The 57,671-nt window shown below is 64.8% G+C and carries 56 protein-coding genes (1 of these 56 running past the window's edge); 19 read left to right on the forward strand and 37 right to left on the reverse strand.

Annotated features, from left to right (window positions below; translation table 11 throughout):
- Together IFU11_RS16625 and IFU11_RS16630 are read left to right on the forward strand one after the other, a co-directional pair.
- On the forward strand, positions 1–1,363 hold a 1,363-nt coding region (locus IFU11_RS16625), incomplete at its 5' end, for a family 43 glycosylhydrolase (RefSeq protein ID WP_192019657.1).
- A 256-nt stretch (positions 1,364–1,619) separates the two neighbouring features.
- A complete protein-coding gene (locus IFU11_RS16630; protein WP_202938459.1) occupies positions 1,620–2,909 on the forward strand; it encodes a glycoside hydrolase family 43 protein in 1,290 nt (429 codons plus the stop codon).
- A gap of 119 nt (positions 2,910–3,028) precedes the next feature.
- On the opposite strand, the gene IFU11_RS16635 is transcribed toward IFU11_RS16630, so the two are convergent.
- The 6 genes from IFU11_RS16635 to IFU11_RS16660 form a co-directional block, all read right to left on the reverse strand.
- The gene (locus IFU11_RS16635) at positions 3,029–3,250 is read right to left on the reverse strand and encodes a hypothetical protein (RefSeq protein WP_137243667.1); all 222 of its coding nucleotides are present in this window, start codon (positions 3,248–3,250) and stop codon (positions 3,029–3,031) included.
- 44 nt (positions 3,251–3,294) lie between these two features.
- Positions 3,295–4,128, reverse strand: a complete 834-nt coding sequence (locus IFU11_RS16640; RefSeq protein WP_192019658.1) for a M56 family metallopeptidase — start codon at positions 4,126–4,128, stop codon at positions 3,295–3,297.
- 3 nt (positions 4,129–4,131) lie between these two features.
- On the reverse strand, positions 4,132–4,521 hold the full coding sequence (locus IFU11_RS16645) for a BlaI/MecI/CopY family transcriptional regulator (protein ID WP_124769868.1): 390 nt from the start codon (positions 4,519–4,521) through the stop codon (positions 4,132–4,134).
- Positions 4,522–4,599: 78 nt separating this feature from the next.
- Positions 4,600–6,888: a heavy metal translocating P-type ATPase gene (locus IFU11_RS16650; protein WP_371742811.1), complete on the reverse strand. Its 2,289-nt coding sequence runs from the start codon at positions 6,886–6,888 to the stop codon at positions 4,600–4,602.
- Positions 6,885–8,396, reverse strand: coding sequence for a cytochrome c oxidase assembly protein (locus IFU11_RS20855; RefSeq protein ID WP_192019659.1), 1,512 nt, complete (start codon positions 8,394–8,396; stop codon positions 6,885–6,887). Before IFU11_RS20855 ends, IFU11_RS16650 begins: the two co-directional genes overlap by 4 nt.
- Before the next feature lie 549 nt (positions 8,397–8,945).
- On the reverse strand, positions 8,946–9,170 hold the full coding sequence (locus IFU11_RS16660) for a heavy-metal-associated domain-containing protein (protein WP_124769866.1): 225 nt from the start codon (positions 9,168–9,170) through the stop codon (positions 8,946–8,948).
- Between the two features lie 174 nt (positions 9,171–9,344).
- On the opposite strand from IFU11_RS16660, the gene IFU11_RS16665 reads away from it, so the two are divergent.
- The 6 genes from IFU11_RS16665 (at position 9,345) to IFU11_RS16685 (ending at position 15,677) form a co-directional block, all read left to right on the forward strand.
- A complete protein-coding gene (locus tag IFU11_RS16665; protein WP_192019660.1) occupies positions 9,345–10,829 on the forward strand; it encodes a PepSY-associated TM helix domain-containing protein in 1,485 nt (494 codons plus the stop codon).
- 104 nt (positions 10,830–10,933) lie between these two features.
- Entirely contained in the window at positions 10,934–11,515 is a 582-nt protein-coding gene (locus IFU11_RS16670) for a DUF5134 domain-containing protein (protein ID WP_192019661.1), read from the forward strand.
- Between the two features lie 58 nt (positions 11,516–11,573).
- Positions 11,574–12,422, forward strand: coding sequence for an SDR family oxidoreductase (locus IFU11_RS16675; RefSeq protein WP_244631858.1), 849 nt, complete (start codon positions 11,574–11,576; stop codon positions 12,420–12,422).
- Between the two features lie 351 nt (positions 12,423–12,773).
- Complete coding sequence (locus tag IFU11_RS20385) at positions 12,774–13,862, forward strand: ABC transporter substrate-binding protein (protein WP_244631859.1); 1,089 nt, start codon at positions 12,774–12,776, stop codon at positions 13,860–13,862.
- Between the two features lie 79 nt (positions 13,863–13,941).
- The gene (locus tag IFU11_RS16680) at positions 13,942–14,916 is read left to right on the forward strand and encodes a FecCD family ABC transporter permease (RefSeq protein WP_371742812.1); all 975 of its coding nucleotides are present in this window, start codon (positions 13,942–13,944) and stop codon (positions 14,914–14,916) included.
- Positions 14,913–15,677 carry an ABC transporter ATP-binding protein gene (locus IFU11_RS16685; protein WP_124769860.1) on the forward strand — a complete coding sequence of 255 codons (765 nt, stop codon included), beginning with the start codon at positions 14,913–14,915 and terminating at the stop codon, positions 15,675–15,677. The genes IFU11_RS16680 and IFU11_RS16685 overlap by 4 nt, the downstream gene beginning before the upstream one ends.
- A gap of 28 nt (positions 15,678–15,705) precedes the next feature.
- Here the strand turns inward: IFU11_RS16685 and IFU11_RS16690 are convergent, their stop codons facing one another.
- From IFU11_RS16690 to IFU11_RS16700, 3 genes are all read right to left on the reverse strand, one after another.
- A complete protein-coding gene (locus IFU11_RS16690; protein WP_244631860.1) occupies positions 15,706–18,300 on the reverse strand; it encodes an ATP-binding cassette domain-containing protein in 2,595 nt (864 codons plus the stop codon).
- Between the two features lie 40 nt (positions 18,301–18,340).
- Entirely contained in the window at positions 18,341–18,946 is a 606-nt protein-coding gene (locus IFU11_RS16695; protein WP_137243658.1) for a TetR/AcrR family transcriptional regulator, read from the reverse strand.
- Between the two features lie 163 nt (positions 18,947–19,109).
- Positions 19,110–19,958 (reverse strand): SDR family oxidoreductase, encoded by an 849-nt coding sequence (locus tag IFU11_RS16700; RefSeq protein ID WP_137243657.1) that lies wholly within the window; start codon positions 19,956–19,958, stop codon positions 19,110–19,112.
- Positions 19,959–20,023: 65 nt separating this feature from the next.
- Between IFU11_RS16700 and IFU11_RS16705 the strand changes: the two genes are divergently transcribed.
- On the forward strand, positions 20,024–20,443 hold the full coding sequence (locus tag IFU11_RS16705; RefSeq protein ID WP_192019665.1) for a winged helix-turn-helix transcriptional regulator: 420 nt from the start codon (positions 20,024–20,026) through the stop codon (positions 20,441–20,443).
- 33 nt (positions 20,444–20,476) lie between these two features.
- Here the strand turns inward: IFU11_RS16705 and IFU11_RS16710 are convergent, their stop codons facing one another.
- From IFU11_RS16710 to IFU11_RS16785, 16 genes are all read right to left on the reverse strand, one after another.
- Entirely contained in the window at positions 20,477–21,571 is a 1,095-nt protein-coding gene (locus IFU11_RS16710; RefSeq protein WP_244631861.1) for a MalY/PatB family protein, read from the reverse strand.
- A gap of 253 nt (positions 21,572–21,824) precedes the next feature.
- The gene (locus tag IFU11_RS16715) at positions 21,825–22,142 is read right to left on the reverse strand and encodes a hypothetical protein (protein ID WP_124769854.1); all 318 of its coding nucleotides are present in this window, start codon (positions 22,140–22,142) and stop codon (positions 21,825–21,827) included.
- A gap of 60 nt (positions 22,143–22,202) precedes the next feature.
- The gene (locus tag IFU11_RS16720; RefSeq protein ID WP_124769853.1) at positions 22,203–22,856 is read right to left on the reverse strand and encodes a DJ-1/PfpI family protein; all 654 of its coding nucleotides are present in this window, start codon (positions 22,854–22,856) and stop codon (positions 22,203–22,205) included.
- Between the two features lie 373 nt (positions 22,857–23,229).
- Positions 23,230–23,733: a hypothetical protein gene (locus IFU11_RS16725; RefSeq protein ID WP_192019667.1), complete on the reverse strand. Its 504-nt coding sequence runs from the start codon at positions 23,731–23,733 to the stop codon at positions 23,230–23,232.
- A 43-nt stretch (positions 23,734–23,776) separates the two neighbouring features.
- A complete protein-coding gene (locus IFU11_RS16730; protein WP_244631863.1) occupies positions 23,777–24,196 on the reverse strand; it encodes a MarR family winged helix-turn-helix transcriptional regulator in 420 nt (139 codons plus the stop codon).
- An 83-nt stretch (positions 24,197–24,279) separates the two neighbouring features.
- Positions 24,280–25,044, reverse strand: a complete 765-nt coding sequence (locus tag IFU11_RS16735) for a FadR/GntR family transcriptional regulator (protein ID WP_192019669.1) — start codon at positions 25,042–25,044, stop codon at positions 24,280–24,282.
- Complete coding sequence (locus IFU11_RS16740; protein WP_137243646.1) at positions 25,037–26,227, reverse strand: mandelate racemase/muconate lactonizing enzyme family protein; 1,191 nt, start codon at positions 26,225–26,227, stop codon at positions 25,037–25,039. The genes IFU11_RS16735 and IFU11_RS16740 overlap by 8 nt, the downstream gene beginning before the upstream one ends.
- An 88-nt stretch (positions 26,228–26,315) precedes the next feature.
- Positions 26,316–27,089, reverse strand: coding sequence for an SDR family NAD(P)-dependent oxidoreductase (locus IFU11_RS16745; protein ID WP_192019670.1), 774 nt, complete (start codon positions 27,087–27,089; stop codon positions 26,316–26,318).
- Positions 27,086–27,937, reverse strand: a complete 852-nt coding sequence (locus tag IFU11_RS16750) for a fumarylacetoacetate hydrolase family protein (RefSeq protein WP_192019671.1) — start codon at positions 27,935–27,937, stop codon at positions 27,086–27,088. The genes IFU11_RS16745 and IFU11_RS16750 overlap by 4 nt, the downstream gene beginning before the upstream one ends.
- On the reverse strand, positions 27,934–28,779 hold the full coding sequence (locus IFU11_RS16755; protein WP_192019672.1) for an amidohydrolase family protein: 846 nt from the start codon (positions 28,777–28,779) through the stop codon (positions 27,934–27,936). Before IFU11_RS16755 ends, IFU11_RS16750 begins: the two co-directional genes overlap by 4 nt.
- Complete coding sequence (locus IFU11_RS16760) at positions 28,776–29,738, reverse strand: aldo/keto reductase (RefSeq protein ID WP_192019673.1); 963 nt, start codon at positions 29,736–29,738, stop codon at positions 28,776–28,778. The genes IFU11_RS16755 and IFU11_RS16760 overlap by 4 nt, the downstream gene beginning before the upstream one ends.
- A gap of 84 nt (positions 29,739–29,822) precedes the next feature.
- Positions 29,823–30,170 (reverse strand): L-rhamnose mutarotase, encoded by a 348-nt coding sequence (locus IFU11_RS16765; RefSeq protein ID WP_192019674.1) that lies wholly within the window; start codon positions 30,168–30,170, stop codon positions 29,823–29,825.
- Positions 30,167–31,117 carry a carbohydrate ABC transporter permease gene (locus tag IFU11_RS16770; RefSeq protein ID WP_199862351.1) on the reverse strand — a complete coding sequence of 317 codons (951 nt, stop codon included), beginning with the start codon at positions 31,115–31,117 and terminating at the stop codon, positions 30,167–30,169. The genes IFU11_RS16765 and IFU11_RS16770 overlap by 4 nt, the downstream gene beginning before the upstream one ends.
- Positions 31,104–31,910, reverse strand: a complete 807-nt coding sequence (locus IFU11_RS16775; RefSeq protein WP_199862352.1) for a carbohydrate ABC transporter permease — start codon at positions 31,908–31,910, stop codon at positions 31,104–31,106. Before IFU11_RS16775 ends, IFU11_RS16770 begins: the two co-directional genes overlap by 14 nt.
- 179 nt (positions 31,911–32,089) lie before the next feature.
- On the reverse strand, positions 32,090–33,457 hold the full coding sequence (locus IFU11_RS16780; RefSeq protein WP_175117519.1) for an ABC transporter substrate-binding protein: 1,368 nt from the start codon (positions 33,455–33,457) through the stop codon (positions 32,090–32,092).
- Positions 33,458–33,692: 235 nt separating this feature from the next.
- Positions 33,693–34,106 (reverse strand): winged helix-turn-helix transcriptional regulator, encoded by a 414-nt coding sequence (locus IFU11_RS16785; RefSeq protein WP_192019675.1) that lies wholly within the window; start codon positions 34,104–34,106, stop codon positions 33,693–33,695.
- An 86-nt stretch (positions 34,107–34,192) separates the two neighbouring features.
- Between IFU11_RS16785 and IFU11_RS16790 the strand changes: the two genes are divergently transcribed.
- Positions 34,193–34,600, forward strand: coding sequence for a nuclear transport factor 2 family protein (locus IFU11_RS16790; protein WP_175117521.1), 408 nt, complete (start codon positions 34,193–34,195; stop codon positions 34,598–34,600).
- Between the two features lie 293 nt (positions 34,601–34,893).
- On the opposite strand, the gene IFU11_RS16795 is transcribed toward IFU11_RS16790, so the two are convergent.
- The 7 genes from IFU11_RS16795 to IFU11_RS16825 form a co-directional block, all read right to left on the reverse strand.
- Complete coding sequence (locus tag IFU11_RS16795; RefSeq protein ID WP_192019676.1) at positions 34,894–35,736, reverse strand: DJ-1/PfpI family protein; 843 nt, start codon at positions 35,734–35,736, stop codon at positions 34,894–34,896.
- 59 nt (positions 35,737–35,795) lie between these two features.
- Positions 35,796–36,575, reverse strand: a complete 780-nt coding sequence (locus IFU11_RS16800) for an ABC transporter ATP-binding protein (protein WP_192019677.1) — start codon at positions 36,573–36,575, stop codon at positions 35,796–35,798.
- Positions 36,572–37,639, reverse strand: coding sequence for a FecCD family ABC transporter permease (locus IFU11_RS16805; protein WP_192019678.1), 1,068 nt, complete (start codon positions 37,637–37,639; stop codon positions 36,572–36,574). Before IFU11_RS16805 ends, IFU11_RS16800 begins: the two co-directional genes overlap by 4 nt.
- Complete coding sequence (locus tag IFU11_RS16810) at positions 37,636–38,526, reverse strand: ABC transporter substrate-binding protein (protein ID WP_192019679.1); 891 nt, start codon at positions 38,524–38,526, stop codon at positions 37,636–37,638. Before IFU11_RS16810 ends, IFU11_RS16805 begins: the two co-directional genes overlap by 4 nt.
- Positions 38,527–38,901: 375 nt before the next feature.
- Positions 38,902–40,242, reverse strand: coding sequence for an aspartate aminotransferase family protein (locus IFU11_RS16815; protein WP_192019680.1), 1,341 nt, complete (start codon positions 40,240–40,242; stop codon positions 38,902–38,904).
- A gap of 47 nt (positions 40,243–40,289) precedes the next feature.
- On the reverse strand, positions 40,290–42,107 hold the full coding sequence (locus tag IFU11_RS16820; protein ID WP_192019681.1) for a glycoside hydrolase family 3 protein: 1,818 nt from the start codon (positions 42,105–42,107) through the stop codon (positions 40,290–40,292).
- Positions 42,107–43,381 (reverse strand): MFS transporter, encoded by a 1,275-nt coding sequence (locus IFU11_RS16825; RefSeq protein WP_192019682.1) that lies wholly within the window; start codon positions 43,379–43,381, stop codon positions 42,107–42,109. Before IFU11_RS16825 ends, IFU11_RS16820 begins: the two co-directional genes overlap by 1 nt.
- Before the next feature lie 184 nt (positions 43,382–43,565).
- Here IFU11_RS16825 and IFU11_RS20390 point away from each other — a divergent pair, with 184 nt between their 5' ends.
- Positions 43,566–44,672: a TetR/AcrR family transcriptional regulator gene (locus tag IFU11_RS20390; RefSeq protein WP_371742813.1), complete on the forward strand. Its 1,107-nt coding sequence runs from the start codon at positions 43,566–43,568 to the stop codon at positions 44,670–44,672.
- Between the two features lie 1,007 nt (positions 44,673–45,679).
- Positions 45,680–46,243, forward strand: a complete 564-nt coding sequence (locus IFU11_RS16835) for a class I SAM-dependent methyltransferase (protein WP_192019684.1) — start codon at positions 45,680–45,682, stop codon at positions 46,241–46,243.
- Positions 46,244–46,736: 493 nt separating this feature from the next.
- Here IFU11_RS16835 and IFU11_RS16840 read toward each other — a convergent pair whose 3' ends face one another.
- A complete protein-coding gene (locus IFU11_RS16840; protein ID WP_441004832.1) occupies positions 46,737–47,732 on the reverse strand; it encodes an arsenic resistance protein in 996 nt (331 codons plus the stop codon).
- A 67-nt stretch (positions 47,733–47,799) separates the two neighbouring features.
- Between IFU11_RS16840 and IFU11_RS16845 the strand changes: the two genes are divergently transcribed.
- Positions 47,800–48,246, forward strand: coding sequence for a MerR family transcriptional regulator (locus tag IFU11_RS16845; protein WP_192019686.1), 447 nt, complete (start codon positions 47,800–47,802; stop codon positions 48,244–48,246).
- Positions 48,247–48,323: 77 nt separating this feature from the next.
- Here the strand turns inward: IFU11_RS16845 and IFU11_RS16850 are convergent, their stop codons facing one another.
- The 4 genes from IFU11_RS16850 to IFU11_RS16865 all read right to left on the reverse strand — a co-directional run bounded on the left by IFU11_RS16850 (position 48,324) and on the right by IFU11_RS16865 (position 51,445).
- Positions 48,324–49,064 carry a hypothetical protein gene (locus IFU11_RS16850; protein ID WP_192019687.1) on the reverse strand — a complete coding sequence of 247 codons (741 nt, stop codon included), beginning with the start codon at positions 49,062–49,064 and terminating at the stop codon, positions 48,324–48,326.
- The gene (locus tag IFU11_RS16855) at positions 49,061–49,639 is read right to left on the reverse strand and encodes a hypothetical protein (RefSeq protein WP_192019688.1); all 579 of its coding nucleotides are present in this window, start codon (positions 49,637–49,639) and stop codon (positions 49,061–49,063) included. The genes IFU11_RS16850 and IFU11_RS16855 overlap by 4 nt, the downstream gene beginning before the upstream one ends.
- Positions 49,533–50,774 carry a hypothetical protein gene (locus IFU11_RS16860; RefSeq protein ID WP_192019689.1) on the reverse strand — a complete coding sequence of 414 codons (1,242 nt, stop codon included), beginning with the start codon at positions 50,772–50,774 and terminating at the stop codon, positions 49,533–49,535. Before IFU11_RS16860 ends, IFU11_RS16855 begins: the two co-directional genes overlap by 107 nt.
- Positions 50,775–50,881: 107 nt before the next feature.
- Entirely contained in the window at positions 50,882–51,445 is a 564-nt protein-coding gene (locus IFU11_RS16865; protein WP_192019690.1) for a hypothetical protein, read from the reverse strand.
- Between the two features lie 616 nt (positions 51,446–52,061).
- Here IFU11_RS16865 and IFU11_RS16870 point away from each other — a divergent pair.
- The 6 genes from IFU11_RS16870 to IFU11_RS16895 all read left to right on the forward strand — a co-directional run.
- Positions 52,062–54,740: an AAA family ATPase gene (locus IFU11_RS16870; RefSeq protein ID WP_192019691.1), complete on the forward strand. Its 2,679-nt coding sequence runs from the start codon at positions 52,062–52,064 to the stop codon at positions 54,738–54,740.
- 93 nt (positions 54,741–54,833) lie between these two features.
- Entirely contained in the window at positions 54,834–55,562 is a 729-nt protein-coding gene (locus IFU11_RS16875; RefSeq protein WP_192019692.1) for a winged helix-turn-helix domain-containing protein, read from the forward strand.
- A gap of 521 nt (positions 55,563–56,083) precedes the next feature.
- A complete protein-coding gene (locus IFU11_RS16880; RefSeq protein ID WP_192019693.1) occupies positions 56,084–56,395 on the forward strand; it encodes a hypothetical protein in 312 nt (103 codons plus the stop codon).
- Positions 56,396–56,438: 43 nt separating this feature from the next.
- On the forward strand, positions 56,439–56,792 hold the full coding sequence (locus IFU11_RS16885; protein ID WP_192019694.1) for a PadR family transcriptional regulator: 354 nt from the start codon (positions 56,439–56,441) through the stop codon (positions 56,790–56,792).
- Positions 56,793–57,112: 320 nt separating this feature from the next.
- Positions 57,113–57,514 carry a hypothetical protein gene (locus IFU11_RS16890; RefSeq protein ID WP_192019695.1) on the forward strand — a complete coding sequence of 134 codons (402 nt, stop codon included), beginning with the start codon at positions 57,113–57,115 and terminating at the stop codon, positions 57,512–57,514.
- 70 nt (positions 57,515–57,584) lie between these two features.
- Positions 57,585–57,671 carry the start of a hypothetical protein gene (locus IFU11_RS16895; RefSeq protein ID WP_207185359.1) on the forward strand. Its footprint extends 465 nt past the window's final position, so only the first 87 of its 552 coding nucleotides appear in the window; its start codon is at positions 57,585–57,587; the stop codon falls past the right edge of the window.

Below are 57,671 nucleotides of genomic sequence, written 5' to 3' on the forward strand. Positions count from 1 at the left end.
GGCCCCGGCGCTTCTCCCGCTCGGTGCACAGAACCCGCTGATCCGGCAACGGGCCGATCCGCACATCAACCGGCATCCCGACGGTCGCTACCTCTTCACCGCATCGGTCCCCGAGTACGACCGGATCGTCCTTCGGGCCGCGCCATCCCTGGCCGGGCTCGCCACCGCGACTGAGCGCACGCTCTGGGTCCGGCCGCCGAGCGGGACGATGGGTGGGTACATCTGGGCACCGGAGATCCATCAGGTCGGCGGACGATGGTACATCTACTTCGCGGCCGGCGATGCCGGCGAACCCTTCCGCGTCCGCCCGTACGTGCTCCAGGCAGATGGCCCCGATCCCATGACCGCCAACTGGACGGTACGGGGACGGATCGTCACCCAGTTCGACACGTTCTCTCTCGACGCCACGACCTTCTCGCACAACGGCCGCCAGTACCTCGTGTGGGCTCAGGGGGAACCCGGCATCGATGCCGGGAGCAACCTCTACATCTCGGAGATGTCCGACCCGTCGACCCTCACCGGACCCCAGACCCGCATCTCGGTTCCGACGGCATCATGGGAGACCCGCGGGTTCAAAGTTAACGAAGGCCCGTCGGTCATCATCCGCAACGACCGTGTCTTCATCAGCTTCTCTGCGAGCGCAACCGACGCGAACTACTGCCTCGGGTTGCTGACGGCCAACGCCTCAGCCGATCTGCTCTCGGCGAACTCATGGGTCAAGTCGTCAGGACCGGTGTTCGTGTCGAACGATGCCACGAGCCAGTACGGACCCGGTCACAACTGCTTCACGACCGCGCCGGACGGGCGTGGTGGGGAGATCGACGTGCTGGTCTACCACGCGCGTGAGTACCGGGACATCCCGGGAGATCCGCTGTTCGACCCGAACCGCCACGCGAGGGTGCAGCGCCTGTACTGGAACGCCGACGGCACCCCGGACTTCGGCATCCCCGTCGCCGCCGGAATCCTGCCCTCGCGCCTGCGGTCTCACAACTTCCCTGACCGTTTCGTCCGTCACGCCAACTACGTCGGTCGCCTCGACGCCGCGCCCAAACCCAGTGTCGACTCCTGGTTCCGCGTCGTCGAGGGCCTCGCCGGAGGAAACTCGCTCGAGTCGGCGAATTTCCCCGGCCACTACCTGCTCGCAGGACCGTCCGGCATCACATTGGCCAGATCCAACAACACACCGACGTTCGCGGCCGCGGCATCGTTCACGCTTCGTGCAGGGCTTGCGGACGCCGCCAAGACGTCCTTCGAGTCCATCGCCACACCCGGAACCTACCTTCGGCACCGCGACTATCGCCTGTACGTGGAGCGGGTGAGCGGCACGGTCGGTGCGGCCGATGCGACGTTCGCCATCGACTGATCAGGAGCGTCGGAACGCGACGCGCTCTCGACCCGACACCGCTCGATCACGCAACTCCTTGGAAGGAACCAGCATGCTCCCACTTCACACTCCGGACGTTCGGCGACAGCGTCAGCGCACCGGACATCTGCCGACCAGGCTGCGCCGAGGATCCCTCCTCGCGCTCGCCAGCAGCGTCGCGATACTTGCTGGGCTCGTGACAGCCGGAACCCCGGTATCCCCGGCAGCAGCTGCGGACGCCGATGCGGCTTACGTCATGACCTACTTCCGGGAGAGCCTTGACGGCACCGGGAACTCCAACAACGTCCATCTGGCCGTGAGTCTCGATGGCAGGCAGTGGCAAGCACTCAACGACAACCGGCCGATCCTCGACCCGACGGCCGGTACGGGCGGAATTCGCGACCCGTTCATCCATCGACTGCAGGACGGCACCTGGGTGCTCCTCGCGACAGATCTCGAGGTCGGTGTGCCCTTCGGCCAAGCGAATCCCAACCTGCATGTCTGGACATCACCCGACCTCGTCACCTGGTCGGGCGATCGGCTGCTGAGCGTGAACTCGGCAAACCCCGGGTCATATACCTGGGCGCCGGCGGTCCATTGGGACCCCGTTCGTCAGCAATATGGGATCACCTACTCCGCCTCGCCGGCAGGTGGGCCAGAAGGCGTCATCATGGTCTCCTACACCACCGATTTCCGGACGGCGTCACCGGCTGTCCGGTTCTTCGACAACGGTGGACGGGGCGGTGTGATCGACTCCGACGTCGTGACGGGTGTTGGGGGCCAGAACTACCTCTACTATCGAGGGCCGAACCCCGACGCAGGCCTCATGGGAGCGAGGTCATCGACGCTCGAGCCGGGCAGTTTCCGTCAATATTCGGAGGCCCCGAACCTACCCGGATGTGCTGAGGCTCCGACACTGGTGCGGTCGTTGACCGACCCTGGTTCCTGGACGTTGTGGGGTGACAACTATTGCCCCAACAGCACGTTCGTCAACTGGCAGGGCGACATCACGACTGGAACATGGAACGCCGTCAGCAGTGCCGACTTCACCGCACCGCTCGGGTCGAAGCACAACAGCATCAAGCCGATCACCCGTGCCGACTATGATCGCTTGCTCGGACGCTTCGGCGGATCGCAGAGCGAGCGACTGAAGTCGTTCAACTACCCCGGCTCGTACGTCAGGCATGCGGGTCTGAGAGCCCGTATCGATGCGGTTCCGTTCGACCCTCAGGCTGACTCGCAATGGCGGATCGTCGCTGGATTGTCGGACCCCTCGGCGGTCTCGTTGGAGTCCGTGAACTACCCGGGGCATTTCCTCCGTCACTCGGGATTCAAGCTGGTGCTGGCGCCGAACGACGGGACAGCCGCCTACCGCGCAGACGCAACCTTCACGAGAGTCCCGGGGCTTGCCGACGCTGGATGGGACTCCTTCAGGTCGGTGAACTACCCGGATCGCTACATCCGTCACATCAACGGTCAACTGGAGCTCACGCGGATCTCGACGGTGCTTGATCGAGCGGATGCCACATTCGACGTCGTCTACTGATCGCCAGTTTCTCCGGCGGAGTAATCTCCGACCACTCAGCGCGGCCCGCTAGGGAGCTCGACGGGTCGCGCTGAGGAGTCTGGTGACCTCTGAGACGACTCGAGGACGGGATCCGCACCTCAGTGGTCCCGCCTCCTGAGCCGCGCCAGACATCGGCGAAGTGATTCGGCGTATCCCGAGATCTCCTCGACGAACGTGGGGTCCGGCACGTCATCGTTCCTCGGAGGCGATCCCAATCCGATGAGGATGATGAGTCCAGAAAGGGCGATGAGCTGAGTGAGAACCAGGAGTATGGAGATACGGCTTCCCTCCCTGTCCGACGCGCGGTGGATGCCGAACAACTTCTACATATTGTAGAGGATGGCGGAGACTGCGATCAGGACGCTCAACCGCCCGCAACCATGAGCCGACGGCCAGCGGCACTCAGTCGCTTCGCCGGCAACTGGAGGAGCCGCTCGGATCTCACGGCCGTTCCGGCACTTCCGCTCAGCTCCGCAACGCGTGCGAGAGCAGCGGCTACCTGATCGCTCCCGCAGACGCGAGCCGCGCTGTCGTCTGCGATGAGTTCAATCAGCAGGTTGGTGGAACGCTTGAACTGTGTCGCGCCGCATACGGTCGGGAGGCAGGCTGAGTTCAGTAGCGCGAGGCGCTTGGCGAATGCATGCCGATGTCTGACATGAGCGCGCTCGTGTTCGATGACGGCCCGCAGCTCCCAAAGGGTGAGTGCATACTCCAGGCGCGACGAGACGATCACCTCCGGCCGACGTCCCGGCGTCGTGCACGCGACCGGCAGGGAGGAGTCGATGTACCTCACGGTGAGGTTGCCGACGTGTTCCACGCGCGCGAAGCCTGATCCAAGCAATTCCGAGAACGATGCCTCGGCCTCACGATCAAGCTCGAAGAGCGGCTCCGCTCTCGCGAAGACCAGCGCGATCAATCCGCCGACAGTCCCTAGCGCCAGCCATGCAGCAAGGACGATGACCGTCGGCTCCAGGACATTGGTCCGACCGTCGGGTACAGCGGTGTGGACTCCGACAGCAAGAACGACCGCGACGACCATGCTGATGAGAGCTGCCGCTATGCCGCTGAGGAATGCGCCATGCCAGAGCAAAAGTGCCGTCCGTGGAAATCGAAGTCGCCACATTCCCCGTGTGAGGACGAGCGGAGCCATGACGATCGTGAGAGCGGCATAGCCCAATAAGGCGAGAACGAGGAACATCGCTCAGGTCTGACGGCGTGAGCGGCGTGCTTTGGCGTCGAGCGCTGACCGGAGGAGCTCCACGTCGTCGTCATCGAGGTCTCCAGCGAAGTGCACCAGCGCAGCGGATCGATCGCCGACCCCGGTCAAGGCACTCAGCATGGCGTCTGCGGCGTACCCGGATTCACTGGTGCTGGCGGCGAAGCGGTTCCCTTTCGGCCCGTCCGCCTCTCGTAGGACACTCCCCTTCAACCGCAGCCGTTCGAGCACGGTCAGCAGCGTGGTGATCGCAGGCTGCTTCTCGGGGAAACGTTCCTGGATCTCGCGCACGCGCAGCGCCTCGTCACTCTCCCAGAGGATCCTGAGCACCGTGTTCTCCAGCTCGCCGCGCCCTCGTAGACGTTCTCCCGCCATGAGTCCTCCGTCGCTCGTTCGCCAAACCATTCTATATTTCTCAAAGCGGCCCGTCCGGTATGGGACGGGCCACATCCGTCAAATCACACCAGCTCCGGCAGCGTTCTGCTGACCACGAGCGGACGGTGCGACCCCCCGCTCAGGCCTGGTCGGGGGAGTCGGCTGGTAATTCCGCAGCCGCAGACTGTTCGAGATGACCAGGATCGACGAGACGCTCATTGCGGCCGCGGCGATCAGTGGGTTGAGCAGTCCAGCTGCCGCGATGGGGATAGCCGCCAGGTTGTAGCCGAACGCCCAGATGAGGTTGCCCTTGATGGTGCTCAGTGTCTTCCGGGACAGCTGGACCGCATCGACGACGACACCGAGATCATCACGCACGAGGATGATGTCCGCCGACTTCATCGCCACGTCGGTGCCTTCAACCATGGCGAGGCCGAGATCTGCGGTGGCGAGCGCCGCTGCGTCGTTGATGCCATCACCCACCATCGCGACGACGTGTCCCTCCTCTTGGAGTCGACTGATCGTGGCCGCCTTCTCAGTCGGGAGGACCCCGGCGATCACCTCGTCGACACCGACGAGCGCGCCGACCCGCTCCGTCGCAGTCGTCGCGTCTCCACTGAGGAGGATGGTTCGGAGTCCGAGGTTCCGGAGTCGATCAATCGTCGGTCGAGCGGAGCGCTTGACCTCATCCGTCAGCACGAATCGTGCAGCAGTCGTGCCGTCGATGACGACGTACACGGCTGTGTGTTCCGGGTCTCCGATCGGCAGGTCATCGAGACTCGCTCCGTGTGCGCGTACGAGCTTCTCGCTTCCGACAAGGACCTCCTTGTCGTTGACGCTCCCGCGGGCACCCAGCCCTGCGAGCGTCTCATAGTCGGTGACGTCGAGATGATGGGCGCCGAGTCCATCGGCGTACTCCACCAGCGCTTTCGCGATCGCATGCTCCGATGCGGATTCGACGGACCGTGCCATGGCGAGAACCTCACGTTCCATGTGAGAGCCTGCGATCACGGCGTCGGCAACACGCATTTGGCCCGTCGTCACCGTTCCGGTCTTGTCGAAGACGACGGTGTCGATTCGCCCACTTGCTTCCAGTGCGTCCTGTCCCTTGATGAGGATTCCGATCTGGGCCCCTCGACCGACGCCGACCATGAGCGCGGTGGGGGTTGCGAGGCCGAGAGCGCACGGACAAGCGATGATGAGGACCGCAATGGCCGTGCCGAAGGCGTCTCGAGGTGCTGCTCCGAACGCAAGCCACGCGAATCCGACGACGAGTGACAGTGAGATGACCGCAGGAACGAAGACGGTGATGATCCGGTCGACGAGTTTCTGTACTCGGGCTTTTCGTTCCTGGGCCTGTTCAGCCAGCGACGCCATCTGTGCCAGCTGCGTGTTGGTTCCCACGGAGGTCGCTTCCACTGTCAGTCGGCCAGAGGTGTTGATCGTGCCGCCGACGACGGGGGATCCCTGGACGACCTCTATCGGAACCGGCTCGCCAGTCATCATGCTGGCATCGACGACACCGGAACCGGCGACGACGGTGCCGTCCGCGGCGATCGTCTCGCCGGCGAGGACGATGATCGTGTCGCCCTTGCGGAGCTCGATGGTCGGGATGACGTGTTCCACGCCAGATCTCAGCACTCTCGCCTCCGTGGCGGCCAAGTTGCCGAGTGCTGAGAGGACGTCGCCCGCCCGTCGGCGCGAACGCGTCTCGAAGTATCGACCCGCGAGTTGGAAAGTCGTCATGCCTGCCGCAACGTCCAAGTAGATCGAGTCCGCCCCGGCCGGGGTCATCCCGAATCCGAGCCAATAGCCTGGCTCGTCCGATCCGCCGATGAGGAGAGTCGTCACCGCCCATCCGAAGGAGGCGACGATGCCGAGCGATACTAAGGTGTCCATGCTCACGGTGCCATGGCGCAGATTTCTGATCGTGGCACGGTGGAATGGCAATGCGCACCAGAAGACGATGGGCAACGCCAGCAAGATGCAGACGAGTTCCCACAGGGGAAATCTCAGATCGGGGACGAGGGCCAGGATGATGGTCAGGTCGCAGAGGGGGATGGTGAGTATCGCGGAGAGTGTGAGGCGCCGTCTCAGGGAGGCGATCCGGTCCGCCGTGGCACGGCGGTTCCAGTCGTCATCGCCCTCAGTGCGGACCACCGCGCCGTAGCCGGCCTTGGTGATGGCTTCGAGTGCACGTTCGGACTCCGCCGGCGTGAGTCCGGCGACCACGGCTCGTTCGGTCGCGTAGTTCACCGAGGCGGTCACGCCGTCCAACTTGTTGAGGCTTCGTTCGACTCGGCCGGCGCACGCGGCACAGGTCATTCCGCTGACGTTCAGTTCGAGGTAGTCGTCGCTGAAGTTCACGATCCAGTGTCCTTTCGTTGAGCGGATGCCGTCGGCTGCTGGGGCTGGAGCCGACCTCGGTCGGCGAGGTGTTTCAGCATGTCGTTGTACGCGTCGAAGTCCTCGTCCACCCCGGAATCGAGGTGTCGATCCTTGCGTTTCGCTTCTCGGTCATCCTGACGCGCCCATTGCAGGCACAGTGCGATCACCACGATGAGCAACGGGATTTCTCCCGCAGCCCAGGCGATGCCCCCGCCGAGGTGCTGGTCGGCGAGCAAGTCGTCGTGCCAGGGCGCCCTCATGTAGGCGTAGAAGTTTCCGGCGATCAGCGTGGTGCTCGTCATCACGATCACTCCGAAGAACGCGTGGAACGGCATCGCTGCGAGGACGAACCCGAGTTTGCCGAGGTGCGGTAACGGCCGCGGGGGGCGATCCACGCCGATGATCAGCGAGTAGAAGAGGTACCCGGAGACCAGGAAGTGAATGTTCATGAGTTGATGCGACCAGTGGAAGCGCATCGCCTCCTCGAACAACGGCGACAGGTACAACGCGTAGTACGACCCGACGAATACGAGGAAAACGAGTATCGGATTGAACACCAATCGGGCGATCGGGCTGCCGATGATGTCGATCAACCATTCATGTGGTCCAGCCACGTCTCGTCGCTTGGCGGGGGGCGTAGCCCGAAGGAGGAGGGTGACAACGCCGCCCATCGCGAGGAGGACTGGGCCGAACATGTTCAGACCCATGTGCACCATCATGTGGATGCTGAACGACGGGCCGGAATAGGATCCGAATCCGGAGGACGTCGCGAAAACGATGACGGCCCAACCGAGGACCCAGGCCACGGTGCGGCCGACTGGCCATGCGTCCCCGCGGCGGCGGAGCCTGATGACGGCACCGAGGTACAGGATGACCGCCACAGCACCGACGACGGCGAACAAGATGTTGCCTCTCCATTCGCCGAAGAGGATGGCAAGCGTCGGGGTCTTCAGCATCTCGAAGCCGAACAGCACTTCCATGGCGCTGACGGGCATGAAGTACTGGGGCGGGGGGATCCTCGTCATCGCGACGGTGACGCCGATGTAGACGGCGGCCGTCAGGGCAAGCGGCCAGAGGTGCCTGAGGGCGACCGCCCTCGACGCGTCCGGAGAGGAAGCATCCAGAAGCCGAGCAATGAGTGCTGACGCGAGCGCTGCGACGAGCAGGAGGACGAGGAGCCGGACGGCGATCAGTCCTGCTGTCGGTGTGAGGGCGAATCTCAGCAACACGGTCTTGAAGAGGAGCAAACCGATCTCCACCGCGAACGCGACGGCCCAGGCGCCTCGGAGTAGGGCTCGGGCGCGCCGCAGCGTCCGTGGCGGGAGCCCGAAGCCTCTCGCCGTGACGAGGATGAGTACGATCGGCACACCGATTACGATCCCGGCTGCCGGCACGCCGAAGGTTGCGAGATCACTGCCGAAGTCATGGCCGGGCCCGACCAGGACCTGATGAACCAGGACTGGACTGATCAAGGCGAGGACCGCCACGGCCGCTAAGACGAGTGTGGTCGTCCAGGATCGCGTCCACCACGCGCCGCAGAAGATGATGAACGCCGCGACGGTGACGAGGATCCAGGCTTTCGGGAGATCCATCGCGCTCACGAGGTAGGGCAGGCCGCCGGGAGACAGCACGCGCTCGAGCGTCACCCCGTTCGCGTCCGCTGCGTCGAAGACGACCAGCCCACCTCCGGCGAGCGTCCAGACGAGTGCGCTCACCCGAACGACGGAGAGCTCGGCAATGTTCTCGACAACGGTTCGTTCTCGCCCGCTTCGGACCTGCAGGAACGCCACGTACACGAGCGCACTCACGCAGAGGATGCCCGCCCACTCGGCGATCAGCCGAAGGACGCCGGTCCCAAGAGACACGGTTGGCCCCGGGTCGCCTCTGCTGAGGTCGACGTAACTCGAATCACCGACCGCCAGGATCACCCCGATCACGATGAGCGCCGACAGTGCCACCGCAGCGGTCAAAGGACGCCGAAGCGCCTGCACATGGCTCGGTCGCTCCCGCGCTGCGATGTCGTTCACGGAGGCGCCTCAGCTTGAGGCGAGGCCGTTGAAGGTGTAGCCGACGCCTTCGATGGCGTTCCGGATGGCGGCTTCGCTGAGCGGCGCGGTCGATGACACCTGCACGGATCCGGATTCGAGGTGGACGTCCACCGCGTGGACTGTGGAGATCTCGGAGAGCTCTTCGGTCACGGACGCGACGCAATGCTCGCACGTCATACCTGATACCGAGTAGGTGGTCGTGATGTCGGACATGAGGTACCTCTCTCAGTCGATGGAGGGCAGCTGCCCTCGTCTACTCTACAAGCAGTAGTACGCGCGTATGTCATCCCGCCTGTCCGATGTTCCGTTGCCACGGAGGGTCGCCGCATGTGCTCTACTATTTGTAGAGCACATGCGACAGCACGCTCTCGGTTTCCGCAGATCCTCATGGAACTCGGGGACTCCACGCGCCCGAAGGAGAAGGTATTGACCAGGTTGCACGACCGCCAGGACGCACGCGGCGCTGATGCGGGCCCTCCGGCGGGGCTGCCCCGCCGACGCAGCTGGTTTCCGTCCTTTCTCCTCCGCCTGCATTTCTATGCCGCCATCTTCGTGGGGCCGTTCATCCTCGTCGCTGCGGGCAGTGGGGCTCTGTATGCGTTGACGCCTCAGTTGGAGCAGATGGTCTACGCCCAGCAGCTGCATGCGCCGGTGCGTGGTCACACCGTGCCGCTTGCCGAGCAGATTGCTGCCTCGGAGGCCTTTGTCGGTGGGTCAGAGACCATCGTCGCAGTGCGGCCGGCACCTCGCCCGGGTGACACCACCCGCGTGATGTACGCGGACGGCCGTCTCGGGGAGAGTGAGACGAGAGCGATCTTCGTCGATCCTTCGACCGCGGAGATCCGCGGGGACCTCACCGCCTATGGGACGAGTGGCGCTCTCCCGATCCGCACATGGATCGATCAGTTGCATCGCAATCTCCACCTGGGCGATGCGGGACGACTGTACAGCGAGCTCGCCGCATCCTGGCTTGGCATCATCGCCCTGGCAGGCCTCGGGCTGTGGATAGCGCGTATACGGAGGAGTCGCTCCAAAAGAGACTTCCTCCGCCCCAATCGTTCGGCGCGCGGCTATCGCCGCATCTTCTCGTGGCATGCATCCACTGGAGTCTGGCTACTCATCGGCGCTCTGTTCCTCTCGGCCACGGGCATTTCGTGGTCGCAATGGGGTGGGGGAAACCTCAGCACGCTCCGTCAAGCGTTCGATTGGTCGACTCCGTCAGTACAGACGGACCTCTCCGACGGTTCATCCCCAAGCGGAGAGCACGCTGGGCATGGCGGGGGCGGTGCGTCCGACGGCGGCACTCCGGCTCCTGCACCCTCTCCCGAGGATTTCGAGCGAGCACTGGCTGTCGCCCGAGGCGTCAACGTCAACACGGGGTTGGTGGAGATCAGGCCCCCCGCAGAGGCAGGCTCGGCGTGGGTGGTCCAGGAGATTCAACGCAGCTTTCCGACGGAAGTAGACGCGGTCGCCATCGACGGTGCGACGATGCAAGTGACGGACCGCACAGATTTCTCGGAATTCCCACTGGCGGCGAAGCTTACGCGCTGGGGCATCGACACCCACATGGGATCGATGTTCGGGCTCCCCAATCAACTGGCGTTGTTCGTGCTCGCGGCCGGGATCATGGCAATGATCATCTTCGGGTACCTGATGTGGTGGAAGCGCCGTCCAACGGGCGGCGGGCGCCTCGTCGGGAAGCCGCCGGCCTCACAGGTGCTTGCACGCGCACCCTGGTGGGGAGTGCTGGCGATCCTGGCCGGGGGGCTGGTGATCGGGCTGTTCCTTCCGCTGCTCGGTCTGAGTCTCGCCGCCTTCGTCGTCACGGACGTGCTGGTCGGGGAATTCCAACGACGTGCGACGCGAGCGTGATGGTTTCAGGAACACCTCGATCCCAAGCGGCCACCTCCCGCAGCATCTGCTCGACGTTCGCCGTATCCACGTTCTGAAGGGACACCGTGCCGTATCCAACCCCCGTGGCGATCATCATGACCGTCCTGTTCTTCGTCACCGGCGTCGGCTACCTCATCCGGGCCGCGCAAGATCGCGACCCAGTAGGGCGGCTCAGCGACATCTTCCACGTGGTCATGAGCTTCTCCATGCTCGCGATGCCATGGTCCTGGGGTATGGCCGTCTTTCCTCCGGTCATCCAGATCATCGTCTTCTCGTTGGCCACCCTGTTCTATCTGGTGCTGCTCTTCGGCACTCCCGCTCCGGCTCATCACACGGACCCGGATTCGCCCATCTCGAGTCATCATCACGCTGGCTGGCCCAGGGTCGGGTTCCATGCGTTCATGATGGGAGCGATGGTCGTCATGGGCGTCCTGATGAACGGCATGTCCCACGACGAGGGGCACATGGATCCGCCGCAGGGCCTCATGTGGACGGCCGAGAACGTCATCAGTGTGTCGTTCATGGTCGCCTTCGGTGTGTCGACGATCTGGTACCTCGCGAGTTTCATCCGCCTACGACGGGCTCCCTCTGTCGTTCGTCTGAACCTCTCCCTCATGGCGCTCATGGCGATCGGTATGTGCCTCGGCTTCTGGCCGGTGTGGTGAACCTGCCGACGTCGCTTGTCGACCAATGCGCGAGTGTCAGAGGAAGTGGGTGAGGCCGATGAGTGGTCCGTCGCCGAGGTACATCGTGCACGGTGCAACAGGGGCGCAAGGAGCACCCGTCGTGACCGCGCTCACCGCTGCCGGCTTCAACGCGATCGGGGCTGTCCGAGATGTCACTCGCATCGGAGGCCCGGCCATGGTCGTAGATCTGTCGTCCACCGAAGCTCTGATACGGGCCTATCGCGGTTCGGGTGGCGTCTTCATCCACCTCCCTGAGGGACGGCCGGAGGACCATCGCGCGCAGATGACGGCGGTCAGCCGAGCCATTCGCGTCGCTCGACCCAAGCGCGTCGTCATGTCCACGAGCGGGCACGCAATTGGCCCCGGCTCCGGTTCGGCCATCGCCATCCTGCATCATGAGCTGCAGGCCATCGGTGTCCCGTTCGCCGTCGTCGAGCCGCAGATCTCGCTTGAGAACCTGCTGGCGCCGCAGATCTTCGACGCAGCGCTTCGCGAGGGGGTGCTCCGGCTCCCGATGCACCGTGACGTAAGGCTCCGCTGGAGCTCGCACCTCGATGTCGCGGACACCGTCACCCAGCTCTTCCACCAGCACGTCGGCGGGCGCGTATTGGTCGGCGCCTCTCCGGGGCTGTCTGGTCCCGACATCGCGGCTGGTTTCAGTCGCTACTTCGAACGTGAGATCGCCTACGAGGCCATCTCGCAGGACGCGTTCCTTGAGCTCAGTGCGTTCGCCGACGGGGGCGCGGTGTCCGGCCAGTCTGTCGTCGACCGCCTGCACCGTGCTCAAGTTCAGAGTCGGGCGACCGACGGTTCAGTGTCCGCTGTGAGCCTGTTGGGCCTGCGGCCTCGAGCGGTGCACGAATGGCTCGGGGACCTCGGCATCTGATTGCCGGCGTGGACGTGTCTTCGAACCTGGCCGGGGTCATCGTCCCTGATGCGCACCACCTTGAGGGAGGAGGCCGACCCGTGTGTCTCCGTGACGAGCGGAAGGGCCGGCCTCCGATTGAATGTGACGCTCCTCAGGTGACGACATCGCATCCGAGCTAATTCTACAACATGTAGAACAGACCCTCGAGCCCCGTGGACCGTTGCTCTACATGATGTAGAGTAGCGTCGTGAATCATGCACTCGTGCTCGACCTTGGCGTTATACGGGTGTTCTCCACGCTCTGGGTCCTTCCGTCGATCAGTGGTTGGGCCATCCACGCACTCGTGTCTTGTGAAAGGCGATCTCGCTCATGAACTCTCCCCGTCAACGACGCACCGCGCTCGCGGTCGGATCGGCATTCCTCCTAGCGGCACTGGCTGGTTGCTCTGCGCAAGCTGCAGCACCCGAGGCTGCTCTTACCGACGGAACGAAATTGACCGGGGGAGCGACCAGCTATCCCTTCACGATCGACAACTGCGGATACGAGCAGACGTTCGAGAAAGCTCCTGAGCGGGTCGTGCTCCTCAACGGCGCTTCGGTCAGCGAAGTCGAGTCGATGGTCATGCTGGGGCTGAGCGATACTGTGCTCGCCAACGCGCAGAACTACGGCATGTCGGACAGTCCCGAACTCGTCGAGCAGATCGACGCACTGCCGACAGCGAATCTCGACATGGGGAGTTTCGACATCCCGTCTGAACAGCTCCTGGCGCTCAAACCAGACCTGGTGATATCGACCTGGTCGGGAGGTTTCGACGCGGATGCCGGGCAGGCAACGCGGGAGGAACTCGCAGGTCTCGGTATCGAGTCCATTGTGAATCCTGCCAACTGTGCCATGGGGAAGGATGATGCGACTGACGCCGAACGAGAGACGTTCGCCTCTGCCACGATCGAGTCGTCCTTCGACTTCTTGAACCTTGTCGGCAACGTGTTCGACGTGCAGGCCGCGGCACAGGCACTCGTCGATGAACAACGTCAACAGATCAAAGCCGTCTCAGCGGCCGTGGACGGAGCGGACCGACCGACCGGGCTCATCGTGTTCCCAGGGATGTCGATGATGAGTGCGAACGGACTTCCGGCGGTCATGGCCGGCGGTATTTTCGACGATGTGCTCGAGCGAGCCGGAGTCACGAGTTCCTTCGCCAACGCGGACACCGACCTGACCGAGAACATCACTGAAGAGCAGTTGGCAGCAGCCGATGTGCAGCTGCTCGTCGTCGGTGGATTCATGCCGGGGGAGGACCTCGACGCCGCGGCAGCAAAGATCTTTGCCGCGTACCCCCAGTGGGAGGCTTCACGGACCAACAACTACGTCAAGGTCTCCGACGGGGTGTACGTCGGCCCTACGAACGCGGCAGCCATCGACAAGATCGCCCGTGCCGCACATCCCGACGCGTTCTAGGACGGTGCCGGCGGCCAGTGCCGCGCATCGTTCGGGGGGAAATGCGCCACTCGCATGGTGGTTGGCGGCGACGGTCAGCGTGACCGTGGTGGTGGCGCTGCTCGCGATCGGTTTCGGTAGCGTCAACATCTCCGCAGACCGGGTCATCGCCGTGTTGTGTGCGAACCTCACCGGTCGAGCGGCAGGGCTCGATCCGCTCGACCAGCAGATCGTCTGGGAGCTGCGAGTCCCCCGGGTTCTCATGGCCGCCGTCGTGGGCGCCAGCCTCGCACTGGCCGGTGCCGCACTCCAAGGGTTGCTCCGAAATCCGCTCGCAGATCCATATATCGTCGGTGTGTCGTCCGGGGCCTCGTTGGGGGCAGTGCTGGTCATGTCATTCGGCTCCGGCGCGCTGTTCGGACTCAGCACACCAGCGGCGGCCTTCATCGGTGCGCTGGTTCTCCTTCTCCTCGTCTTCGCGTTCGCTCAGCGGTCCGGTTCGTTCACGGACATCCGTTTGGTGCTGTCAGGAGTGGCGTTGGGATACGTCGCGATGGCCGGAACCAGCTTCGCGCAGTTGCAGGCCGAGCCTGGACAGGTTCGGGGCATCCTCTTCTGGATGATGGGCAGCGTAGCAGGGGCTCGTTGGGAAACGCTCGGCTTGCCCACTGTCGCTCTGCTCGGAGCTGGTGCTTGGCTGCTCATTCAAGCGCGCGGGTTGAATGCGCTTGCTCTCGGAGACGATGACGCCGTCGCCGTGGGAGTCGATCTCCGTCGATTCCGACTCGGACTGCTGCTTGTCGCTGCGCTCTTGACCGCCGTCACGGTGGCTGTCGCAGGCGGCGTCGGGTTCGTCGGGTTGATCGTCCCTCACGCGGTTCGAATGCTGGTCGGAGCGGACCATCGGCGGCTGCTGCCCGTCTCCGCGCTGTCCGGCGCAGTCTTCCTGGTCCTCGTCGATCTCGTCGCGCGGACCATTGGCAGCCCGAACGAGTATCCACTCACGATCTTCACGGCTTTGGTCGGCGGGCCCTTCTTCCTCTGGTTGATGCGTTCGCCGGAGGGGCGGTCATGAAGCTCTCCATCGATGAGCTCCAGGTGAGCGTGGGAGGACGGCCGTTCATCGAGCAGCTCTCGCTGGATATCGAGCCGGGCGCGTTCGTCGCGATCGTCGGACCGAATGGTTCAGGGAAATCGACGCTGCTTCGCGCCCTGTATCGTGCGCTGAAGCCTGACACGGGGCAGATCATCATCGGCACAACAGACGTGTGGGAGGCGTCACCCCGGGAAGCTGCGAAGTTGCGGGCCGTGGTCACGCAACACCAGACGAACAACGACGGTCTCCGCGTGAGTGACATCGTCGCCACAGGACGTCATGTGCACCAGCCGTGGTTTCGTGGTGAGTCGGTCCGAGATCGCGATGTGATCGAGTCTGCTTTGCAGCGCTGCAGAGCCGCTCACCTCTCGGATCGCCGCTACAGCACGTTGTCGGGCGGTGAGCGCCAGCGGGTACTCCTGGCTCGTGCCCTTGCACAGGACGCGCCTGTCCTCCTACTGGATGAGCCGACGAACCACCTCGATGTCACTGCGCAGCACGAGCTGCTCGAGCTCCTGGCTGCGGTGGAGCTCACCCGCATCATCGTGTTGCATGACCTGGATCACGCCGTCTCCCACGCCGACCGCATCATCGTCATGAAGGACGGTCGTGTCCACGCCGATGGTCCGCCGGCTCAGACTCTGACCCCGTCGCTGACCAACGACGTTTTCCACGTCGATTCGCGCATCATCGACCACCCCATCACCGGGCGCCCCCATATCGTCACCGCGTCGCCATGACCTGCCCGGCCCGAATCCGTTCTTCCCGTCAGCCGACAGTCCGCTCACCAGTGATCTTCAGGGCAGGCCCCAGGTATCGGCCTGTGACGCTTTCCGGGTTGCGGCAGACCTCCTCAGGAGTGCCGGTCGCCACGACCCTGCCTCCCTCGACACCTCCACCCGGCCCCATGTCGATCACGTAGTCGGCGTTCGAGATCACGTCTAGGTCGTGTTCGATGACGATCACCGTCGCGCCGGTGGCCAGCAATCGATCCAGGACGCCGAGGAGGACCGAGATATCGCGAGGATGCAGGCCGACAGATGGTTCGTCGAAGATGAAGAGCGTGCCTCGATGCTTCCGACCGAGCTCGGTTGCAAGCTTCAGCCGCTGAGCCTCGCCCCCGGACAGTGCCGGTGTGTCCTCGCCCAGCGTGAGATAACCGAGGCCGAGAGAGCTGAGCGTCTGGAGCCGCTGAGCGATGCGAGGACGGTCGGCCAAGATCTCTCCAGCGTCCTCGACCGTGCTGGCGAGGAGCTCCGGCAGGCTTCGGTCGCCCCGACTGGTGGTGATCCTGACGGTGTCGGCGTCCGGCCCGTACCGGGTTCCGACACACGTCGGACAGGGGATCTCGACATCCGGAAGGAACTGGACGTCGAGTACGACCTGCCCCGTACCCTCGCATCGGGAACACCGGAGGGACCCGGTGTTGTACGAGAAGTCACCCGCGCCCAGTCCTCGAGCCCGTGCGACATCGGTGGCGGCGAAGAGTCGGCGTAGCTCGTCGAGGATGCCACTGTAGGTCGCGACCGTCGACCGGACGTTGGTGCCGATCGGAGTCGCGTCGACCACCTCCGCGCTCGAGAGGCCTGCAGCACTCAAGCTCTGGACGTGCGCGGGTGTCTTCGTGCCGTCCCGGCTTGCATTGATGGCTGCTGCCAGGCTGTCGAGCACCAACGTGGTCTTGCCCGAGCCGGACATGCCGGTGACCGCGATGAGTCGCCCCTTCGGAATCGCGACCTCGAGCGCATGGACCGTGTGGACGGGCGTCGTTGCGATCTGGATCGTGCCCATCGAGAACATCTCATCGGCTTTGACGCGCTTCCGGCCGATGACGTCCTCATCCCCGACCAGGTAGCCCCCGATCAGTGAATTCGGATGTGCGCCGATCTGCGCGACGGTTCCCTGAGCGAGCACCGTCCCGCCGTTTCCGCCCGAACCGGGACCGATCTCGATCACCCAATCGGCTTCGCGGAGCACCTGAACGTCATGGTCGACGAGGAGGACCGAGTTCCCATCGTCCAGTAGGTCGCGCATCACCCCGACCAGACCGTCGATGTTCGCCGGGTGGAGCCCGATGGACGGCTCGTCCAGGACGTACAGGACTCCAGTCGTCTGGTTACGGACAGCTCGAGCGAGTTGCACCCGCTGGCGCTCGCCGGTGGAAAGGGTCGAGCTCGCCCGGTCGAGGGTGAGATACCCGAGACCAAGCTCGAGGAGACGCGTGCCCATCTCGGCGAATTGTTCGGCGATCAGCCTCGCCATCGGGCGAAGCTCGGACGAGACGAGGCTCGGGATCGTGGCCATCCAGTCCATGACGGCGCTGAGGTCCTTGCTGGTCGCGGCGGCCAGGTTGATTCCGTCGACCTCGCTACCGAGAGCGTCGTTCGACAGTCGGCTCCCGTGGCATGACCAGCACTCCTCCGCCGTGATGAACCGATTGACTCGTGACAGCCCCGTTTCGCTCGTTGCCTTGTCCATTGCTTCGCGGACCGCGAGTCGGGCATTGCGGTAGGTGAAGTTCAGGTCGAAGAGCTTCCCGGATTTCGAGGGCACTCGGATCTCGCGCTTGACCGAGGCCCCATCGAGGACAATGCTCCGTTCCGCGTCGGTGAGGTCGCGGTACGGCACATCGATGCGTACTCCGAGTTCAGCAGCGACCTGCGGCATCACGGACAGACCGAACATCCCCCAGGGTGCGACGGCGCCTTCGCTGATCGATTTCGTCGGATCAGGCACAAGCGCCGCGTCGTCGATGTCGCGGACGAATCCCGTCCCGGTGCACACCGAGCACGCACCGTCTGAATTGAAGGCGAGGGACTCGGCACCGGGGGGATAGAACGTCGCTCCACAGATTGGGCATTGTAGATCCAGGTTCGCAGCGACATCGATCGTCGGGGCGAGACGGTGTCCATTGGGACAGAGGTGCGACCCAAGCCGCGAGAACGCGACTCTCAAGACGTTCAGCAGCTCTGTGGACGTGCCGAACGTCGATCGTACGCTGGGCACACCCGGCCGTTGACGCAGTGCGAGCGCAGCCGGCACGTAGGTGACCGAGTCGACCGTGGCACGGGCAGCGTGCGTCATGCGTCGGCGGGTGTAGGTGGAGAGTGCTTCCACGTAGCGGCGTGATCCTTCCGCGTAGACCACGCCGAGCGCCAAGGAGGATTTTCCAGAGCCGGAAACCCCCGCGACTGCGACGAGCTGATTCAACGGGATGTCCACATCGACGTTCTTCAGATTGTGCACGCGGGCGCCGCGCACCAAGATCGCCGTTGGCCGAGTCTTTGACATAGTCGCCTCCTGGTTACGTGGATATGAAGTCTCGTTCGTCGTTCTCGGTCTCGTGCCAGCTGATCGACCCATGCCCGGCCACCAGTGCACCCGGCTCGGGGCGAACGATCGCTCAGCCCGCTGCGGAGGCCATCTGAGGTCCGTCGCGGAGGTAGGTGCCGATGTGCGTCTCCAACACCGCACGCACATTCAGACCTGGTTCTCGCAGCGCCCGGAGCTGGAGCCCGTGGACCAGTGAGATCAGCGACTCGACCGCTGCGTCCATATCGGCCCCTGATCGAAGTTGGCCCTCGTCGTGGCATTGCTTGAAGCCCAGGCGCGAGCACTCGCGGAGGGCGTCGGTGTAGGCGTTCGACGCCTGCTGAGCGTTGTTCGCCGACGACCCAGGTTCGCTGGTGCGCGTGAGGTAGAGATGCGCCAGGTGGGGGTCTCGCAGGCTGCAGTCCAAGAGATCCGACAGACAGAGCAGCTTGGCTCTCCCCGAGACCCGATCGCATGCTGCACACTCGAGAATTTCGGCCATATGGCGGTCCAGGATGGCTTCCAGCAGATCGCCTACTCCGGCGAAATGATGGAGCACTCCGGCCTCGCTCAAACCTGCCTGGGCGGCCGTCTTTCGGAGGAGGCCGGTCGAACCTTCTCCAGCCCGACACACTGTCAGCCCCGCCGCAACGATGTCGCGTCGACGATGTTCCGTTTTCCGGTATGTTCCGCGCATCATGTCACCGGACAGATTCCGTGCGTATCACGAGGTCTCGGTTGTCGTGCTTCCGTGTACTGCAGGACAACGTCCATAGGTCCATTCACTCACTGTAGCCGTGCCCCGAACCTCCAGCGCTGCGGCGGAGACGGTCGTCCGCTCCGCCGCAGTGTCTCTGGGATCAGGCGCCGATGTCGCGCAGCCAGTGCTCGACGGAGCGTGGTGCGAGGCCGAGAAGCGCCTGAGCGCTACGCGTCTCGTCGATGAGTTCGTCGTCGAGGGTGGCACGCCAGCGGTAGGAGTCGACGACGGGCGCGATGCCGTCTGCGCCGAAGATGGGGATGATCATCTCGCCGAACTCGTCTGGTGTCTGAGCGTGGAAGCGCACCTCGCGACCGAAGTGGTTGGAGAACGCCTTGGCGAGGTCGGGTCCGGAGAGTCCCGGGAGGGCGCCGACGGTGACGACGCCCGTCACGGAGGGGTCTTCGAAGAGGCGGAGGGCGACCTCGGCAATGTCGAGGTGCGAGCTCCACGAGACGAGGAAATCCTCCCGGATCGGGTACGGGAGGATCCCCTCCTCGCGGGTAGCGGTGATGACGGGCGGCAGGAGCAAGTTCTCGAGATACAAGCGCGGGGCGATGACGGCAGTCGGAACGCCGCTTGCCTCTAGACGACGCACGAGCACACCGTGCGCGCTGTCGTCCTCGTCGTTGTCACCGCCGAGAGTATAGCCGCTGGTGGAGAAGACGACCCGACCGGGGCGTGCCCGATCGACCGCGGTGGCTATGGTGGTCGCCTGCTCGAGTTGCTGGGCGGGGGAACCGAGCGGGAGGTGGACGAACACGCCGTCCGCGCCGGTGTAAGCGTCCACAAGGGAGTCGAGGTCGGCGGTGTCGACGGCGACCGCCGGCCCGGCGGTGTAGGCGGCGGTATTGCGGACGGCTGCGGTGACGTGGTGGCCGGAACGGCTGAGTGCGGCGGCGACGGGGGCACCCTGTGCACCGGTCGCTCCGTGGATGAGATAGGTCATGTGACTATTAGTGCATATGATGCACTGGTTACCTCAAGTTCACTAACGGAGATGGATCGAAACTCATGTCATTCTCTGCGGAAGCCTGGCCGGAATGCGGGATCGCGCGGTTCCTGACCCTGCTGGATGGGCCGTGGGCGACGCTCATCGTCCGTGAACTGCTCGGTGGTCCACTTCGCTTCGGTGATCTGAAGGCGGCACTCCCAGGCATCAGCGCCCATACCCTGACGAATCGCCTGCGCCGCTTTGAGACGTACGGGATCGTCACTCGTACGGCGTACGGCGAGCTCCCGCCTCGCGTCGAGTACGAACTGACCGGGGTCGGCCACGGTCTGCAGTCGGTCCTCGACGCGATGAACGCCTGGGCGGCCACTGTTCCGGCTGTCGACGCCGACGCTGACGATGTCGGTGCCGTGCCGCTTCCGGCTTCCTGTGTCGGCGATGGCCCCGGGGCCCGGAAGACGGACCGCAGCGTGGGGCAGTGAGCCGGGCCGGCCGGCCCGTGCATACTTGTCGAGTCAGTCCCTCGCCCTGGCAGCGTCGCCCATCCGCCGCAGCGCGAGCTCGAGAATGAGGGGATTGGTCGCAAAGTTCAGCCGGACGTGACCGTGGCCACCCGTGCCGAAGACGTGACCTGAGCTCAGGGCGACCCTTGCATGGTCGAGGAAGAATTGCGCCGGGCCCTCGAGCTCAGCAACGGTTGCGCGCTGGCCCAGGTGAGGCTCTTCCTCGAAGCCGAGCTTCGAGCAGTCGATCCACGCGAGATACGATCCCTCCGGTCGTCGCAACCTCGCTTGAGGCAGGTGGCGTGCAACGAGCTCCTCGAGCAGGTGTCGATTCTCGGAGAGTCCGGACAGCAGGCTGTCCAGCCACGTTCCTCCGTCCTGGAATGCTGCAGCATGGCCGATGACCGCGAGATGGCTCACACCGTGGCTGACTTCCTCTGGGAGCCGCGCGAGATCGGCGAGGCTCTCGTGTCCTGCGACGAGGAGAGCGGCTTTGAGTCCTGCGAGGTTCCAAGCTTTGGAGGCGGAGGCCAACGACATGCCGTTTTCGGAACCGGGAACGGACAGATACGGCACGAACTCGACTCCATCAAGCGCGAGCGGCGCATGTATCTCGTCGGAGATCACACGGATGCCATGGCGACGCGCGAGTGTTGCCACCATCCCCAGCTCCTCCCGCGAGTGGACGGTGCCCGTGGGGTTATGTGGATTGCACAGCAGGAAAGTGGGGGACGGGCACCGTCGCGCTGCTTCTGCGAAGGCGACCTCCAAGGCGGACGGATCCAACCGGCCCTCACCCGACAGCGGAGCCTCGAGGATCAAGCGATTCTCGTGCTCCACGAACGCGTAGAACGGGGCGTACACGGGAGGCGTCACGACGACGACGTCCCCAGGTCCTGTCAGGAGACGCAGCGCCTCCACGATTCCCAGCATCACGTCCGGGACGATGGCCGTTTGCTCCAGCTCGAGTCCCGCCCAGGACCAGCGATGGGCAGCGAACTGCTGGAACGCCGAGGCGTATCCGATGCCGGTCGCGTAGCCGGTGTCGCCACGCTCGAGGGCGGACCGAACCGCATCTCTCACCGGCGCTGCGAGAGGGACGTCCATCTCCGCCACCCAGAGTGGGAGAACGTCTGCGGGGTGCGTTCGCCACTTCATACTGGTTCGTGTGCGTAGCTCGTCCAAAGCGAGCTGCCCCAACGGATTCGTAGCGAGTGACACGCGATCTCCCATCCAGTTTCGGCCGTTCTGCGATCAGCCGATGCGATGGAACTCACGGTAGTGGTCCTCGGCTTCATGTTGTCCTACGCAGCACGCTGGCCTCCCCTGCGATGCACACCCATCGGAGGGGAGGCCGCCGTCACGGAACTCTGCGAACGCCGGTCACCGTGCTGCGCGGGAGCCGTCCGGCGCGCGAATCGCCAGTCATCCGGTCGCCGTCGATGGTCACGTCGAACGCGAGCTCCAACCGCATGGGTGTGGTGATCGTCTGCGTCCACATCACGTGGTCCTCCTGCGCATCGGTGGCGACTCGCAGATCGCGAAGCGGGACGTCCTCGGTCCTGCTGGTGGCGAAGCCTGACAAGACGCCCTGTTCGTCCTGGAACGTCATCACGGCGTTCAGGGTGCCGATCGGTGTGCGAATGGCGAGGTCCCAGGTGCCGATGATCCGATGCATGACGGTGTCCTTCGATATGAGCCTGTCGGCTGGGTGGGCTGAACCAGCGGCGGGGCTGATTCAGAGCGGAAGGGCGTCGAGTCCTCTGGCTGACCACACGGTTCCGCGCCGCTCGTACTCGAACAGTTGCTCGACGGCGTGCGCGATCCGCGGGCCGAATTCGCGTTCCAGCAGATAGAGCCCTAGATCCAGACCGGATGTGACTCCACCGGCACTGACCAGGTCCCCGTCGTCGACGACCCGCGCTCGCACCACCGTGGTGCCGGTGGCCTCGAGGACGTCGTTCCCCAACGTATGGGTCACCGCGGTCCGCCCCGCCAGGAGGCCTGCCATGCCAAGCGCCAAACCGCCTCCGCAGATTGTGGCGACCAGGGTGTCCGGTGATGCGAACGCGCGGCCCATGAGCGCCCGCAAGCGGCTCGAACCAAGCTCAGCGAGGATGACCGGAATCGTCCTCACGAAATCGGGGTCGCCGACGGTGGGGCCGGCAGCGCCCGGCACGATCACGATGCCAGGAGCCTCCGGCTCCAACACATGGGTTGCGGTGAGCTCCAAATTCCGCGTTCCGCTCACGACCGGACCGATGCGGTCGAGTGCCACCAGCCTGACGTCAAGGGTTCCTCCGAGAGCGTCCGAGCCGGCGCAGAGCACTTCGAAGGGGGCGATCACATCGAGTGGGTCGAATCCCTCGAAGAGGATGATCTGAGCGATCATGAGGTGCCTTTCGCGTTGAACTTGTCGCTGTCGCTGTCGCTGTCGCTGTCGCTGTCGCCTCGCGTCGCGGAGGACTTGGGCGTGTGTGGAGGGGACGCCGAAGTGCATCGTCGTCGCTCTTGCCGGACGTTGATCAAGGTGAATACTCCACCGAGCAGCGGGACGAGGGCCAAGAGCCGGGTGCGGAGTACGAGTCCACGCCCGAGCAACGCCGTGACTGCGACGGTCAGGTACAACGCGCCGTGGACAGGTCCGAGTACCGAAGCGAGGCCAGCCACATGTACGGTGAGGAGGTTCCCGAAGAGGACCGCGATGCTGCCGAGCTCGAGGACGGACAGCGCTTCAAGAGTGCGCAGGATTCGTGGCGACGCGCTCACGACGACGCGCCGGGACGCACGATCATGAGGATGACAACCACTGCCCACAGCAGGTTGAACATCCCGGTTAAGGGTCGTAGCGATCGCAATCGTGATCCGTCGTCCGGTTGGGACAGCGCTTCTTGCTGCATCGGGGTGATCCGGAGTGCGAGCAGGGCCCCCGCGACGGCGGTCAGGACCATTGCGAGGAGGATCCAGATCTCCGTGAGCCTGCCCTGCACCGCGGCGAGGATCAGGCCGAGTACTGGGACGACGAGTGCGATTCGGCCGTAGGCCCGCGTGATTCGTGCCAGGAGTCTGGCGACGGCGATGCTTCGGTCCGAGGCGACCACGGTGGGACCGATAGCGCGGTCTCGGCCGTGGAGGTGTTCATCGATGTCGCCTGCCGGTGCCGAACCGCTGATCGGAGCGAACCGGGGAAACAGACTGGCGGTCACCGCAACCGGGCCGATGAACAGAATGCCCGCGAGCACGTGCGCGGCGAGAAGGATGGATTCCATACCTTCAGCCTAGCTGAAGGTATCAGTCAGACTGAAGCTTTCCTTACTCACGCAGTCCAGGGGACTGCATCATCTGCAGCATGTGCTCAGCGAGCGCCGCGCGCAGAGCAGGGTGACTCGTCTCGAAATCGGCGTCCAGGCGAGCGACTACCCCGGCCGCTTCGGCGAGGATCCGGTGCCCCGCCGGTGTGATCTCGAGCTGTGCCGCTGAGCCGGCGCGGCCGGTGGAATCGGCGACGATGCCATCGGCTACGAAGCCACCGACGGCGACATGTGTGCTCTGGACGGTGATCCTCGATCGTCGCGCGAGATCGCTGAACGAGATACCAGGGGTGCTACGGATGTGTCCGAGCAAGGCATACTTGCGCGTCGTGAGGCCCAGCGGCTTCAGCGCTGAGGTCAGAGAGTCCTCCCAGATTCTGGACAGGGCGAGGAGGGTGACCGTCGGGCTGAACGGCGGCATCTCAGACATGGAGCACAGACTACCCGTGGAGCGGAGGCCGGGTGCTGAGGCCAGAGCCGAGAATCTTGTCCGTGCTGAAGCCGTCAGGGCCTCCGTGAAGTCGGGGGTCGACGTCGACCCCATGACTCCAGAATGTGGTGGCGCATCGCGCGCTCTGCCTGATCGGCATCGCCAGCTCGGATCGCTTCCAGCACGATGCTGTGCTCGTCTCGAGATGCCTCGAACGCTTCACGAGTGCCGTTCAACGTGAACCGAGCGGTGTCTCGTGCCCGGGTGTACAGGGTGCGGTTGATGCTTTCGGCCAGCGGAATGTTCGACGCTGCCATGACGGCCATGTGGAACATCATGTCCGCATCGCCGAACCCCTGTTCATCGTCCATGGAGTCGGACATCAACTGAATCGCGTACTCCATCGCCTCCAGCTCGGTGGCGGACCGGCGGACGGCCGTGGCAGCAGCCATGGCACCTTCAAGCGAGCTGCGAACGACCGCGAGTTGATCGAGCACGCCGAGCGAGTCGTCATGTTCGAGCATGACCTCGAGGACGACCGGGTCCAAGACGTTCCACGACTCCTGGGAGCGGACTGTCGTGCCGCTGCCCTGGACGACGCTGACAAGCCCCTTCTCCTCGACCCGCTTGATCGACTCACGGATGACGGTCCGGCTGACTCCGAAGTGCGCCGTGAGCTCCGCCTCGATGGGCAACATGGACCCCTCGGCGACCTCGCCGGTGACGATCGCGGTGACGAGGTCGTGCACGACGGCGACTCCGAGACGAGTAGCGGGCACCTTCGCCGCAGCGTCCGCGAAGATCGCATGCTTGGCGAATCGGGTGGCGGGCTCACTCATCCACTGCAGTATAGGTGATGCCCTGTAGCTCATCACCCGGCCCACCCGCCGGAGTCATCGACAGACCTGCGCGCTTCGGACGGACATGCGGTCCGGCGCTCTGCCGCCAGTCTCCCTGTGCGCTCGTCAGAGCGATCAGGTCCTCGTCCACGGTGATGCCGCCGCCCGGAGTGTCCCCGAGAACGATCCCACCGTCGCTGTACGTCTGGTCGATCGTCACGGCGAACGGGGCGTGCAGATCCTGGACTTCGGCCGTCAGGTGATTTGGAACCGCGGCGGCGGCATGTGCAACGGCCGGATTGCTCGTGAGGCCCACGGGGCTGATGGGAAGGTCTCTCGAATGAGCGGCGACGGCCAGCCGGAGGAAGTTCGTCACACCCCAGACGGCTCCGGTTTGGACGATGTCGACTGAGCCGTGGTCGAACAGGGGCCGATACAGTTCCAACCCCGTGAGGTTCTCACCGGTGGCGACACCCGCACGCACCTGCTGCGACAGGCGATGGTGGCCGGAAGCGTCCCAGCGTCGCAGCGGCTCCTCGATCCAGGTGAGGTCCAGATGCTCCTCGATCTCTGACACGTATCGCACACCCTGCTTCAGATTCCACGATTCGTTCGCATCCAGCATGAGCGCCGGCCGATCGGTGTTCACACTGAGGGTGTCGGCGATCAACAGCAACCGGCGAAGGTCGGCGTTGACGTCACGGCCACCCTTGAGTTTGCCTGCGGTGTACCCCCGCTCGGCCATCGTCGTGTAGAAGGAGACCAGCTCCTCGTCCGTCAGCGCGATGTCGAGGCCGGATGCGTATCCGGGCACGAAACGGTCGTCGGCTCCGAGCAGTCTCCAGAGTGGTTCGCCCGCGAGCTTCGCCTTCAAATCCCAGAGCGCGGCATCGAGTATGGCGATACCGCCGAAGGTCGTCCCCCCATGCCCGGCCTTGAAGGCATGGCTCAGCATCGCGTCATAGAGACTGGTCACAGCCCTCGGATCGCGGCCTTCGAGTGCAGGGAAGAGGAGCTCGACCGCGTGGTCAGAGCCCATTCCGATGCCTTCGACACCGGCGTCGGTCTCGAGGATGACGATCGCGACGTCGGTGATACCCGAAGCGATGAACCCGTTGACGTCGCCCACGGGCCGTCCCCAGTCGCGATGGGTATGGATGGTGCGGTAGCCGGTGATCTTCATGATGCTCTTCCCGAGAGGTCGATGGCGTTGCGGTTCGGCTGCGTCGTCGCTGCCTTGCGTGCTGGAGGTTTCATCCGATGTCGTTCGATCAGCCGTGCGCTTGGTTGGAGACAGGGCGCCGGGGACGAAGGTGTGTGACGCCACCGTCCACCTCGAGAGCGGTGCCGGTGGTCGAGCCGGCAGCGGGCGAGGCGAGGTAGAGAATGGCGTCGGCGACTTCGTCCGGGGTCACCATTCGCCCCGTCGCCTGCCGTTCGTCCAGTTGCGCCCGCTCAGTGATGGGATCGTCGAACCCCGCGAGCATGCGCTCGACGAACGGAGTCGCGACGGTGCCGGGGCTCACGCAGTTCACGCGGATACCTTCCGCGACGTGATCGGTCGCCATGGCGTAGGTCAAGGCGAGGATGGCCCCCTTCGAAGCGGCGTAGAGAGCACGACGCGGAAGTCCGTTGAGAGCGGCAATGGAGCAGACATTGACGATCGAAGCGTGACCGGACCGCCGGAGGTGGGGAAGTGATGCCGCGACGACCCTGGCCGTGCCGGTGACGTTCACGTCCAGTACTCGAGCCCAATCGTCGTCGTCGTTCTCCTCGACCGTGCCCACGGCGGAGATGCCCGCCGAGTTGACGACGATGTCGATGCCGCCCAACTCATCAGCGAGAGACTCGACCGCTGTCGTGACGCTCGACCGATCCCGCACGTTTGCGGCATGACCGACAACCGTTTCTGGAAGCCCGAGGACCTGGATGTCGAGGACACCGACTCTTGCGCCCTCGGCTCGGAGCGCCGAGACGACCGAGGCTCCGATCCCGGAAGAGCCTCCCGTGACGATCGCGCTGAGCCCGACGAACCGGCCGCTCACGCCGCACTCACCGTCTGCCGCGACGTGCCGAGACCGTCGATCTCAAGCTCGACGACGTCTCCAGCGCGCAAGTACACGTCGTCTGCCTGTCCGAGGGCGACGCCCGCTGGCGTTCCGGTGTTGATGAGGTCCCCGGGATGCAACACCATGAACTGCGACAGGTACCAGATCACGTACTCGACCGAGAAGATCATGTCTGCTGTGCTCCCGTTCTGCCGTTGCCGTCCGTTGACGGAGAGGCGGAGTCCCAGTTGCTGTGGATCGGGGACCTCGTCGCGCGTGACCAGGTAGGGGCCGAGCGGGTTGAACGTCTCGCAGCTCTTGCCCTTGTCCCACTGCCCACCTCGTTCCAGCTGGAACTCCCGCTCCGAGACGTCGTGAGACACCGCGTAGCCGGCGACGGTCGCGAGAGCATCCGCGGGGCTGTCGAGATATCGAGCGGTCCGGCCAATGACGACGCCGAGCTCGACCTCCCAGTCCGTCTTGCGTGAGCGTCGGGGGATCAGGATGGTGTCGTAGGGGCCGACCACCGTGGACGGATCCTTCATGAAGACCACCGGCTCCGTCGGGATCGCCGCCCCGGTCTCTTCGGCATGGTCTCGATAGTTGAGACCGACGCAGACCACCTTGCCCGGTCGGGCGATGGGCGCCGCCATCGATGTTCCGAGTCCGGAAGCGACGGTGCGGAGGTCCCCGGCGATCATCGCTGCACGCGCGAGGTCGATTCCTCCGCGTTCGTGGAACCCCCGGTCGATGTCTGTGGTGATGGGGGACAGGTCGTAGGTCACGTCCTGCTCGAAGAGCACGGGCAGAGGGCCAGTGGGGGTGTTCAGTCGTCCGAGTTTCATGAGTCCAGTCCGTGAATGTCGTAGAAGTAGGCGGCAGTGTCCGAGAGGACGGAAGTGAGTGAGGTTTCGCCTCGATCGCCGGCGGCTGAAGCGACAAGATCGAAGGCCTTGCGGTGGTCTTCGACGAGTTCGACGAGAGGCCAGTCGCTTCCGTACATCACCCGGTCCGCGCCGAACAGATCGAGCGCTGTGTCGATGAACGGACGCGCCGGATGACCTGCGCCAGGGGAAAGAGAGTCCGCGGGTCCCAGCAGACCGGAAGCCTTGGCGAACACCGTCGGTCGTGTCGCCGCGTCAGCGAGCGCCGACCTCCAGGCTGCGCGAGCCCTGGCGTCACCGGCCAGCGGCGGTTTGCCCAGATGGTCGATCACGATGCGCAGACCCGGATGGCGATCTGCGAGCGCTGGAACCTCGCAGAGTGCGGCGTGGTCCGCCGTGACGAAGTCCAGTGTCAGCCCGGCGTTCGCCAGCAGGTTCAGAGACTCGGTCTGCGCAGCACCAGCCAGCCATCCAGCAGCGCGTTCGTGGATGAGGTTTCGGACGCCCACGATGAGCGGATCGTTCGCATACTCCTGGGCGAGCTCGGCCACGAGGTGGGGTTGGTCCAATGGGACCCAAGCGACGATTCCGACCACGCGGGGATCGAGCTCGGCCTGCGCCCGCATGACAGCGGTGTCGGCCGCGTTGTCTGCTGCCTGCACGAGAATGATGCGAGTCGCGGGCCGGATGCTGGGGAACTCATCGAGCAGAACCGTGCGATCGAGGGGGTGGACGGCGTCGGTGAGCCAGGAATAGCTCGCACTGGAGAGATCCCAGACATGAACGTGAGCGTCGATGATCATGAGGTCACCCCGAGGTGTCGCCATGATTCCGGGGAAATCGTCGAGTCGTAGTAGGTGACGGTGCCCTCAACCTGCTCGGCTGTGCGCATTCCAACCACGACCGAGGCGACGTTGGGCTGGAGGAGCGGGAACTGGACAGCGGCTTGTGGCAACGTCACGCCCACCTCGGAGCACGCGGCGGACAGAGCCCGCGCACGGCGGAGGATCTCTGATGGAGCCTGTTGGTAGTCGTAGGTGGCGTCTGCCGGCACTTGTGGCTGGCTGAGGAGTCCTGAGTTGTAGACGCCGGCGGCGACGATGGCGACGCCGCGCTCGGCCGCCGCGGCTAGCAATTCATCCTCCGCGGAGCGATCGAGCAGGGTGTAGCGACCAGCGACCATGACGACATCGACGTCGCGTTCGCGGACCAATCTCGCGAGCATCGGGGCCTGATTCATCCCTGCCCCGACCGCCCCGACCACGCCCTGGTCGCGCAGCTCGATCAAGGCGTCCAGCCCAGTGGTCGATGCGCTGTCCCAGTGGTCGTCCGGGTCGTGCAGATAGACGATGTCCAGTCGGTCCATATGCAGTCGCGAAAGGCTGCTCTCGATCGATCGGAGCACCCCGTCGCGGCTGAAGTCCCACTCCCGACGATGGGTTGCGGGCACAGCGAAGCCGTCCTCGAGGTCGAAGTCACCTGCTGCGGCGCGTTCCGGTGTTGGAACGAGGCGGCGTCCGACCTTGGTGGAGATGACGAACTGGTCTCGTGGGCGACTGCGGAGGTACTCGCCGAGTCGTTGTTCGGAGAGGCCGAGTCCGTAGTGCGGGGCGGTGTCGAAGTAGCGGATCCCGCTCTTCCAGGCGGTGTCGACAGCTTCCTTCGCCTCTTCGTCGGTCGTCGGACGGAACAGGTTGCCGAGCTGGGCGGCACCGAAACCGATCTCAGTGACCTTCAGTCCGCGGAGTTGTCTCGTACGCATGGGTTCTTCTCGCAGTAGGTAGGGAAACGCATATGGGGCGGGGAGCGCTGACGGCCCCGCTCGTCAGCCGGCGGGCATCAATATTCAGTCGAGATGCCAGATTTCGGTGAAGAGCTCCCAGTTGTCAGCTGTGGAGTCCTCGCGAAGGGGGCGTTGGCAGGGAGCGGTGTAGGACCACCAATGTTGGGTGATCGGGTCCATCGCCATGCGACGTTGATCGGCCTCGTAGTCGGACCCGACGTACTCGTAGTAGCCGAGGATGTAGTCGTCCAGCGCGAAGATCGTGAAGTTCCGGATGCCGCTTGCGGACAGAGCCGTTTCGATTCGCGGCCAGACGCTGCGATGCAGCTCGATGTACTCGTCGCGTTTCGAGCCGACCAGGCGGGCAGCCATCCCGAAACGACGGACCGGCTGTTGTTGCTCGTCGGTCATTCCTTGGTCCCTCCGGCCGTCATCCCCGAGACGAGGAATCGCTGGGAGAACAGGAAGATCACGAGGACGGGCGCGACCGAGAGGATGGTCGCCAACGCGAGCACCGGCAGGCTGATGGTCACCGATGCAGCGCTGGTCGGGTTGAAGAGCGGAACGTTCGACAGCAGCTCGACGAGCCCGACCTGGATCGGCGACTTCCGTCCCGGAGCGGTGACGAACGGGAGGAAGTAGTTGTTCCAGTTCCCGACGAGGTTGAAGAAGCCGACGAGGGCGATCACCGGAGTCGCGAGAGGCATGGCGATCTGGGCGAACACTCGGAACTCGGTCGCGCCGTCGATCCGAGCCGCATTGAGCAAATCCTTCGAGACGCTCGTCGTGAAGTAGATGTACGTCAAGTACACGCCGAACGGGAAGAACGAGAACGGCAGGATGACCGCCAGGGGATTGCCGATGAGCTTCAGTGCCGAGAGTTCCAGGAAGACCGGGAGGACCAACGCCGTGTTGGGAATGAGCATCACGATGAGCGTCACGACCAGCAACGTCCGCCGCAGGCGGAACTCGGTGAGCGCCAGCGCATAACCTGCCGGGATCGTCACGACGAGCGTGATCACGAGCGCAACGCCGCTGTACAGCACGGAATTGCCGAGCCAGGTCCAGATGATGCCGTTCTGGAACTCGGCGAGGCTCGCCCAGTTCGCCAACAGGACGTCGACCGATCCGATGCTGAACGGCGCGTTCTGAACGAGATCGCTGGCGGACTTGGTCGGGGCGAGGAGGAGCCAGATGATCGGTATCGCGAAGAAGAGGGCGAAGACGGTGAGGACGGCGACGACCGTGACCCGCCCGAGCCATCGGCCAGGAGATACGTACTCGCGACCGCCCGAGCGGTTCGCCTTCTGGCTTTCGCGCCCGGTGGAGCGGGCGGATCGGATTTCAGTCGCGTTCAAAGAGTCCTCCTCGGAAGACGAAGATCGCCGACAGCGCCGCCGCCACTGCAAGGAGCAGGAGCGAGATCGCCGCGGAACCGTTGAAGTCGCCCTGTCTGAAGGCGTACAGGTAGGCGAGTTGATTGAGTGAGTAGTCCGGAGGGACGACACCCTTGGATGCTTGGGAGAGGACGCGGGGTTCGACGAACAGTTGGGTGCCAGCGGCCAGCGACATCACCGCGGTGTACGAGATCCATTTCCGAAGAAGTGGGATCTGGATGTACCAGGCGGCCTTGACCGGCCCAGCGCCATCGATTCGTGCAGCTTCCATGACGTCAGCGGAGATGTTGTTGAGTGCGCCGTACATGATCACGATCCACCCGCCGGCACCCGTCCAGAACGCGACGATGGTGAAGATGACCGGCAGGTTGTCGACGGAGACGGTCTGCACGAAATTCTCGAAGCCGAACGCGTTCAGGATGGCCGCCACCGGGCTCACGGAAGGGTCGAGCAGGAACAGCCAGAGCATCACACTCGACGCTCCTGCGAGGGCGCCCGGGATGTAGTAGACGAACCGGAGGCTGTTCGCCAGCCAGCGTCGCCCGATCGAATGGACGAGCAAGGCCAGCAAGACGACGAACACGAGAAGCGTCACCAGGTACACCACAAGGTAGACGGCCACGTGTGCCACCGCGGGGAGGAAGCGATAATCGCCGAAGATCCGGGTGAAGTTCGAGATGCCGGCGAAGGCACCGTCGGTCGTGAAGGCGAGGAAGATCGTGTACAGCGTCGGCACGACGCCGAAGGCGATCAACAGGAGGGCGTAGCCAGACGTGAAGACAGCTCCGATCCGGGCTTGCGAACGGTCTGGCCGGCGAGTGCGGGACACCCGCCGCCGCCCCTCGAGGGGGGAGCGGACGGCGGCGGGTGTCGGTGCTGGGAATGTGATGGGGTGTCCTTTGCTCGCGCAGGGGGACCTGCGGTGAACGGTGGTTACTTGACGGTGTAGCCCTGGACCTGAGCCTGGTTCTCGTACTCGGCTTGCAGTGCCGGGACCAGCTCTTTCAGGGTCTTGCCTTCGGCGAGACCTGGGATCACGACCGAGGAGAACCCGGTTTCCGGGCTGAACGACGGGAAGCCCCAGCCGTCCCAGACGCTGTCCGCGGCACTGGTGATGGCGCCCTGGAAATCACCCGCGAAGTACCCGGAGGCCGCCTGAGCGCCCAGCCAGGCGTCAGCGGTGGAGCCGTAGGCGGGAAGCCCGGTGGCAAGCTCTGCGGCCTTGTCGGAACTGCTCACGAACTCCAGGAAGGACGCGACTCCGTCCAGGTTCTTCGAGTGGCTGGAGCCGTACCAGATCCCGCCACCGACGTTGCCAGTGACCTCGGCCTCACCCTCCCAGTGCAGGGGAGCAGCGGCACCGACGGTGCCCGGCGCAGCGTTCAGGCTGTCGGGATTCTGGAAGAGAGCTCCAGCGAACCATGCCGGTCCGGGCGTCCCGAGCAGCTTGTCGCTGTACTTCGACACGAAGTCAGCCCCGAACACACTGTCCTGGACGAGCGTGCCGTTCGCGAGCATGTGGTCGATGAGGTCCGTCACCTGCTCCGACTTCGGATCCGCGAAGTCGCTGGAGAACGTCTGCCCGTCGACCTGGAAGACCGGAGCTTCGCCACTCCAGTAGTAGGTGAAGGGCCCGGTGAAGGCGTCGCCGACAGACCCGAGGATGTAGCCGGGGTGTTCGGCTGCCACCTTGTCGCTGAGCTCCCGGTAGTCCTCCCAGGTGGTCGGGACCTCATACCCGAACTGGGTCATCAGTGGTTCGTTGTACCAGTACACGACCGGAGCCAGGTCGTTGCGGACGCCATAGACGTTCTCGTCGATCGTCATCGGGTCCAAGGCGCCGGGCGTGAACCCGTCGAGGAAGTCATCGGAGAGCAGCCCCTTGTTCAGCACTGCTGCGAAGGCCTGCACGCCGTTCTGCTCGACGCCCGCCCAGGCGGTGTCGTTGGTCTGCGTGGAGAAGACGACATCGGGCCACCCTTCACCTGATTGGTCGAACAGGGCGATCTTCGTCTTGAACGAATCGCTGCCGCCGGCGCTACCGTCGTAGGTCTCGATGGTCATCTTCACGTCGGGGTTCTCCGACTGGAACGCCTTCGCGATCGGCTCGCGGGCAGCGTCGACCAGAACGGTGAGACCCGCGTTGGGGTCCTGCTCTGCGGCGGGGAAACCGTACTTGTCCGTCGTCGCGCTCGGGCCGGCGGTGCAGGCGGTGAGCAGGGCGAGACCGACGGCAGCGGTGGCTGACAGGGACAGGGCGCGTGGAACGCGACGGGGGTGACGACGGTGCTGTGTGGACATCGTGGATCCATTTCGGGTCGGCTTCATTGGCGATGGGGTCCGAGTTCATCTCGGCCTGACAGACAGTTCATCATACATAGTATGTATTGCCAACCCCCAGTTCGAGGTTCCGCCTACAGCCTGCCGCGCTCCGGGGTCGAGGGCTGGACTGAGGTGCCTATACGACGAGGTTGCGGCTCATCACCGCCGGCGTGGGTGGTGCCCTATCGAGCGTGCAGACGTGCTGATGACGTCGTTAGCTGTCGGTGCGCTGGGCCGCGGTTCCATGCACGACGTTGTCGAAGGTGTCGCGGGAGTCGAGGACCTCAGCGATGTGATGCTCCGCCCATTGGCCGAGAGCGGTCAGCGGTTCGCGCAGTGTCTGGCCGAGTGGCGTCAGGGTGTACTCGACGCGGGGTGGCATCTCGTCGTATGCGGTGCGAGTGAGGATGCCGTCGCGTTCCAGATCCCGAAGGGTGCCCGAGAGGACCTTGCCGCTGATCCCGCCGACCGTCTCGCGGAGCGTCCCGAATCGGAGGGGACCGTCGCTCAATGCGATGACGATCATCGCGGTCCACTTGTTGGCGATCCGGGCGAGCGAGGTGCGCGACGGGCATGTCGGCAGCATCACGTTCCAGACGGGTGCGTCGACAGGCGCATCAGAGTTCATTGCGAATACTCCTTAGTTACGTTGAGGTAACAGGTTACCGCCTGAAACTATGGTGCTACCACTCACCCTCACGAAGGAGACACACCATGATCGACCAGACCCCCGCAGCCGTCGCCGTCACCTACTTCGATGCCCTCGGACGCGGTGACATTCCGACGGTGATGGCGCAGTTCGACCCCGAGGTGGTGTGGCACCAGCCCGGAGCGAACCAGTTCTCGGGCGATCACCGCGGCGTCGACGGTGTCGGTGCGCTCCTCGGCGGCATGATGGCCACGAGCGAAGGCACCTTCCAGCTTGCTGTGACCGGACCTGCGATGGTGAACGGCGAGCTCGTCGCAGTCCCCGTCCGGTTCACGGGGACCCGTGGCGACGTCGTCATGGACATGCCCGGTGTCGACCTCCTGACCGTCCGTAGCGGGCGCATCGTCGAGGTGAGCCTGTTCTCCGCGGACGGCCCGGCGGAGGACACGTTCTGGGGGCCTGCTGAGAGCTGAGGTTCGGATGCGGGACGGGCGATTGCCCGCCTAGATCTCGCTCGTGACGACGAGCCGGAAGGTCATCGAGACGGTTGCATTCATGAGAATGCCCGGGAACGTGTACTGATGGTGCGCATGAAGATTGGCCGCGTGTATGCGTTGAGGACGTTCTTCGGCCCCGTGTAGCGGGCCCGCCCTGCGGCGCCTTCGGACAGGTCAGTCGAGCCAGATGTCCGAAGGCGCCGCTCTTCGAGTGGGGGCAGCGCCGGTGTGTCGACGAATACCAGTCGGGTCGCGGCGGGCCTCGTCGGTCAGACCGTCGGTGCTGTGAGCTCGACTACGAGCGGTGCGAGGAACTCGCGGGAGAGATCGGTGAGCTCAGCGCCGGCCCGCTCCGGGGTGCCGGTGTCGAAGGGCGGTTCCGGGGTGTATTCGGCTCCCAGGACGGCGAACTTCGCCAGCTCTTCGCCGGACAGGTAGGAGACGAGGCGGATGCCGAGGTCCATACCCGCGGTGACTCCGGCCGCGGTCAGCCGGTTGCCGTCTTCGACGACGCGTTCGTCGACCTCTATCGCGCCGTAGCCTCCGAGGAGGTGGCGGACGGACCAGTGCGAGGTGGCTCTGCGACCGTCGAGCAGTCCGGCGGCAGCGAGAGCGATGGAGCCGGAGCACACGCTGGTCACGTACTCCGCGTTTCGACCGATGCGCTCGAGGTTCGCCATGGCGCGGGTGTCGCGGAGGAGGATGCCGGTATCGCCGCCCGGGACGAGGATGACGGCGGGTGCATCGGTCACCTGGTCGAGCGTGAGCGCAGGTGCGAGGGTCGGCCCGCTCCCACTCGGCACGGGTTCAAGGGTGGTTCCGGTGGTCACGAACTGCACCGTCGCACCGGTTCCCGCGAGGAAGTGGAACGGGCCCACGACGTCGAGGAGTTCGAAACCCGGGTGCAGGACGATGAGGATTATCTTGTCCGTCGCAAAGCTGACTCCGGGTCGTGCGGCGAGCGTGTGATGGGCGGCGATGGAGCGGTCGACCGCCTGCTGCTTGGCGGGATCATCGCCGATCACCGTGAAAAGGGTGCTGGCGGAAGGGTCGTGCCCCACCGTGTGACCCGGGAGGGCGGTGGTCTCGAGGGGCTGGTCGTCGTCATGCATGCAGATACTCCTGTGCCTGGTTGTCGGTTGTCGGTGTCGTGTCTGTCGGACCGGTTCGATCAGCTGTCGGCGAAGACGAGCTGCATGCGCCCGGTGAGTGGGTTGACGAGGGTCTCGGCTCGGACGCCGAACACCCGGTCGAGCAGATACGGGGTGAACACCGCATCCGGTGTTCCGGAGGCGACGACACGGCCGTGCTCGAGCATGACGATCTCATCGCAGTAGGAGGCGGCGAGATTCAGTTCGTGCAGTGTGACGAGCGTGGTGACCTGGAGGTCGCGCACCAGTGCGAGCAACTGCAACTGATGACGGATGTCGAGGTGGTTCGTGGGCTCGTCGAGCACGAGGATCTGCGGTTCCTGCGCCAGTGCACGGGCGAGCTGCACGCGCTGCCGTTCGCCGCCGGACAGCGTGCTGACATCACGGTCCGCGAACTCCGCGACGCCCGCGGTAACCATGGCTCGCTCCACGACCTGCCGGTCCTCGGCACTGTCGGTGGCGAGGAGCCGTCCGTGCGGCAGGCGTCCGGTCGCGACGCAGTCGGCCACGGTGAGTTCGAGGTCTGCTGGGCTGTCCTGGACGACTGCGGCGATCACCCGCGCTGCCTTGCGGGCCGGCATTGTCCTGACGTCGCGGTCGTCGGCCAGAACCTGTCCCTCTGACGGACGCAGCATCCGATAGACCGTCCGGAGGAGTGTCGACTTCCCGCTGCCGTTCGGCCCGACGAGCCCGACGACGTTCGAACACGCCCGCAAGGCGACATCCTCGATGATCCGTCGGCCGGCGATGTCCACGCTGACGCCCTGGACTTCCAATGACCTGCCTTCGGCCGCGTTCATCGCTGGCTCCGACCGGATCGCCGCAGCAGCCACAGGAAGAACGGTGCACCGACGACGGCAGTGAGCAGCCCGACAGGGACCTCGGTGGGCGCGAGGAGCAATCGTGCCCCGATGTCCACGACGACGAGGAGCAGCCCGCCTGCCAAAGCGGACGCGGGGAGCACCCAACGGTGGTCGGAACCGATCACCATGCGGACAGCGTGCGGAACCACGAGGCCGACGAAGCCGATGGATCCGCTCACCGCGACGACGACGCCGACGAGCAGCGAGGTGATGATGAACAGCACGAGTCGCATCCGGCCGACGTCTACGCCGAGGCTGACTGCAGTCTCGTCGCCGGTGAGGAATGCGTTCAAGATGGGCGCGAGGAGGACGAGCAGGATGGTCGCGATGATCAGGACGAGAGCCGGGACGCCCAGGTCGCTCCAGGTGGCCGCGGCGAGGCTGCCAGCGAGCCAGGACAGGACTTGTCCGACGCCTTGGTTGGCCCCGCTGGATCGGAGGACGAGATAACTCGTGATCGAACTGAGGAGATATGACATCGCCACGCCGGCGAGCACCAGACGGCTCGGCGTCACCCGCCCACTCTGCTGCGCGAGAGCGAAGACGAGAACCGTGGTGATCAAGGCCCCGACGAAGGCCGCGACGGGAGTCGACACGGCGGCGAACAGTCCGCTTGTGAGCGTCAACGCGGCGACCGCGGCCACGGAGGCGCCTGAGGAGACACCGAAGACGAACGGGTCCGCCAACGGATTGCGCACGACGGCCTGGAGCACGGCGCCGGCGACCGCAAGCGCCGCACCGACGACGAACCCGAGCAATGCTCGGGGAAGGCGGAACTCCCACACGATCTGGTCGTCGAGCCCGGCGACCGGGCCACCGCCCCAGGGGAGCAGGCGCGCTCCGATCACTTCGACGACGCGCCCCGGTGCGATGCCCACGCTCCCCATGGCGACAGAGAGCACCACCGCGACGATGCAGGCGACGAGGAGGATGGCGATCAGCGGTTGCGGGTGCCGCCGGGCTAGGGTGTATGTCCGTGCTGGTGCGGGAGCTGCTGTCACGAGGAGGGAACCGGAAGATCCAGATCGGGGTGGAGGGCGTTGGCGATCTTCGTCAGACCCACCATGACCGAGATCGACGAGTCGGTCTCCTGCGTCGGCACCTCACTGATCCGACCGTTCTTCACCGCGGGGAGGTCGGGGAAGTTCTCCTCGAGGAACGCCTTCTGCGTCGCGAAGTCCTGGCCCGGGAACGTGCCGACGAGGATGACGTCGGCGTCCGAGGCGGCGAACTCCTCTTTACTGACGTAGACGGAGTCAGAGGAGAAGACGTTCTTGCCGCCGGCGGTGCTGATCAGGTCATCGTAGATACCGCCCGCCAGGACGATCACGGGGCCGGATCCGCCGTTGAAGTACGCGGTCTTCACCGTCGGCTCGCCCTGGACGGCCTTGACGACCTCCTCCTTCTCGGCATCGAGCCGAGCGATAACTTCATCGGCCTTCGCCGAGACGTTGAAGATCGTGCCGTAGTCGCGGAGCGTCTTGGACACGGAGTCGATGTTCCAGATCTTCGTGCTCTGTGAATCGGTCGCCCCACAGAGGTTGGCGCCGTAGACGGTCGCCCCGGCCTGCTCGAGCTGCTCGACCGACGCGTATCCCTGTGAGGCGTCGAACGCGAACCCTTCCAGCACCTGCCCGGTGACGAAGTCCGGCTTCTCGCTCAACAGAACCTCTTTCGACGGGAACCCCATCATGCTCCCGATGGTCTGCAACCCATCCGCCGCCTTCGTGACCGAGTCCGGGTAGGGGGCGTAGTCCGCCTGGACCGCGACGATCTTGTCCCGGAGTCCGAGCGCAAGGAGTGCTTCGGTATTGGACTGCCACAGGCTCACCACACGGTCCGGCGCAGAGTCGACGGTGATGGTCCGGCCGCAGTTCTCCAACGACACCGGATACCCGTTCGCGGCAGTGGCGCTCGTGGGCGCAGTCGAACCCGGTGCGCCGCTCCCGGCGCAAGCGGTGGCGACCAGGAGAAAGACCGAGGCAGCCCCTGTCGAGGAGATGATTCGTCGGGCAGGGGGTCGCATGGGGCTCCTTCACTAGCGCGGATACGCAGTTCTACGTCATGTAGAAGAATAGCTCGTTTCGCGAGAAGACGAGCCGCACGTTGGTCCGACGGGCTCCTGTGAGCGAGCTATTGCGCTGGACCAGGCGCTCGCCGATGGCAGGATCGATAACCGCGTGGCGGCTCATGCTGGTTCTCTTTCGATCGGAACGGGGGTCGGAGTGGTTAGCCGCGCCGAGCCTGAAACCATGGACCGCGCTTAGGCCTCGAGGTCGGTGATGATGTCCTTCACCGTCTCGATGTACGACGTGATGTCGTCGTCGGTCATCGCCAGCGACAGCGAGAACTCACCGCGAGCGACGGGGAAGAAGCCCCGATTCGCGAGTTCGAGCGAGAAGGTCTGTGTCTTCTCGGCGTCGACGTTGCGCCAGTGATCCCGTTGGGTCTCCACGGTCATTCCCGCCTCGAGGCAGTACGCGTAGGCGAGTGATGAGTAGCCGCTCCCAAAGATCGTGAACGGACTCCGCCGCGCCGCGGTCCACTCACCGACCTCGGACAGGACGCGCCCGGCCATCGTGTTGAGCCGGTCGTACGCCGCTTCGTCGAGTGCGGTCATACACGCGATGCCGGCGATCAGGGCGAGCCGGTGCCCGTGGTGAGTCCCGGAAATCGGCACCCTGCCGTCGGCGAGCAGGCCCATGACGTCTGCGCGGCCGCCGATCGCGCCAAGCGGTAGCCCGCCCCCGATGATCTTTCCCATCACGGTGATGTCCGCATCGATGCCGTATGTGTTTTGCATGCCGTGGAACGAGGCCCGCAGGGTCATCGTCTCGTCGATGACGAGCAGGATGCGGAGTTCAGCGGTGACCCGACGCAGCATCTGGACGAACCCCTTTCGCAGCACGACGTGGCCGCCCGCGCCGCTTTCGAGTTCGACGATCACACAGGCGAGGTCGTCGGCGTGCTCGCGGAGGATGCGTTCTGTGCCTGCTTCGTCGTTCTGCGTGAGCATCACCACGTGCTCGACGACCGCGTCAGGGATGCCCTCACTGTCGGCGACCGGACGGGGGTTGCTGTCTGACCCGTATTCCTCGCCACCGTGCGGGTGGGCGGACACACTGACCGGGTCGGTGAAGCCGTGGTAGCCCCCCTCGAACTTCGCGATCAGGGTTCTTCCCGTGAACGCGCGTGCAACGCGAATCGCACTCATCACGGACTCTGACGCCGAACACGAGAACTGCACCATGTCGATCGAGGCGACGCGGTCGATGAGAATCCGCGCCAGTGCCGCCTCCTCCGCGACCGGGTTGCCGAACGACGTACCCGAAGGAATGGCCGCGATGAGCGCCTCGCTGATCGCCTGGTTGCCGTGACCGAGGATGTTGACCGTGAAGTTGTTGTTCAGGTCCAGGAGCCGGTGTCCGTCGACCGTGTCGATGTACGCACCGTCACCGCCCTCGACGAACACGGCGTGGGGGCCGAAGTTGAAAGACGTGCGGCTGTAGCCGCCGGGGATCACCTCCCGTCCCTCCGTGGTGAGCTGGGCAGATGTGGCGAACCTCTCGCTGAAGCGACGAGTGGCGGATTCGAGCGTGAGCATTGTGGTCTCCTTGGTCGGTCTCGGTGAAAGGTTCGTGGGTAGCAGGGTCAGGGGGTGGTGCGACGGCGGGCAGGGAAGGTGAGTCCGTGACCGAACGCGAAGAGCGGGTCAGAGGTGTCGAAGGGCACGTCGGAACGAGATGCCACGACCGCCTCCATGCTGGAAGGGATGTCGAAGGGAAGTCGACCCCTGGGAGCGTCAAGTCCGATGAGGACGTCGAGGAGCGCGGAGGGATCGGCGCCGAAGTTCGCGATGACGGCAGCTGCCGACTCGACGATCGGACCGAGAATCGCAGGCCGGTCAAGGAAGACGTCGACGATGGTCGGCACTTCGGTTGCAACTCGATCGATGTGATCGATCAGGTCCGCGGAGAATTCGAGGGATCCGGCATGGAAGTAGTTTTCGAACGATGTCGAGCGCTTCTCGAACGGGGCGTGAATGCGCAGGATAGCGACGTCTGCTGCGGAGGGGTCATCGACCACGGTCCCGTACTGGGACGCTACAGCCGCGGTGATTCCTTCCACGTACAGCCGGAGTCCGGGCGCCAGGGGAAGGATCCCGTCGCCGGCCGACTCGCGGTTGGTGAGCAGTGTCAACGATGCGCGTTGTGCCCGGAGGCCTGCTTCCCGGAACTCGGGTGCTCCGACGATGCGGGCTGCGCGAGTCTCGTCCACGTACGGGTTGTCGAATAGTCCGAGGGTGAACTTCTCGCGCAGCAGTCGGCGGGCCGATTCGTCGAGTCGTTCCTCGGTAATCTCGCCCTGTTCGACCAGGTACACGAGCCCGTCGGGAGCGGCTTCGCCGCCAAGCTGGTCGACGCCGGCATCGATGGCCTTCCGCATCCGCTCGCGCGGTGTCAGATGCTCGACACCCCACGCCCGAGCAGGGAACGGCTCGCCGTCGACGACGGCATCGGTGAGCAGTCCCCAGTCGGTGCAGACGATGCCATCGAACCCGAGCTGCTCGCGCAGGAGCGTTGTGATGACCGACTTGTTGAAGCCGAAGCCGACTTCCTCGAACTCGGTCCCCACCGGCATGCCGTAGTACGGCATCATCTGCGTGGTTCCCGCTGCGATTGCGGCGATGAACGGCTTGAGATGGTGATCGAACATGCCCCCGGGGTAGACCTGCTCACGGCCGTAAGCGAAGTGGGGATCCTCACCGTCCTTCTGCGGCCCGCCGCCGGGGAAGTGCTTGGTCATCGTGGCAACGGAGGCGGGCCCGAGCTCCGCTCCCTGGAACCCGCGGATGTATGCGGTCACGAGCCTGCTGGTCAGCTCGGCATCTTCACCGAACGTGTCCAGTTGCCGTGCCCATCTCGGTTCCGTCGCCAGGTCGACCTGCGGATGCAAGGCGACGCGGATGCCGACGGCCGTGTACTCCTGGCGGGCGGTGTCGGCGAATTGCTCAACGAGGTCCTCGTCCTGCGTCGCGGCCAGACCGAGTGCCTCCGGCCAGACCGAGAACGATCCAGCGAGGAGGCCCGCCAGGGGGTTGTCGCTGTACGAGTTCCGCGGGTCGGTGGAAATGGTCACCGGGATGCCCAACCGGGTTCCTGCCGCCAATCGTTGGATGTTGTTGTTCCAGGTCGCCATCGCCTCCGGGGTGCCGCCCGTGAGGAGGTTGAAGTGGTTCATGTGGCGACCGACCACGTACTCGCTGTTGGAAGGGAGATCGAACTCCCTGTCGCCCGTCGAGAGCTCCCCGTCAGGACCCATCGTGATCATCGTGTGGAAGAACAGTCCAGCCTTCTCCTCGAGCGTCATCTGTCTCAGGAGGATCTCGACGCGCTCCGAGACGCTCCGGCCGGTGTCGAAGTAGCTCTTGTCGACTTCGGTCCCCTCTTGGCTGGTGGGTTCCTGCATCACTTGGTTCCTTTCACGCGGTAGACGACGAGTGCGCCAGCGAGTGCCGCTGCGGCACCCACCAGGTAGAACAGCGAGTACCCGCCGATCGCGGTGGAGGTGCCCAGTGCGATGACCGCCGGGGCAATGGCCGGCGCAATGGACTGCGGCAGTGCGTTGGCGATGTTGATCACGCCGAGATCCTTTGCCGTGTCCTCGACATCGGGCAGCACCTGGGTGGCCAACGCGAGGGAGACTGACAGGAACGAGCCGATGCCGAATCCGATCAGGCCCTGCCCGAGGATGACGATGCTCACATCGGGTGCGAAGGCGAGAACCACGAGCCCCCCGACCATGATGAGGCCGGCGGCGAGGACGAACGGTTTCCGGCGGTTGAACCGGTCCGACAGGTAGCCCGCGAGCGGACCAGAGATCGCCTGCGCTCCGACTGCGGCGAGGTTGGCGATGAGGATGACCGTGATCGCTTCGTTCTCGGTCTGGCCGAACTTGTCGGTCAGGTAGAGCGGTAGGAATGTCGCGACGCCGGCGTATCCGAACATCACGAGGAAGGTGGTAAGCCATGTCCAGCCGAAGTCTGGGTTCTTGCGTGGGTTGAACGCGAAGGAGCCGATGAACTCCTTGAAGCCGTACCGCTCGGCGGGACGAACGAGACGCACGCTGTCCTGCAGCAGTAGGGCGAAGAGGATCGTGAAGAGCAGTCCGACCGCGCCGGGCACGGCGAAGCGAGTGAGATCGGAATCGAGGAAGTTGACCGCGAACGTTCCACCGAGAATCCCGAGCGATGTCGTGATGCCGATGATCCCGGATGCAAGCCCGCGCCGCCAGACAGAGACCTTGTCAGCGATGGTGGCATTGAGTGCGGAAAGCGCACCGTTGAGGGACGCCTGAACAAGGCACCATCCGGCAAGCACCACCCACACGTTGGGCGCGAGACCGATTACGACGAGAGCACCGAACCCGATTGCGGTTCCACCAATCAACCATGGGCGGCGCATCCCGAACCGGGACATGGTGCGATCTGAAAGCCGCCCAACCAGCGGGTTGAAGATGATCGCGAACAGGCTCCCGACGCCCATCACCAGACTGAGCGCGCCGAGAGACTCCTCGCGACTCGACGTGATGTGCTCCAGCTTGAACGCCAGCGAGACGAACACCGGCGTAAGGACAGCCAGGTAGATGCCGAAGTTCGCCAGACCCAGCGTGGGTAAGTAGGCGGCGGATGTCGGGCCGACGGGTGTGGATCGGGTAGGGGATGGAGTGGACTTCTCTGTCACGACGGGCTCCTCAGGATGGCCAGATGGAAGTTATGGCTCTCAATGTAACTGAATCTCGTTGCTTATGTAACTCAAAATAGCCCCGAGTGTAACTTTTGAGTTTCGACCTCATGACAAACTGGTGCATGTGAGTAGTACGCAGGTGTCCCGAGCCGATGCTGCTTGGCGAACACGACAGAGCATCGTGCGCGAATCACGCCGCGCCTTCGCGGAGGACGATCTGCTGGCAGTGACGGTTCAGGACATCGCAGACCGGGTCGGAATCTCGCGTCCCGGTCTCCTGAAGCACTTCGCGTCGAAAGAGGCGCTGCTCGACGCCGTCGCACATGAATTCGATGACGAGACCGGTCAAGTCATGGGCTCCAGCCCACTCACGGTTGAGGTGGCGGCCCGGCTATCACGCAGCGTGGACGGATACGCCGCTCTGTCAGCGATCCTCCTCTCGCGTGCCATGACCGGGGGGAGCGATCAGGCCGCCTCGCATTCCCATCACCGACGACTGCTGACGGATGAGTCCAAGCCCATATCTGACGGGGTGCGCACTCGGGTGGCAGTGTGGGAGGGGCTGCTCGTCATCAGCCGGTATCTCCCGGAGCTGAATCCTCCCGGGCTGTTTGCACGTGACGCAGCGAGCGGGGATGGAGGCGGTTCTGTACCCGCCCTTCGCCCGCGGCCCCTGGCGATCGACACCGTCTTGACTGAACGCAGCGGATACGAGCCGGGGCATAGGCGCCGGGCGCGGATCGTGGCCGATGCCACGACAGTGTTCGCCGAAAACGGATTCGGGGCCACCACCATGAGAGAGATCTCCGAGCGGGTGAACGTCGCGCCCTCCACTTTGCGACACCACTTCCCCAGTAAGACCGACCTGTTCGCCGAAGTCATGCGACAACGCGACAACGACATGGTCACGAGGCGAGCGGGTGCGGTACTCGATCCGACGGAGGAACTACTCGCCGTCGGGGTGGAGGCCGCGCGAGATGCAGGAGCGGAAAGCGGGCTGATCGGTCTCTATGCCGTCTTGTCCACAGAGGCCGTGTCGCTCGAACATCCCGTCCATGGGTACTTCCGCGAACGATTCGTCCGTACGATCGCTTACTTCGAGAACCTCTTTGCTCGCGCGGCCTCGGACCAGAGTCTGAACCTGGATGCACGGTTCGAAGCGACACGGCTGATCGCACTGTGGGACGGCCTGCAGTACCAGTCGATACTTGAAATCGGGTTCGATAGCGCGTCCGACTTGCCCCGGATTCTCAACGCCCACGTCGCGGAGGTACTCCAGCACCAGTGAACCCCGTGCGCCTCCACCAGAACCCAGCCGATTGAACGCGTGGATGGCGGGCCATGACGCTCTGGAGAGATGACGCCGATCGTTCAACTGCCCCCACCTGCGCTTGCCGCCGCGCAACACCCCCTGTAAGCCCATTGCCGCACTTGCTCGACAGCCGTAGGCCACTCTCGATGTATGCGAGATGCTCGAGGGACCGCACCGGTGCAATGAACTGCAAGTTCAGGGCACCCCCGACACCCACGTTGTTGGGGGTGAACAAAGCTAGGACCGCGGCTCCGAGTAGAATGCCTGCGCCGACGATTAGGGCGGTCCTGTTCCCGTCTACGAGCACCTGTGCGCCTGTGCCACCGCTAACCGACGTGATGCTGTCGGCGACGCCGGCGAGGATTGCGAGGCCGAAGGCCATACCGATCTATTGGGCGGTGTTCAGTAGCGCTGACGCCATGCCAGCTCGATCAGGTGCGACTCCGTAGACGGCAGCCTGCATGAGCGAGGTCGTTCCCAGCCCGACGCCGAGCGCTACGAGAAGTATCGCGGAAGCCTTCAGCGTCCAGGAGCCGCCTGCGACGGCAATCGTCGAGAACCAGAAAACGCCGATCGCGCAAGACTGCATCGAGGGCGGCGACGTAGCGGGGCCGCTCCGCAGCAGTAGCTTCGGCCCTATTCCTGCGCCCACGACGGTGTGGATAGCGAAAGGCGACCATGGCAGTCTGGTGGGGAGAGGACTGAATCCTGCAAGCTGCTGCATATCCGGGGTGATGATGCAGAGGTGGGGCCGGTCGCTGTAAACGTGAGACCTCTCAGCCATGCGGCGAGTGCGCGCCGCAAACGAACGTTTCTGCCTCGTCACGCAAGGGGCGCTCGGGAACACTTCCAAAGGCGGTAGGTCGGAACTCGGTTGTGGCGGACCCTTTTGGGGCACGACAGTGCACTTGACGTAACGGGCATGTCGTGTGCGCTAATGGGCTGAGCCAAGTATGCGAGTTAGAGCGACCTCAGAGGTGGGAATGAACATCTTCGATACATTCGTCGTCCCGAGGGGCGCGGATGGAGAGCGGGGCGCTGATCTTATGGAGAAGACCGGATCCGCGCTGCGTGAGCTCGCGACGGCGGCACTGGATGTTCACGATGCGGCGCACGTGCTGGAGATCGGATTCGGGCCAGGACTGGGTTTGAAGGCGCTGCTCGCTCTCGTGCCCAGAGGACAGGTCACCGGTCTCGATCCTTCGCTGCTGATGCACCGTCGCGCGCGATCCAGAAATGATGACGCTGTTCGCAACGGGCGTCTCGAACTGGTTGTCGGTGAGGCGAACCAGATGCCCTTCGCCACGGGACGTTTCAATGCCGTCCTGGCCATAGATAACGTCCACTTTTGGGCAGATCGACCTGCTGCGCTCCAACAGATGCGACGCGTCATCGACGGCGCTCCTGGCTCGCTAGTACTGGCGCTCAGCCCACAATCGGGCGGTTCGGCTCGAGCAGTGACTCGCGACCTCGCCCGAGCCTCGTTCGAGGTCGACTACCAGAACGAGTCCCTCAACGGTTTCCTCATCCGTGCCACAGCGACGTAGCCCTTGGCATTGGTCGCCACCCTCCCAGACAAGGTGCGTCAAGAGAAACACAAAAGGCGCCGACGCTGAGGTCGGCGCCACCGCTTGCACCGGGCGCTGGATCTCCAAGTCGCGGAGCCGTTGCACGACGCAACGGGTGGTATCGCGAAGCAGACTCTGCGCGGAACGTGACTCGTCGATCCGCTCACCGCGCAATGACCAGCATGCTTAGTATGACGCGCCGACGGGTTCGACGCCGACGGCTCCGAAGGAGACCGACAGCGACAACCAGAACCAAACCGGTGATTCCGATACCTGAACGGACGGGAAGTAACTGGCCGCCGGTTCCTCTTCCGGGGGCAATGATCCGGCTGCCGTGTGACTGCTCCCAGCGGCTTGTGCTGCATACGGATGACCCCAGCGGATTGCGCAAGCTATCGGCGTTCAGATCATGGTTTTCAAGCACAACGATCAGCGCTCGCGGCGCCTGCGTTACTCACAGGTGACGGCCGGATCAGCGGACCGATTTTCGTTCCTGAACCAGCAGTGGGACGAGCCGCACGAACACGACCATGCCGACCAGCTCGACGAGCGTCTGCGTGACGACTACCACGGGCGCGAGCGCGAGTGACGCGGGTAGCGCGAGCGCGAGTGGGAGGACCACGAGACTGTTGCGGGTGGCACCGCTGAACACCAGGGCACGGGTGGCCGGGACGTCGAGGCCGAACAGGCGCCCGGCACCCGTGCCGATGAACGCCATGATGACGAGGAACGCGGCGTAGAGCGGCACGAGCACGAGCAGTTGGATGGCCGCGGTGCTAACGGCTGCCGCTTGCGAGGCCACGACGGTGAAGAGCGTGGCGACCATCAGCGGCACCATCAGCGTCAGCATGGTGCGTTCGATCCCGCGTCCGATCCGGTGCCGCTTGGCGAGCCACTGGGTCGCGGCGGCCGCGGTCAGTGGCAGCGCGATGAGCAGCAGGAACGCGCGCACGAACGGGCCGAGCTCGACGGCCGCGACACCGCTGGGACCGATGAACAGCAGCAGGTAGACGGGTAGCAGGAGGATCTGCGTGAGCATCAGCAGCGGAGCCGCCGCGAGCAGGCGCTCCGCGGCTCCTCCGGCGAGGCCGGCGAACACGATCACGTAGTCGATGCATGGCGTCAGCAGTACCAGCAGCACCCCGAACAGCAGGGCTGGTTGATCCGCGACGAACCGCGACAGTCCGTAGGCGACGAGCGGCACGATGACGAAGTTCACCACCGCGACCGCGGCGAGGAACCGGACGTCGCGGAGCGCGCGGCCGATCGCGGCGAACGGGACCCCGAGGAACGTCGCGAACAGCAGCAGCGCGAGCACCGGCTCGATCGCCACTTCCAGATGATGCGCGCCAGGCAGCATCAGACCGAAGACACCACCCACAGCGATCGCCGCGAGGTAGAGGACGATCTGGTGACGTTCCAGCCACGGGACGACCGCCGCCACGAGGGACCGAGAGTTGAGGGGCACGAGGCTCAACCGTAAACATTCGAGCCACTGGAAGGTCAAGCCGGGTTCCCAGCCGTAGGATCGGCGCATGCGCATCTCGGAGGTCAGCAAACGCACCGGCGTCGCACCGACCGCGCTGCGCTATTACGAGAGCATCGGGCTCATCGCGCCCGGCCGCACCCGCAACGGTTACCGCGACTATGACACCGCCGTGCTCGGGCGGCTCGACCTGATCGAAGCGAGCAAAGAACTCGGCCTGCCACTCGCTGACATCGGTCGGCATCTCCGGTCGCTGGAGGACGACTCCTGCACCGACGTTCGCGACCAGCTCCGCCCGCTCCTGGCGGAACGGGTGCGCCAGATCGACGAGAAACGCGCCCGCCTCGACGAGCTGCGCGCCCGCCTCGACCAGGCCGACATGGGACTCGCGAACTGTCCAGATCGAGCCGAACACTGCTCGACGGAATGCGTGTTTCAACCGTCTGAACGCATGGCCCGGGGCGAGAATTCCGGCAGGTTCTCGACGCCCGATTGACGTGAGTCGCTAGTAGTTGACCTAGTGTCGACATCCTGGGGAGTGTCGATCTTGCCCGTCGCGCAGAGCGGGCCGCTCTAGAGCTCCAGACCCCCGCCAGACCCGGGCTGGCGCAGCGGGTGAGCGTCGCGGTGGGTATCGTCTGAGTGCGGTCGGAGGACTCTGCTTGAGAACTTCCGAGCTAACTCGGTTAGGCGTCCCCTCGAATCCTGCGGCTGCACGTCTTCGGAGCGCTCGGGCAGACCCAACTCCAGTGCCTGTTGGCGATTGGCGCGAAGGTCCCGAAGGTACCCCGCGGCCGGGTCCTCGTCCGGAGTCCAGTCGATAAGACGGGGAGGCTCTCGCCAGCTAGAAGCGGAGGTCGACGGCGCGGTTTGTGGGCTCGCAGGCACGGTCTCTACCGCAGCTTGGTGAACCTCGTCTAACGGGAGGTACAGGTCCGGGCGCCAAAGCGGCCCGCCGGTCTGCGAAAGGACTCGGTCGACGCTCTCGAGCTGTTCGTCGATCCCTGCATCTCGACCGAGCCACTTGCCTGCCAAGGCATAGTACGTCTCTAGCCAGGAGTCAGGGTCTCGGTGGATGTCGTAGTCCGATGCCCCGGTGAAACGGAGGAGCAGGTCCATCTGAGTCTCAACGATCCTCAGTTGGATATCCTCCTCCATCCGAGGGCCGTCGCCGTGAATGTCCTCGTAGTCGTCGCGCACGTCGTCATAGTCCGGCTGTGGCTTGCGGAATCGTAACCCGTGGCGATACATCGCCACCCATTCGTTCTGGTCCTGGCTCAGGTCCGACGAGGGGCCAGTCTGTTCCTCGCTCATCCTGCGATCCCCTCGCTCAAGGCGGTCCGGCTGGCTCGGCGCCGCACGACACGACGAACGACGAAGGGCGAGGCACCGAGGAGCATCGTGGCAGCAGCGCCGGCGGCGAGCGTTGCACTGTCGAAGCCGGTGCTCGCGAGTGCCTGTCCGGGGCGGTCGATGAAGAGTGTCTGCTCACCCTCCTGCCCACAGACGCCTTCGCTGAGGAGCACTTGCTTCGTGCCGTCGGCGTAGGTGCGTTCTATCCAGTTGACCCCGGTGCTCATGTCGCGGGTAGCGGTGAAGGTCGGCCCGGGGACATCGGTGCGGCCGTTGACCAGGATCGGCGCCGACTCCGGAAGGTATTCGGTCGTGGCATCGCAGACGGGCTGCCCGTCGGTGATGCGGTAGGCGGTGAAGGTCTGCACGGCGGTGTCGGGGTAGAGGGCGACGTCTTCATGATGGGCGGTGTCGCCGTACTGCTCTCCCTCAATCACCGACGGCACAGCCTTCGTCGTGACACGGGGGACGACCGTCGTCTCGTCGGGCAGCCCGAACGCGTCGTGCCAGGATCCCTGCAGGACGGACTTGGTCATGTCGTACTGCTTGTCGAGGTCGAGCGACCAGACCGCGGTGATCGGGCCGTCGGCCTCGTCGGGGCGGGGGGAAGGAGGCTTCCATGACGTCGCCGACCTCGTCGCAGCTGGCGGTGGCCGTGCCGAGAGCTGTTCGCCCCTCTGGGACCTCGGGGAGACTGTCTTCGCCGGGGAGCTTGGCGTAGATGGCGACGTCCCAGATGACTTCGACGCCTTCACCCTCCCGGTTGCGCCGCCAAGTGGTGCTGGTGCCGTCGGGGGAGAGGTCGCAGGTGGCATGGTCGACGATGGTGCCGCCGACGGGGACGAGGCTCTGCTGCATCTCGCTCGTCACTATCGGCTGGAAGATGGTCGAGGCGGTGGTGCTGGCTTCGGAGGTGAACGGGATGGGGGAGCGGTTCTCGCTGCCGCGGGCGAGGCGCTGCTGGCCGGGCGTCTCGTACATCCACGCTTCGGACGCGTAGCCGCCGGGTGTAGTCCAGGAACCGTCGGCCCGGATGTCGTAGTCCGCGACGCCGTCGACGGGATCGCCGGTGATGTCGATGCGGGATCCATTGCCGACGACCACCGAGGTCGCACCGGTACTGGTCTCGTGCGCGCCGGTGAGGGTGAGCGTGCCGGCCGCCACGGCGGGGTCGACGGTCACGTCGATGTAGCCGGTGGTGCTGTCGGTCATCGTGATGGCTGTGGTCGCCGTGTTCGAACCGGCTGCGGCAGCCCAGTTATCACCGACCCACGCCCAAATGTTGTTGAACGCTGCAGTCACAGCGGCGCCGTGGCCGTCGGCTTTCAGGCTGATGTAGTGAATGGCGCCGTCGTAGCCGGGGTGGTTTTGCGAGGTGAAGGCGTAGACGAACGCGGCGACGGCCGCCGCAGTGTCGTTGTCGGTGGTCTGCCCGAACTGGGAGAGGCCGGCGTTGAGCATTGCAAGGTCCGTGCCGCCGACGTCGCGCGTCCCGGCTGTTGCTCTGATGCCGCCGACGAGGGTTCCGCCGCCGGTGGCGCCGGATGGCCAATCGGCTTGGACGTCGATGCAGTACGCGAGCGAGCCGTCCGGGGTGACGTAGTTCACGAGCTGGCCCCACCCGTATGCGGTGGCGGCTCGAGGGGATGGAGCGATGCTGTCCGCAGTCACTGACGGGTCCTCCGCGGCGGGAACCGAAGCGCTCGCCGAAAAGGCAGGCAAGCCCAGCGTGGCGGCAAGCAGGATCGTTGCGCCGGCTGCGCTGAGGATACGCCGGCTCATGCTGCCTCCTCCACCCGAGCGCGGCTTCGTCGGCTCCGTGCGGCGAGGGCCACGCCCGCCGCGATCGTGAGCAGACCTCCCGCCGCGCCGGCGATGAGGAAATCTTCATTCGCACCGGTGACAGCGAGCTGGGGACGTTTGGTCCCGACACTTCCGCCAGAATGATCTGCAACGACATCGATGGCGGTCTCTCTGTGCTCGTCCTCATGATCGACGGGTGGCTCGGTCTCATTGCCGTCCTCCGGATCGATGACGGCCGGTTCCGAGACATCGACGACCGACGCCTCATGGATGATCAGGTCGAGACCCTCCGGATCGTTCGGGTTGTCGAGCGTCCAGGCGTATCCGCCGGCCGCAGAGACGCTCACGCAGTCGCCGTCGTAGCTCCACTCGGAGCCTGTCCACGTCGCGGAAAACGAGCCGACCGTCGCTGCCTCCGCGACCGATCCGACCGGGGGCCAGCCGTCGTAGGGACCGGTGAGTGCGGCGGTGATCGGTTCGATCGCGATACCGTCCTGGGTGCCGGACACGTCGAGCGCGAAGCCGACACAGTCGCCCACTTCCGCTACCGAGGGGCTAGCAGAACCCGAGGCCGTGACGACGGCTGCGGAAGCTGGCGCGTCGAGAGGGATCGCTGGACCGGTTGTACCGAGCGCGGTCGCACTCAACGCGGTCGCTACGAGTTGCAGTGAGAGGAGCAGTGCCATGGTGTCCTTCCGTCGCTTGCGCGAGTTGAGATGAACGCTGGTGCGTCACCTCCTGCTCTTGTGGAGGGCACGACGATCAGGCGGACGCCTCCTGCGACTTCGGCGCCCTGTTCGGCGTCGGCCCATCCCCACCCCAAGGCCGTCGAGGCTGGCGGCGCGCGGGCACACCGCCAGTCCCGCATTCGGGCTGCCGCGCCTCGCTCCGCTCGCCTTGCCCTCGAACGGACGCCATAGCTCAGAGGGTTGGCACCAACAGAACTGGGATGAACCGTCGATGACGGGGCAGCCGATGACAGAAGGGTGAGGGGACACACCCCGACCGGGGCCGCAGGCGGCCGTGACAGGGGTGTCGATTCAGGGATGCACGCAGGCACCGGGGTGGCCCCGTCCGCGTCGGCGGTCCGCCAGCGGCAAGAGCTAGCGAGGCGGAACGGCCGCCTTCGGCATGGAGGTGCTCGTGCGTGGCGGCATGGTCAGGTGGAAGCGAGGCATCGCTTCGCAAGGACTCCGGCAGGCCGTCGACTACGCGCTCGGTGGTTCCTGCGACGCAACGCTTGGCACGCCCGCTGGCATCGCACGAGCGCTCGGCTACGCACCCGAGACCGTCACCCGCTTCATCGTCGAGAACGAACAGGTCACCCTTGACCAGCTCGACCGACAGAAGCTCGCCGCCTGGGTCGCCGGTCGTGATCCCGACACCGAGGTCATACGCGGCATCCGGAACCCTTCGCCTCGAGCGGATCTGCTCCTCGATGCCACCATCAACTCCTCGAAGTCGTTCTCCATCGCAGCGATACTCGATCCGGACGTCGCGGCAGCCTACGACGTACTCCAGGATCGCCTCCGTGAACGCATCATCCTCGCCTGGCAGCGTGAGCTCAACGCCCGTCGTGGGAAAGCCGGCCACCGCCGCATGCCGCTCACGCGCATCGAGATCGTGGAGCTCCGCCATGCTCGCTCGCGCGCACTCGATCCCCACCAGCACCGGCACCTGTGGCTCAACATCAAGGTGCTCGGAGAGGACGGGCGTTGGAGCAACATCGACTCCCGCGTAGCACTCCGCTTCCAGACCATCATCAACGCGGAGGGCGACCTCGCCGCGAGGACGGACCCGGAATGGATCGCCGCCCTCGCCAGGAGGGGTTTCAGTATCGGCGATGACGGTGAGATCGAGCAGCTCGCTCACATCGTGCGGCCGTTGTCGAAGCGGTCTCGTCAGATCGAGCGGAACCGAGCCAACCGACTCGAAGAGTGGCGGCTCGAACACCCTGACGTTGAACCTACGCCGCAGGACCTGACCGCCATCGATCAGTGGGCCTACGCGCACGAGCGCCCCGCGAAGCCTCCCGCAATCGACGAAGCGGACTGGTTGAACCTTGTCCGGGACGAGATCATCGAACTGGACCCGAGACTCGCTGAGAGGCGGGCCGCCGTGGCGCCGGTGGCGAGCAGCCTCGATAACCTCAATGTCGATCTACTCGCGAGGCGGGCGGTCGTTGATGCTGACCGACGCTCGACGCCGAGTGGAGGACGATTCAGCCGATTCGACATCCGCGCCGGCGTGCTCCGAGCCGTCGCCGCAACGGGAGTCGTCGCTGACCGATCCCAGCTCGAACCGCTGATCGAGCAGGTGATTCAGCGCGCCGTCGATGAGGGCTGCACGGACCTGCTCGGCGCAGACGAAGTGCCGCCACAGGTGAAGGGCTACCTCTCCAGCCACACCGCGACGCTCAAACGGGAAGTCGAGCGCCGCATGGTCGAACTCGCGTCCCCCGGACGATCTCTGACCGAAGAGGCGGTCCTCCGCGCCGAGCGAGCTTCACTTCCTGCCGGTCGGTCGCTCGATGAGGGCCAACGAGCCGCCGTTGCAGCGCTGGCGGGCAGCGATCGGCTCGTCACAGTGACCGGCCCCGCCGGAACGGGCAAGACGACGATGCTGCGCATCGCGTGCGACCTGCTCCGCCGCAACGGCCGTCGCCCGCTCTTGCTTGCACCGACGCGTAAGGCCGCCCAGGTCGCCTGTGCCGAGACGGGCGCCGATGCAATGAGCGTGCACGAGATGCTCCGAGCGCATGGCTGGACCTGGAAGACAGATGACGCTGGCCGCGATGTCTGGACATGGGAACGTCCAATCAACCCGATGGCTCGCTGCTACCGACTCCGCCGCAACGACCGCGTCATCGTCGACGAGGCCGGCATGCTCGACCTTGAGGCCGCACGCGCGCTCTGCATCACCGCAGAGCAAACCGGCATCGACCTGGCCTTCGTCGGGGATCCGATGCAGTTGCGCCCGGTTGGGCACTCGGGAGCAATGCTGCTGGCAACCGAGGCCGCGACAGCGCGCGTCGATCTCGAGGACGTCCACCGCTTCCGCGAGCCAGACGGAGCGATCGACCGCGCCTACGCGCAGCTCACGATTGCCCTGCGCGATGCACGGAGCGAAGATGATCGGCTTGCCGTTGCAGATGGCCTCATCGCCGGCGGCCATGTCGTCGAGTTGGAGCCCGGTCAGGATCCGACGGCCTACCTCGCCGAACGGTATCTCGCAGACACCGCGGCAGGGCTACGTGTTGCGTTGGTGACGGCGATGAACGAGGAGGCGCAGCGCATCAATGACACGATCCAGCGACTGCGGCTCTCGCGAGGCGAGCTGCAGCCAGGTTCCGTTCTCTTCGCGCAGGACTCGCAGTCCATCTACGAGGGGGACCTCGTCCAGAGTCGAGCCAACCAGAAGAACCTGGGCGTGAGTAACCGTCAGCTCTGGCGAGTCCGCAGCATCGCCGGTGGGCACGCCTCGCTCGAATCCGCTTCGGACCCAGGCCGTGTTCGAAACGTGCCCGCGAGCTACGTCACTGAGCACGTTCACCTGGCTTACGCATCCACGGCGCATGGTGCGCAGGGTGAGACCGCTGACGTCAGCTACACGTCGGGTGCAGTGAACGGCGCGGCCGTCTACGTCGGTCTCACCCGCGGAAAGTTCCAGAACACACTGGTGCTCCCGCCGAGGGTCTTCGAGCTCCGTGAGCAGATCGCCGAGTTGCTTGCGCTGGGCGCTTCAGAACCGACCGTGGACCTCGGAACGAAGGCTGCTCGGCTGGACCTCGCGCGGGCCGCCGCGCGGATCGATTCACTCGAGGTTTCACTGTGATCGCCGCTCGGCGCGCTTCTATGTGGGCTGCTGATCGACCAATCCAACGTTCGGTGCACTACTGTGTGCACACAGTTCAGTAGTGTCGACGGTATGAGCGACAGAAGTCACAAATCGAAGTCGAGCCAGGCCGCCAAGTGGCTGAGTGATCGGATCAACGCGGGCGTGTACGCCGTTGGCGATCGTCTGCCGTCACTGCGGGAGCTCGGCGATGAGTTCGGTCTCGCCTCGGTGCAGGGTCTGCGGAATGCCTATCGAGACCTGATCGACGCTGGCACGGTCCAGGCGAGGCAGGGCTCAGGCTATTTCCTCGTCCGGCAACCCTCGACACCTGGTCCGCGCATCTCGGAGCTCGAGGATCTCGAAGCGAATCTGCGATCAGCCCTAGCGGTCGTCGGTCGCCTCCGATCTGCCGAGAGGCGTCACGCCGACGCGGTGGATGCGTTGACCGGTCTCGCTCAGCACGAGCGGGATTTCCCGGCCGTGCTGGCCCAGATCGTGACGCGGGCCGTCGAAGAAGCTGGTGGGCTGGATCACGTGTTGCGCGGTTCCGAAGAGTCGAGACAGACGCGGCTTGTCCGACAGCTCGTGAGTGGGAAGGAGGAACTTCGGCCGCATCGAGTTGAAGAGGACCACGTGAACCTCGCAGCAGATGCTCTGGAGGAGGCGTCGAGGGATCTCGCAGAGGTGGAAGAGGACCTGGACTTCTGGGAGAGCTGGTCTCGAATGTACCCAGAGGTTGGCAGCAACACCGTCGCATTCTGGCTCGTCGAGCGTGCGCGTGAGATGCGAAACTTCGATCGAGACGACGCATCTCACTGAGTTCCGAGGTGATGCGCCCGCTGGTCGCCAGGCGCGAGTGACCAAGTACGGGATCCGAATGCGGCTCATGTCGCTGACACGACGTGTCATCTCGCAGGACATCGGTGACAGTTCTGTATCAGGACATCGGTGACAGATCTCGATGTATTAGTGGTGACACATGGGCGATGGCGTCACGTCCCACCGGTCTCCGCCAGCCCTGCACCGCATTCGGAGCGGTGTCGCAATGCCCAACGCGAAGGATTCGCCCTGCTAGTGCGCGGCTGGCGCAGCTGTTCGTCCAGCGTGAGGCATGACGGCCGGGAATCCGTTCCCGCTTCGCTATGCGTTGGGTCGGCGCCTAGGGTGGGGTCATCGAGCAGGGATCTCAAACGTCCGGGGGGACCATGAAGCATCTGCGTGCAGCTGCGTGGGCAGTGATTGCTTGCATGACGTGTGCTGGATGCTCCGCCACGCAAGCGACGCGTGATGCGGACGGAGCGTCGTCCAGTTCGTCTTCCTCAGGGGCAACATCTGTCGAGGTGAATGAGTGGAACATCTATGAGCTCTGCCTAGACAAAATCCTCAACGGAGGCCAACTTGCCGACGGCGACCACGCGAACGTGCGCTTCGCTCCTCAGACCGAGGCGACCATCATCACCCGAGATGACGGGTTGATCGGGGCGTACATCGAGGCGATGGATGGCAACAATCCCAACGGAGCGGAGGCCGGCGTGATCTGTGTCGCCGGGGGCACTGTGGCCGAGCCGTACTGGGAGAGGTACGGGGTCGGCCCACGCTACGAGACTGAAGCCGAGATCTTCCACATGCTGCGAATCGTGCCAAGAGACTGAAGGCTCAGTAGCTTTATTCTCATATCTTCCTATACTTGGAACCATGAGACGGAAAGCCGGCGCCCTGGTTCCACTGGAACTGAGCATCCTGGAGTCGGTCTTGGCGCTGCAATCGGATGGCGAACAGGCGTACGGGTTCATGCTTGCGAAGCACATCGCTGGCGCCAGCGGCAATGCCACGCTGACGTCGCACGGCACGCTCTATAAGGCGCTCGCTCGGATGACTGAACGAGGCCTTGTTGATTCGGCATGGGAAGACCCAGCCGATGCGGAATCCGACGGGCGACCGCGTCGCCGCACGTACACAGTGACGGCCGAGGGAGAAGTGGCGATCGCGCGGGAGCGTGCGCGTCTGACTGGACTTGTCACCGGGACCGGTGCGGTGAGTCCGGCATGACGAGTGTGACGCGCAGCGCCCCGTATCGCACGGTCGCACGCCGGGCGCTGCGGTGGTGCGCCTGGTACACCCGTGGACTCGATCCACACATTGCAGCAGAACGTCGCGATGAGATCGCATCAGACCTGCATGAGGAAGCCGCTTGGGCGGAAAAATCGGGCCTCTCGCCGAGGCGAGCGTCGCGTGCGATTGCGCTCCGCGCAATACGAGGCGTGCCCGCCGACCTGTCGTGGCGGTCCCATGTGCTTCGCGGCACAGATCGGGCTGCTCTAGCGGAGCTCCGTCTCGATCGTGCAGGTCGCGGTCTCTCGGCACTATTGATGTTCCTTGGACTCGGACTCACCGGACTCGGGCTGTTTGCACTGATCCGCACGCTCGATACCGGGAGAGCGTCGGCAGCCCCGGCCTTCGAGCTGATACCGGTCATCTTCCTGATGTGTCTCGCACTTCTCGGAACGATACTGAGCGCCACTCGCCGCACGAGGCTCATTGGGGCGACATCGTTGATCTTCCCCGCGGCGTGGATGATCCACTTCTCGGTCCAGCTGCTCTGGTACAGCAGCGCAACCGTGCAGATGCTCGTCACCCGTCTCGACACGCTACCCACCTTCGTGATCGCAGCGAGCCTGGGGTTAGTCCTGATCCCGGCGGGCGCCGCACTCTGGTGGCTACCGTCCTCGAACCGCCGTCAACGCCGATCAACCGGGAGCGCTCGTGGCTGACTCTGATTTGTTCACCCCGACCGAAGTCGAAGCGCCCACCGCTCGCGGTCGACGAGGCAAGATCCTGGCCGTGAGCATTGCACTCGCCGGCATCCTCCTCGTCTCTGGCACGGGTGTCTCCTTCGCGATCCAAGCGGGCCACACAGCGCTCGACAAC

It is taken from the genome of Plantibacter sp. CFBP 8804 (genome assembly GCF_014841225.1).
Taxonomy (GTDB): Bacteria; Actinomycetota; Actinomycetes; order Actinomycetales; family Microbacteriaceae; genus Plantibacter; species Plantibacter auratus.

Coding starts and splice junctions, on each gene's coding strand:
- IFU11_RS16630 (WP_202938459.1), top strand. CDS start 1,620: ATGACCTACTTCCGGGAGAGCCTTGACGGCACCGGGAACTCCAACAAC.
- IFU11_RS16640 (WP_192019658.1), bottom strand. CDS start 4,128: ATGTTCCTCGTTCTCGCCTTATTGGGCTATGCCGCTCTCACGATCGTC.
- IFU11_RS16645 (WP_124769868.1), bottom strand. CDS start 4,521: ATGGCGGGAGAACGTCTACGAGGGCGCGGCGAGCTGGAGAACACGGTG.
- IFU11_RS16660 (WP_124769866.1), bottom strand. CDS start 9,170: ATGTCCGACATCACGACCACCTACTCGGTATCAGGTATGACGTGCGAG.
- IFU11_RS16665 (WP_192019660.1), top strand. CDS start 9,345: ATGGAACTCGGGGACTCCACGCGCCCGAAGGAGAAGGTATTGACCAGG.
- IFU11_RS16675 (WP_244631858.1), top strand. CDS start 11,574: ATGAGTGGTCCGTCGCCGAGGTACATCGTGCACGGTGCAACAGGGGCG.
- IFU11_RS20385 (WP_244631859.1), top strand. CDS start 12,774: ATGAACTCTCCCCGTCAACGACGCACCGCGCTCGCGGTCGGATCGGCA.
- IFU11_RS16685 (WP_124769860.1), top strand. CDS start 14,913: ATGAAGCTCTCCATCGATGAGCTCCAGGTGAGCGTGGGAGGACGGCCG.
- IFU11_RS16690 (WP_244631860.1), bottom strand. CDS start 18,300: ATGGGTCGATCAGCTGGCACGAGACCGAGAACGACGAACGAGACTTCA.
- IFU11_RS16695 (WP_137243658.1), bottom strand. CDS start 18,946: ATGCGCGGAACATACCGGAAAACGGAACATCGTCGACGCGACATCGTT.
- IFU11_RS16700 (WP_137243657.1), bottom strand. CDS start 19,958: ATGACCTATCTCATCCACGGAGCGACCGGTGCACAGGGTGCCCCCGTC.
- IFU11_RS16705 (WP_192019665.1), top strand. CDS start 20,024: ATGTCATTCTCTGCGGAAGCCTGGCCGGAATGCGGGATCGCGCGGTTC.
- IFU11_RS16710 (WP_244631861.1), bottom strand. CDS start 21,571: ATGGACGTCCCTCTCGCAGCGCCGGTGAGAGATGCGGTTCGGTCCGCC.
- IFU11_RS16715 (WP_124769854.1), bottom strand. CDS start 22,142: ATGCATCGGATCATCGGCACCTGGGACCTCGCCATTCGCACACCGATC.
- IFU11_RS16720 (WP_124769853.1), bottom strand. CDS start 22,856: ATGATCGCTCAGATCATCCTCTTCGAGGGATTCGACCCACTCGATGTG.
- IFU11_RS16725 (WP_192019667.1), bottom strand. CDS start 23,733: ATGGAATCCATCCTTCTCGCCGCGCACGTGCTCGCGGGCATTCTGTTC.
- IFU11_RS16730 (WP_244631863.1), bottom strand. CDS start 24,196: ATGCCGCCGTTCAGCCCGACGGTCACCCTCCTCGCCCTGTCCAGAATC.
- IFU11_RS16735 (WP_192019669.1), bottom strand. CDS start 25,044: ATGAGTGAGCCCGCCACCCGATTCGCCAAGCATGCGATCTTCGCGGAC.
- IFU11_RS16740 (WP_137243646.1), bottom strand. CDS start 26,227: ATGAAGATCACCGGCTACCGCACCATCCATACCCATCGCGACTGGGGA.
- IFU11_RS16750 (WP_192019671.1), bottom strand. CDS start 27,937: ATGAAACTCGGACGACTGAACACCCCCACTGGCCCTCTGCCCGTGCTC.
- IFU11_RS16755 (WP_192019672.1), bottom strand. CDS start 28,779: ATGATCATCGACGCTCACGTTCATGTCTGGGATCTCTCCAGTGCGAGC.
- IFU11_RS16760 (WP_192019673.1), bottom strand. CDS start 29,738: ATGCGTACGAGACAACTCCGCGGACTGAAGGTCACTGAGATCGGTTTC.
- IFU11_RS16765 (WP_192019674.1), bottom strand. CDS start 30,170: ATGACCGACGAGCAACAACAGCCGGTCCGTCGTTTCGGGATGGCTGCC.
- IFU11_RS16780 (WP_175117519.1), bottom strand. CDS start 33,457: ATGTCCACACAGCACCGTCGTCACCCCCGTCGCGTTCCACGCGCCCTG.
- IFU11_RS16785 (WP_192019675.1), bottom strand. CDS start 34,106: ATGAACTCTGATGCGCCTGTCGACGCACCCGTCTGGAACGTGATGCTG.
- IFU11_RS16790 (WP_175117521.1), top strand. CDS start 34,193: ATGATCGACCAGACCCCCGCAGCCGTCGCCGTCACCTACTTCGATGCC.
- IFU11_RS16795 (WP_192019676.1), bottom strand. CDS start 35,736: ATGCATGACGACGACCAGCCCCTCGAGACCACCGCCCTCCCGGGTCAC.
- IFU11_RS16800 (WP_192019677.1), bottom strand. CDS start 36,575: ATGAACGCGGCCGAAGGCAGGTCATTGGAAGTCCAGGGCGTCAGCGTG.
- IFU11_RS16815 (WP_192019680.1), bottom strand. CDS start 40,242: ATGCTCACGCTCGAATCCGCCACTCGTCGCTTCAGCGAGAGGTTCGCC.
- IFU11_RS16820 (WP_192019681.1), bottom strand. CDS start 42,107: ATGCAGGAACCCACCAGCCAAGAGGGGACCGAAGTCGACAAGAGCTAC.
- IFU11_RS16835 (WP_192019684.1), top strand. CDS start 45,680: ATGAACATCTTCGATACATTCGTCGTCCCGAGGGGCGCGGATGGAGAG.
- IFU11_RS16845 (WP_192019686.1), top strand. CDS start 47,800: ATGCGCATCTCGGAGGTCAGCAAACGCACCGGCGTCGCACCGACCGCG.
- IFU11_RS16850 (WP_192019687.1), bottom strand. CDS start 49,064: ATGAGCGAGGAACAGACTGGCCCCTCGTCGGACCTGAGCCAGGACCAG.
- IFU11_RS16855 (WP_192019688.1), bottom strand. CDS start 49,639: ATGACCAAGTCCGTCCTGCAGGGATCCTGGCACGACGCGTTCGGGCTG.
- IFU11_RS16870 (WP_192019691.1), top strand. CDS start 52,062: ATGGTCAGGTGGAAGCGAGGCATCGCTTCGCAAGGACTCCGGCAGGCC.
- IFU11_RS16875 (WP_192019692.1), top strand. CDS start 54,834: ATGAGCGACAGAAGTCACAAATCGAAGTCGAGCCAGGCCGCCAAGTGG.
- IFU11_RS16885 (WP_192019694.1), top strand. CDS start 56,439: ATGAGACGGAAAGCCGGCGCCCTGGTTCCACTGGAACTGAGCATCCTG.
- IFU11_RS16890 (WP_192019695.1), top strand. CDS start 57,113: ATGTTCCTTGGACTCGGACTCACCGGACTCGGGCTGTTTGCACTGATC.